The following is a 57,671-nucleotide window of genomic DNA, read 5'->3' on the forward strand; positions in this document are numbered from 1 at the left end:
TTCGATAGAATCCATCAACACGTTTTGGCCGACTGCAAAGTTGGGGCGCATGAACTTTCAGGGCTGTTTTAGGACATTTGAACTGGGGTTATAGCGACATTCATCAACACGTTTTGGCCTATAACCCCGATAATGAGCCTTCGCAAGTCAGTGTGGATCTCTATGCGGCAACCCGAGCCTTCCTGCCGGGCAGCGCGCATCTCGCCCAATGCGCGGTAGTGGCGGGTCGCATCCTCGCCGCAATCGCCTACGAGATAATCATCCGCGCCTTCGGATTCGCTTGTGCACTTCGCCGTGGGCCTTCACTCAGCGCAACAGCCAGTCATGGGCACTCCAAACCTTGGCGGCACCAACCGAAGTCGACGCATCCGACCGCATGACGACGAACCTGTTCTTCTCCGGAACGCCCAGCGACTCCCCCACAACCCCAAGGTTCTTCAAATACGAAGCCTGGAAGGACATGGTCGACTTGACCTCGACGAGCTCAATATTCTGCGAATCGGTTGAATCCACAAGATCGACCTCCACTTTCCGGTCATCGCGGTAGAAGAACAGCCGGGGTTCCCTGCCTGCGTTGATATGGCGCTTCATCGTCTCTTCCACGATGAGGTTTTCGAATATCGCCCCGCGAAATGGGCTGTCGCGCAGCTGCTCGGACGATTGGATGCCCAGCAGATAGCAGAGCAGGCCGGTATCGTAGAAGTACAGCTTCGGGGTCTTGGTAAGCCGCTTGCGCAGGTTGGCGAAGTACGGCTGCAAGCGGAAGACGATGTAGCTCGACTCGAGCAGGGACATCCATGATTCAACCGTCGGCCGCGCGATCCCCGCGTCCGCCGCCAACCGGGAGATGTTGACGAGCGACCCCGCACACTGGGCGCAGAGCTGCAAAAGCTTCCGGAACGTCGAGAGGTTGCGCGCCTCGACATATCCCGCAATATCGCGCTGGACATACGTGTCCACATAGTTCCGGTAGAAGACCGAGCCGGGAATACTCGCGGCATGCACGCGCGGATAGCCGCCGGAGAGCATGAACGAATCCGGGCTGATCTGCGAATCCGATCGATGAGCTTCCTTATACGAAAGCGGGAGGAGAGGAATCGTGCCCACCCGTCCAGCGAGAGACTGGGAAATGCCCTTCGCAATCAAAAAGTTCTGAGACCCGGAGAGGACATACTGGCCAGTCGACCCGCGGGAATCCGAAGCTACCTGGACTGCGTCGAACAAGGCGGGCAAGCGTTGGGCTTCGTCAATGATCATGCGGTCGGAGCGCTCTTTAATGAAGTCCGAAGCACTCGCCGCGGCCAGGTTGAAATCCGCCTCGTCCTCCAAGTTGACATAGGCATAGTCGGGAAACAAGGCTTTGACCAGCGTGGATTTACCTGACTGGCGCGGCCCCACTACGGAGACCACGGGGAACCACGTCGCATTTTGCTCGATGAAGTCGGAAACGTCGCGATCGATCATGCCGTGGCTTCCTTTCGAATTTGCAGTGAGGATCATTCATGATTGCGAAGCTTAGGTTACCACAATTGTAAAGTATGATTAACCATGATTGTATAGTTTCTTGACCCATAATGGTAGAGTAACACGTTCGCCCCGGCGGTGGTCATGTGCCCTGCCCGCTATGCTGAAAGCGCTGAAAAGACGACGAGGAGGTCCCCAAATGGAAAACGCGGCAACCGAGAACATGGTAACGAGGTCACAAGTCTCCTATTCGCACGAGTTCATCAAGCCCTCTACCGAGAACACCGCGGCCTGGCTGGGGTCGACGACCCCGTGGATGACGCCGTCCTCGTTCGCGCAGGACGCCTCTCCCAGATATCGTGCGGGCCGCCCGGTAAAGCGCATGTGGCAACCACCCGTTTCGCCCCCTTCGGGCGCCAGCAGGTCCGCCGAGTATGGGAGCGGCCGATCGGAGCGGTTCGCGACGCATATGAGCGATCCCCGCGCGAGGACGAGCACGTCCGGGTTGGAGGCGAGCGCGACCAACCTCCCCTCCAAGCCCGGAAGCGCGCGCATCTCGCCCAATGCGCGGTAGTGGCGGGTCGCATCCTCGCCGCAATCGCGACGCGCTTCCCCCCAGGGGAACGTCCCGCGATTGAACGGGTCTCCCCCGCCCTGCATGCCCCGCTCATCTCCGTAGTACAGGCAGGGGATGCCGGGGATGAAGTACTGCACGGTCGCAAGCAGCTTCTGCAACCGAGCGCCGTGGGCATCCTGCGCGGCGTCTATCCCGCGCACCGCCTCCAGCTGCGCGCCGCGCGCCATGCCCTTGATCCCGCGCCCGAGAGACAGCACCGTGCGCATCCGCTCGACGTCGTGCGACGAGGTGAGGTTCATGAGCGTCTCGTACATCGGCCGCGGGTACGCGCTCTGCTGCAAGCGCAGGAAGCTGGCGAGCTGGTACGCATCGATATCGCCGCAGCCGAAGGCGAGCAGCGCCGAGCGCAGGGGGTAGTTCATCACGGAATCCAACGCTGTCCCCAGCGCATACCGCCGTCTGCTGCCGTAGCTCGCTTTGGTCGTCGGATCCTCCCACACCTCGCCGATCACCGCTCCATCGGGGAGAGCGCCTTTCACGGATCGGCGGATCTTCTCCAAAACGTCGTCGGGAAGCTCGTCGGCGACATCCAAGCGGAAGCCCCGCGCACCGCGCGCGATCCAACGCGGGAGCACTCCGGAGGTGCCCTCCCCGCCGGCCGCCTCCGCCCCTTCCGGGCGAAGCGGCCCCAGAACGTTCCGCTGCCAGCTCCCGTCGTGCTCGTTCACCTCGGGCAACGTGGGGAACCCCCACCAGCAGCGATACGCGGCCCCGCCGCTCGGATGGTCGAAGTCGTACCATGCGCGGTACGGCGAATCAGGGCTGTTCCAGGCGCCCGGCCCATCGTAGTTTCCGCTGAGGTTGAAGTACACGCTGTCGGATCCCGTGTGCGAGAGCACGGCATCCAACACGAGGGATATCCCCCGCTCGCGTGCCGCCTTCGCGAGATGCTCGAAATCGGCTTCCGTGCCCAGCAGCGGGTCGGGCTTGCCGTAGTCGGCGGTATCGTACCGATGGTTGCTGCGCGCCTCCACGATCGGGTTGAGATACACGACCGTCACGCCCAGCGAGGCGAGGTAGGGAAGCTTCTCCTCGATTCCCCGGAACGTTCCGCCGTAGAAGTCGACGGGATCGTAGGGTTCCTCCCACTCCATCGGCTCGCCCCAACGCCCGTGCATATGTACGGGGCGCCCCATGGACTCATGGTAGGCCACGCCCTCGCGTCGGATCCCGTCCTCTCCACGGGCAAACCGATCGGGAAATATCTGGTACATAACCCCTCGGCGCAGCCAATCGGGCGTTGCGAACGACGCGTCGTAGACGGTGATCTGGAATCCGAGCGGCTGCGTTCCGATAGCGGTATAGGAACCGCTTAGGGCGCGGAGCGCGTCCTCCGCGGTGAAAACCGCCTCGCCCGAGGTGGCGCGCCCGTCGTGACAGGGCACGTAGTAGACGGCCGATCCGTCATCGAGCGTCAGCGAAAACGCGTAGAACACGACATGGGGGGCATCCCCCATCGCGATAGCCGCTCCAAAACCGCGATCGGTCGATCCGAGGGGCAGCGCCCGCCAGCCGGCGGCTGCGAGCAGCGAGTCTTCGGCGCGCGCGGCGGCACCGATGCGCAGAGGCGTTTCGAACCGCTTCCGACCGTCCGGGAAAGATCTAGGGGGAGTTCCCCAATCTGATGGCAGGGGACCGAGATGCCGATCCCGATCCGCCGAAAGGGCATCGGAGCGTTGCTGGCGATCGGTTTGCGTGGGATCCGCATGCCCGTCCCCGGATTCCCAAGCGGTATCGTAGACGAGCAGGTCTGCCCGGCGCACCCGCGGCTGCAAGTCTCGATGCACGCGTATGCGCACCTGCACGCTTTCCCCCACGGGAACCGCGCCGGCAGGCCACCGATCATCAAGACGGCACGGATCATGCGCGATCTGCAGATTCAAATCCTCCGCCAAAGCCCATGCCTCCATTCAAACGAGAGCCACCAGTATAGCGCGAGCCGCACATGAGCTCATTGACGCCTATACTGTGAACGTCCTGGAACCTTGCTCCGTCTTATAAAATCCACCATTCAATGTTTCGTTTCTTCACTCAAAAATGCAGTCGGTGTCGGCTGACTTCGCCTGCTTCCGCTCTCAGCTTAAGGAGAACACGCGTCTTCGACGTTCGCTCGCTGGGGAGCAGTTCTACCGCGCAACCGCCGCGGCTTTCCGCGCGAAGGTGCAATAGGGGTTCTCCTCGTACTCGGCCATGGAGGCCTCGCCGGTCTCCCAATACACGGCGCCCCACGCCCTGAGCACCTTCTCAGCGGAGTATCCCATCAACTCGACTGTTGCCGGGTAGTCGTAGCCCGACGCGGCCAGAGCCTCCTGGACGATCCTTCTCTCCTCGCGTCCGTACATGCGGCATCCCTCCCGTTCCTGTTTGGTCCAGGATTTCCACCGCAGTCCGCATCCTTGCCTCACCCATAGCTCAGCATGCATCGCTACTATCAGAAACTACATCCGAAAGATGGCAGTAGGGGCATAGATTCAGGAAGAGATCACTCAGCTCGCCTTCGCTGGTCGAGCTGTTGGCAAAACGCTTGCGGAGCATCCCGAGAAGTTCTTCCTGATTCGGCTGCCCCATAACGGCTCGATACTCTGCAATTGTCGTAAGCAGGTAATCGTACAAATCGCCGTCACGGCTGAACGGGTAGTTGTAAACAAGTCGCACTATCGGCGAGACGTCCTCCCCGGCACGCACTCCCCAATACGGTAGGAGGCCTGATGGACCACCATCCAGGCTACCGGATCCGTTTTCCTTTTCGCTCGCAATCTCGAACAGCTCGTCCCATGCAAGTGGGCCGAAATCCACTTGGTCGCCGTACCGCCTGGCAAGCGTCTGGCGGACTGCGAGGTTCTTGTAGCGGTTGATGCGGCCCTCGCGTTGCTCGAAGTCTATGGGGCTGCTGGGCAGGTTCCAGTGGACGATCTGGCGGCAATACTGGTGGAAGTCGAGACCTTCCTGGCCGACCGAAGTGCTTATCAGGACGAACGGCCTGAAAGGAGAGTTGAACGCGGCTCTCAGCTCGGTTCGCCTGTTCTCGGCCTTGCCATCCCCAGTGCGGCTCTCCATGAAACCGGCCGCATAGTTCATATGAAGTCGCGTCACGAATGCCTTCCGCTGCCCAGCGCCAAGAACGTCCTGTTTGAACTGCGGGTACGTGTCCGCCTCATACAACCCTTCCGCCTTATGGAGGCTCGGCGTCTTGTCGTTGCCGATCCTGTCGCCGACGATCGCCTTGTGCGCCCGCACGACGTCACCGTCGAAGACAAGATGGAAGTACTCGTCCAGCACTGCCTGGAAGTTACCCTCGCAGCAGTAGTCGAGCACATGCTTCCAGTGGGCGTCCGCAGAAGTGGACAGGTTCCTCCTCTCGGTGACCGCGGCTATGCACGTCGTTGCGTCCGCGGTGTTCATCTTCGTGACGAAAGAGTACCCGAATTCGAAAGGCAGCGCAGGGTCCACCTCGCCGGGCAATCCGCCATGCGCGTACGTCCTGAGCGCGCAGACGGCGGGCGAGCCGATGGCGGCATCGACCAGAGCATCGACGAGATCGTCGGGGAACTCGGACATGTGCTCGCTGGGCGACCACTGCGCAAGCATCTCGACGTACGACTTCATGTTACCCATAGCAGAGGGGTAGCTTTTCCTCAAAGCAGCGTTGGCAACGAGGCATTCCGCCCATTCCGAGCTACCCAGGTACCACCTATCCAAAGCAAGCTCCGCATACGCATACCAGGAGAGATTGCTTCGGGCGCTGCCGTCCGGGAGCCTCCTGAGGCCCAGGACGATGGCGAGGTCCGCTGATATCTTCTCCGAGACCACTGAGCGGATGCGCTCGAGCCCCGGCGGCTCTCCCTCGACAGAGCAGAACTCCACCGCGTCTGCGAGGTACTGGGACGGGTACGCAAGCACGAAGGAATCGGGCCGAGAACCCGCCAGGTGCAGCCTTCCCCTAGGCGTGAGATGGGAGTCCGTGCTGTCGTCGTCGCCTTTCTGAAAATACCTGTAGTCCTCGCCATGACGTGCGATGCTAGCAACGTTTTTCTGCTCCGCCTCGTACGAGAGGAGCGTCGCCACGGCGGGGGGAACCATCGCCCATGACGAGAAGACGAGGGTTTTGCTGAAGCCTTCGGATTTCGCGAAGGGCGAAGAATCGTTAGGCTTGTAGTAGGGCATGCTAGGCGGAACCCAGAGCAGGCGTTCGGATTGCGAATCACCAAGCAGGTCACGCTTGAGACGCTGGTAGCGCGCATGCTGCACATCTATCGGCTTGTACGTGCTCATGCGGTTCCAATTTACCCACAGGCGGCGTCGTTGTTTCCTGGCGATCCTGTCCACCGCCGTCCAGTTCGATGTCGCATTCCTCGTTAGCTGACGTTTGAACTCGTACTCCCTCATGAACGAGAGAGGATACGGGCAGGACTTCACGTAATCGGGGCTGATAAGGCCGCTCCTGACGCCCGCTGCGGAGCCGATGTCGCTCAGCGCGAAATAGGCTGCTATGTCATCTTCGGTGATGGCGAGGGGTTCGGGCTTGACGGCCCCCTGCACCTGGCCCACCATCTCCTCGGTAGACGTCCGCTCAGTCCTCGCCATGAAGCCGAGCATTGATTCCTGGACGTTCTCCTTGCACTCCTTGCATGTCACGACGATGGCGCTGTCGCCGAGCGTGGCGGACACAAGCGCATGCCCATATTCGCTCCATGCCTCCTGGAACGCCGCTTTCGATTTCTGGCTTCCGGACGTGAGGAAGTCGACGACCTGGAGGAACTCGTGGGCGGAATCACCGAATTCCTCATCGTCATCCTCGTCGGGCGTTGTGTACATCCGGAAGGGAGTTGCCGACAGAAGCAAAACGCGCGTATCACCGCTGAAGAACCGCTTGGCAAGCAGGCTCGTCTCGGTATCGTTATCCGAGATAAGATCCCTGAAACGCTGGAATTCGTCCATTATCACGAAGTCTGGATCCATCATGTCCATGCTCGCCTTCGAGAACGCGCGGCGCAACGAGGCGATTGCCAGGTTTCCGAAAGAACGGTTGTCGTCCGGACCGTTCTCTTCGAGGTAGGCAGCCAGGTCCGCTAGCGAGACCCGCTCGTCGGCGAGCTCCCCGCGAACGCATTCTATGAAATCGCCCGGGTACTCGGAGCCATCGCCCAATGACGCGACGCCTAGGCTTGCCTCCCTGACCGCCCGGTCCATCTCATCGCACAAATAGTCCCAGTTGTCTTTTCTGAAACCCAGCTCGTAGGACCACATGAACCGGCGAAGCCTGCCGAGAAGCGTCCCATTGCCGCTGAACTCCGCGGCCCGGGAGAGGGTCGCGTATATGAGCGCGCGCTCGCGCATGGTTCCGGTTCCCGTGCTCAGTTTGAACGACGTCCCGGGCGTGAGCGGCGTTATCTGCACGTAGCGCCTCTTCAGTTCCGGGTCGCACCTCTCCTGCGCCAACCTGAGATGCTGCATCGACAACCTGGAGTCCTGGGCAGATGAAAGCTCGATGTCGGCGTCGATGCGCAGCTTCTGCACGTTCTGGTTTGCAATGGAGCCGTTGGCGCAGATGTACACGACCTTCACGAGGTCATCGCCTTCGGCGCTGCGCATACCCGCGACTTTGGACACGACGCCCCTCGCAACGAGCGTCTTCCCGAGCCCTACCTCATCGGCGAGCAGGACGCGCTTCTGGCTCTTGAACAGGTGCGCTATATGTTCCGTTGTCGCACGCTGGAACGGCTTGAGGCCGGCCATGATCCGCTCGTCGATCTGCGCGAGCTCGGCACGAATGTCCCTCGCTTGTTTACCCATGCCGCCTCACCGCTTTATCGAACTGGGCTACCATGTCGCGCATCATCTTGATCCCGGCATCGTCGTACTTGCTCGGTAGGAACGAAAGCATGAGCTTTGCGTAATCGAGCTGCTCTCGGGCGTTCGGCGCGACGGCAAGGACCTTCAGCAACGATTCGTATATCCCCCCGCTTACGCCCGCGGCTGCGAGCCCGCCGTACGGCGCAGACCCACGGTTCTGGGCAGCATCCCCGCTGGGCGGCTGCATCCCGAAAGCGAGCGCGATGTAGGACGCGAGCACGCCGGAGTTTGCCTCCAGGATACCTTCGAGAACGCGCTTGATCCTCCCGTCCCTCTCATCCGGGCAGACGAACGACGAGTCGGGACAACGCACCAGGCAGCTTGTTCTGTAGTCATCGGACTCCGAGATGCCTTCCAGCACGAAGAACTCCGACTCGTTGTTTGCAGGGACTCCCTTGAATTCGGCCCGTCCTCCAGGTGCCGCGATTTCCATGGGGTCGACTTTTACGAGATAGGGCGACAGGCTCAGAGCCAGGCAGGTGTCGAAACCGTTGAACAGCGGCAGCGAGTAATCGACCACCATGCGCTCCTCGCCGGGAAATGCCTCCGCTCGCCTGAACTCCAGGAGCTTGGCCGCGGCATGGAAGGATCTGTCGAGTTCGATGCGGCGCGCGATCTGTTCTTCGGACAGCTCCTCGGGCAGAACATTCGGCTTGTTCGGGTCGTAGGGCCCAAAGGGCTTCTTGTCACCGGCAAGCGATGCGACGAGGTCGTCTGCACTCAGCCTCCGCTTCTTCATCTGGAGGCGCAGGAGCACCTCCACGTTCCCCACCATTCCGTTGTGCGAAGCGTTCAGGGATCCGAGATAGAGATTCCGGTCGGCGTATCTCTCGGTCAGATACAGCTTCGCATGCAGGTCCGAATAGTCGACCGCGTTCGGCGCCCCCTCGCCGTCATCCTCGAGCGACACGTCGGAGAGCCAGTCCTTCGGTGCGTAACAGCTGTATTTCGCGAGGAGGCCGCTGTCAATCTTCGCCAGCTCGGACTCCCTGCTGAACAAATGGAAGTTCTCGTTGGGACCGTTGCCGATGCGGTTCTGCGCGAGGCGCTTCAGCGGGCCGTCGTTCCCGAGGAACGGGGACACCACCACCGCCTTGGTGAATCTATCCGTAAACGGCGGTGTCTCTGACGCATCGAGCAAGCCCGAGCTTGAAGGGCCGAACGGCAGGAACTCATAGTCTTCGAAATACGTGCTGTCGACTTCGAAGCGGACCGTCGCAATCGCGTCGGATAGGCGCTTCAGAAGCCTGCGCGTCTCGCGGTCACCCTCCACGCCGTTGCTGTTTCGAAGATAATCGAGGAATCTCACGATTCCGCCCGATTCCGGCACGAAGCTCCCCGTGTCATGTCCGTCTAGACGTGCGGCGACGTCCCATGATCCGCTGAAGGTGAGGTTCTTGCTCGTGACCAGCAGCCTGTATCGGTGCTCGTTGTTTGCGGTGCAGACGAAGTCGAGGAGCCAGACCTTCGGATGGAAGGATGAGATGGACGTGCCGGCGCTGCGTGGACGGCGTACGATGACCTGGTTTACGAGCGGCTCTAGCAGAATCGCGAGCTGCCCCGTCCTGTCCTCGTCCTTGATCCGCCCCTTTTCGCAGAAGACGGCGACCTTCCCCCGAAGTTTCGCTATCGAGGCGAACGCGCCGACAGGATTGCCGTTCGACGAGCCGCTTCGGAACACGCCTCCGGCAAGCGACATGCAGGCGCCGAGCATCGCGCTCATGTCGAGCGAGTACGTGGTCCCCACGCATGCGGCGAGCTCATACCCGTCCTCGGGAGCCAGCTGGTCGGTGAAGTCGAGCCTCTCGTTTTCCATCTCAAGCATCTTCGTCACCAGCCATCCAGACCTCGTTAGCGAACGACGCGGCGACCTCGAAGCGGTATGAAAGCCTTCTGCCGCCTCGCCAGTTATCCGGGATCCCTTCAGATCTTCCTATTTTCGCCCGTTCGTGCTTGATGGAGCGCTCTCGGATCCGTATGCATTCATCCAACCTCGCGACATCCCCTTCAGCCATGCAGCTGCGTGCCTCAAGGAGGAACTGGTAAAGCGGGTGCGAACCCGCGTGCGAGAAGATGTCGAGGTGCTCGTATATCCAGTCGATATCGAGTGCGTTCGCGATAAGCGGCGCCGTCGGAGAGATTACCGACCATTCCTGCTCGGCTTCCTCCCCTGTCGTGTCCAGCTGCGCGTTGTAGCGGATGCGGCATGCGTAAATGAAATCGCTGAATGCGACGGCATGTGTGAGCATATCGCCGAGCCCCTCATCCACCATCCCGCGCACCTTGCTTGCAAATGCCGGGAACGCGTTTGCAGCGGCAAGGGATGCATCCTCGTCGCCCTCCTGCGAACCCTGCGCGAATGCCCCGGTCGCCGTAGCGTAGACGTCGGGATCCTGCATGATGAGCGAGTACAGCGATTCCGGATATTTCAATTCCAGTTGCCGCCGGAGGAAAGACGCTTCCTCTTGCGTGAGGGCGATCGAGGCACTGTCGTGCCAATTCGCATATGATGCATCGGGGATGTGCCATAGGCTCTGCGACGCCATGTCGTCATCGTTCCACCCGTTGGCGGCGTCTTCCGCCGACGACCGGCGACGCGAAGAGGCGCCCCGCCCCTCGATGGTTCTGAAGAACTCGTCGAATCCCATATCTGGATTCCTGCAAAGGCCGAGTTTTCTGATCGTCGCCCAGTAGATCACCGCAGGACCCCGCTTGACCCAATGCCCTGAGAAATCGCCCCTGAGGGAGCGCGCGCCGATGATGCCCGTGGTATCGGCGGCGTTTGCCTTCAGGAGCCTTATGGCGAGCTGCTTTTCACGGTCGTCGTAGCTTCTTCTAAGCTGCCGGGCTGTCTTCGATGTGTTGTCCTCGCGCTCCATGTCCCTCAATGCATAGGGGACGAGGAAGAGGTAGCGAGCCTTGGTGAACAGCGTGGATGTCGTCGGAAAGAGCTCGTCGGCGAAGGCGTCTCTTACGATTCCGATGCCCAGCTCGTCTATGGCGGTCGGTTCTTGAAGAGCCGCAAGGACCGCAAGCGTCTTCTGACGGGCCTCCTCCGAGTAGTCTATCCAACCAAGCTCCATCAGTCGTCATCCTCCGCGACTTGCTCGTCGATGTCGAACCCGCCGTCGAGGATGAATCTCCTCAGAAGCCTGTCCACGCGCACGTTCACCTTGAACACGGGGGTCTTGGCACCTTCCCTTCCCTCGAAGAACGCCTTCGCCTTGGCCTTGCCAACGGTGCCCTTAAGCTTGCCGAAACGCTGGCATTCGTTGATGTTCGCCTCGGTCAGGCCAGAGGCGATCATTTCTCTTAACATGACCTCGTCTACTCCGGGAGACTCGACGACTTGCAGAAGCTGTCCACCCTTCGCGCGCCGGTGGTATTCGGCGATGTAGTTTCGCAGCGTCTTGCCCCCTTGAAGGTGCATCTCGTCGTATCTTGCGTTGCAGTCCTCAATGCCCTTGATGTGCTTGCAGTGAGACAACCTTTCGGCATCTGGCCAAGCGAGATCCAACCCCCTATTCAAGGGCGTCCAAATGCCAGATGGTGTCGTTGTACTCCCGGATCGCGCGATCGCTGCTGAAGAAACCCGATTTCGCCGTGTTGATGACCGCGCGCCGCAGCCATTCGTCATGGTTGTTGGCATACAAGTCGATGGCCTGGAAGAACGCACGGTCGTAATCGTCGAAATCGTGAAGGACGAAATACTGGTCCCCGCCGTCGCCAGGGCACAGCGAGTAGTAGATATCCTCGAACCGGGTGCCGTCATCGGTGGGCAGGCCGCCATCGATCAGATGGTGCAGCGCGCTGCCGACGCGCGGATCGCCCTCGGCGATGCCGCGGGGATGATACCCTTCCTGCTTCAAGCGGTCCAGATCTTCGACGCGCGCGCCGAAGATGAACAGGTTCTCCTCGCCCGCCTGCTCCGACATCTCGATGTTGGCGCCGTCCATGGTTCCGATCGTGAGCGCGCCGTTCATCATGAACTTCATGTTGCCCGTACCCGACGCCTCCAGCCCGGCCGTGGAGATCTGCTCGGATATGTCGGCCGCCGGGATGAGCCGCTGCGCCGTGGTCACGTCGTAGTTGGGCACGAACACGACGGGGATGACATCTCGCGTGCGCTCATCGTCGGCGATGAGCTGCGACACCGCGTTGATGAGCCGGATGATGTCCTTCGCGCGACGGTACCCCGGCGCGGCCTTCGCGGCGAATATGAACGTCGTTTTCGGGAAGTCTTGGATGCGCCCGCTGACGATGCCGTCGTACAGGCTCAGGATATGGAGGACCTTCAGCAGCTGCCGTTTGTACTCGTGCAGGCGCTTGGCTTGCACGTCGATGATGGAATCCGGGTCGACGGCCAGGCCGTGCTTCGCCTTGAGCCATGCGGCGAATTCGATTTTCTTCTCCGCCTTGACCTGCGCGAACTTTGAGCGGAACCGGGAATCGTCCGCAAAGGGGACCAGATCCGCAAGCTTCGTCCAATCTTTGAGGAACCCCTCCCCGATGGTTTTGTCGACCAAGCTGTTCAACTGCGGGTTGGCGACCGCCAGCCAGCGCCGCTGCGTGATGCCGTTCGTGATGCCGCTGAACCGCTCGGGGTAGAGCGCGTAGAAGTCGCGGAAGACGCTCGTGCGCAGCAGACGGCCGTGCAGCTGCGACACGCCGTTGGTATGCCCGCACATCAGCACGCACAGGTTCGCCATGCGCACCTCGCCGCCGTTGATGATGGACATGCGGGCGATGCGGTCCGCGTCGCCGGGATACTGCTGCCAGATTCGGTCGCGCACGCGGGCGTCGATCGTCTCGATGATGCGGTAGATGCGCGGCACCAGGTTGCGCAGCACATCGGCGGGCCACTTCTCGAGCGCCTCGGGCATGATGGTGTGGTTGGTGTAGTTGAAGGTGCGCGTGGCAAGGTCGACGGCTTCCTCCCACGTCAACCCTTCATTGTCGATGAGGATACGGATGAACTCGGGGATGGAGAGCGCGGGATGCGTGTCGTTGATCTGGACGGCGATCTTGTCCGGCAGCCCCTGCAGGCGCACATCGTCGGGATTGCGCTTCTTATACGAGTAGATGACCGACTGCATGGTCGCGGAGACGAGGAAGTAGAACTGGCGCAGGCGCAGCTCCTTGCCCGACGAATGGCTGTCTTCGGGGTACAGGACCTTCGAGATGGTCTCGGCGAGCTCGCGCTCGGCCGCCGCGGCGGCGTAATCGCCCTGGTTGAAGCTGATCAGGTCGAGCTCCTTGGGGGCCTGGGCCGCCCATAGGCGCAGCGTCGCGGGGCATTTCGTCTTATAGCCCACCACCGGCATGTCGTGCGGCACCGCGTACACACTCTGGTAATCATGGTACTCCACCTGCAGATGCCCCTCGTCATCCCAATGTTCCTCCACGTGGCCCCCGAAGCGCACCTCGACCATGCGGTCGGAGCGCTCCATCTGCCAGACGTCCTCCTCGGCGTCCCAGTCATCGGGCACCTCGACCTGGCGTCCGTGCTCGATCTCCTGGCGGAACAGCCCGTACTCGTAGCGGATGCCGAACCCCATGGCGGGGAATTCGAGCGTGGAGAGGCTGTCGAGGAAGCAGGCGGCCAAGCGGCCCAGGCCGCCGTTGCCGAGGCCCTTGTCGGCCTCCTCGTCCTCGATGACGCCGAAATCGACGCCCATGCTCTCCAGCGCCGCGGCGTAATCCTCGTACAGCCCCATGTTCACCAAGTTGTTGGTGAGCGCCCGGCCCATGAGGAACTCCGCGGACAGGTAGATAAGGCACTTGTTGCCCTGCTTTTGCGACGCGCTGCGGCCGTCGATCCACACGTCGACGATGTCGTCGCGCACGCACCGCCCCACGGCCTGGTAGATCTGCTCGGTCGAGGCGTCTTCCGACGTGATGCCGTAGCGTTTGCGCAGGCGCTTCTCGATGCGCTCGCAGATCTCGGCCGTGCGCGCCGCCTTGGGCTGCGGCTGAACTTCTTTTTCCTCAGACATGGTTTCTCAAGCCTTCCCTCTCGAAAAACAAAAGCCGACGCCGCGGAAGGGCGTCGGCCAGAACGTGTTTGCGCTATAGCTGGCGGTAGAGCTCCGCGTAAGAACGGGCGCAGCGGGCGAACCCGAAATCGACCGCCATGGCATTGCGGATGAGCTTCTCCATGCCGTCGCGATCGTCTTCATACACCCCATGGGCGCGCCACAACGCGTCCAGGAACTCGTTGTTATCGTAGTTGCGGAACGAGAAGCCGGTGCCCTCGCCCGTATACTGGTTGTACGGCTGCACCGTATCGGCCAGACCGCCGACCTCCCGCACGATGGGAAGCGTGCCGTAGCGCATGGCGATCAGCTGGGAGATGCCGCACGGCTCGAACTGGCTGGGCATCATGAAGAAATCCGCGCCGGCGTAGATGCGATGGGCCAGATCGTTGTTGTAGCCGATGTAGCTGCACAGGCGGCCATGATGGCGCCATTCCGCGTCGTGCAGCCAGCTTTCGAACTCGGGATAGCCCGTGCCCAGGACGATCACGCGCGCATCGCTTGCCAGCAGGCGGTCGAGCGTGCCCTCCACCAGGGAAAGCCCCTTCTGGGGAACCAGGCGGCCCACCATGGCGTACAGCGGCGCATCGCCGCCCTCCAAGCCGAGCTCCGCCAGCAGCTCCTGCTTGACGAGCTTCTTGCCCGACAGGTCATCGGCGCTGTAGCGATGGCCGATGAACGGGTCGGTTTGAGGATCCCACACATCGTAATCGACGCCGTTGAGGATTCCGAAAAGGTCGTGGCCGATATCGCGTGCGCGCAATATGCCGTCGAGGCCTTCCCCGCCCTCCGGCGTGGTGATCTCGTGCGCGTACGTGGGGCTGACGGTGTTCACCTTGTTCGCGAACACGATGCCCGCCTTCAGCATGTTGTCGCAGCCGTAGTGCTCGAGGAATTCCGGGGTGGAGAACCGGTCGTCCACGCCGAGCAGGTCCTGATCGAGTTCATGGCTGAATTTGCCCTGGTAGCCCAGGTTATGGATGGTGAGGAGCGTTTTCAGGCCGCCCTGCAGCCAATCGGGGTACTGCGTCTTCGCGAGCATCGGCATCATAGCCGTGTGCCAGTCGTTGCAATGCAGGATCCCCGGCTCGAAGTCCAAGTTGGGCAGCGCATCGAGCACCGCCCGGGTGAAGAATGCGTATTGCTCTCCTTCGAACTCGCCGCCGCAGTAGATGGGGCCGCCAAAGTAGAACTCGTTATCCATGAAGTAGAAGACGGTTCCCTCGTGGTCGAGCTTCTCGATGCCGACGTATTGCGTGCGCCAACCGAGCTTCACCTCGAAGTCGAACAGGTGCTCGACCTGATGGCCGTATCTCTCCTTGATCACGCGGTGGAACGGCATGATGATGCGCGCGTCCACGCCCAGCTCCCTGAGGTATTTGGGAAGGGCGCCCACGACATCCGCCAGGCCGCCAGTCTTCGCCATGGGGGCCGCCTCGGCGGCGGCGATGAGAACGGGGGGAAGGTCGGCGAACTCCTTGGGAGCCTCCGCCTTCGGCGCTGCCTTGGGAGCAGGGGCCTTCTTCACCGGGGCAGCCTTTGCAGCAGGAGCCTTCTTCGCAGATGACCCTGCCTTTGCTGCGGGCTTGGCGGCGGACTTGCGCGTCGCAGCCTTGGCTGCCGGCTTTTTAGCAGCAGCGCGCCTGGTTGCAGGTTTTGGCGCAGCAGCCTCGGCAGGAGCAGCAACCGCGGCAGCGGCTTTTGCGGCGGATGCGCTGTCGACCTTCGTCGCCGGGGCGGCATTCGCAGCAGATGCCGCGGCGGTCTTCACCGCTGGCTTGGCGGCAGCGCTGCGCTTGGCTGCGGGCTTCGCCGCAGGGGCCTTCGCCGCAGGTTTGCTCGTCGCAGCGGGCTTCGCGGCGGCCGTCGCGCGCTTCGGCGCGGTCTTGGCGGCGGGGGCCTTCGCGGTCGCCTTGGCCACCGCAACCTTGCTCGCGGCCGGCGTTTTAGCGGCGAAAGCGGTTCGAGACGCGGGTTTCGCAGCCGGCTTCTTCGCGGCCGTTGCCTTGGAAGCGGCTTTGGCACCTGCCTTGGGCGCCGTCTTCGCGGCTGCGGGCTTCGCAGCCGGCTCCTTCGTCGGAGGCGCGGCCTTTGCCGCGGCCGTCGCCGCCCTCTTGTTCGGATCCTTGGACTCCGTCATGAATTCTCTCCTTCAACGACCGCCCCTTTGCGAACTATCAGGGGAGATTCGGGCAACGCGACGCAGCGTGCCTTCGGGGCTATCGTGGCATCTTTATCGATGATCATGTTGCGCAAATGGGCTCCCCGGCCCACATGCGTGTTCTGCATGATAATACAATTCTCCACGTCGGCATCTTCGTCGATGGTAACCCCACGGAAGATCACGCTGTCCGCCACCCGGCCGCGCACGATGCACCCGTTGCCGAACAAGCTGTTCGACACCTGGCAGCCGCGCTTGAATTTGATGGGCGGGGCGTCGAGCGTCTTGGTGTACACCGGATTCTCCGAGAAGAACAGGCTGCGGCGCACGCCGGGATCCAGCATGTCGTGGTTCAGATCGAAATACGCTTTCACCGAGGTCACGCGCGCGGCGTACCCTTCGTGCATCACGGCGACCACCTTGTACCTCCTGGCGGCCGGCTCCAGCACGTCGGTCGAGAAGTTGTAATGGCCCTGCGCGCAGGCGTCTTCGACCAAGCGGCCCAGCAGGTCCTTGCGGATGAGCACCGCGCCCAGGCTTTCGACGTAGCCCGACGGGTTGAAGGGCTCGTAGCTTACGTCCTTCACCACGCCATCGTCATCGGCCTGCACGAAGGTGGCCTTCGAGGTGCCGTCCGCCATGAGCCGCTCGTTGCGCGAACAGAGTATGGCGATATCCGCCCCCGTCTCCTGCATGCGGTCGAACATGACGCTGTAGTCCTGCGTGTACACGGCATTCGTTTCAAGCACCAGGCAATAGGAGCGGCGCTGGTGGTTGATGAAATCGCGCTTGGCGAAGAGCGCATCGCAGACGCTGTGATACTGGCCGGGACTGGCGTCCAGGTCGTAAGGGGGCAGCACCATGATGCCGCCGTTCTTCTTCGACATATCCCAAGGCTTGCCGCTGCCGATCTGGTCCATGAGCGATTTGTAGTTGCGCTGGGTGATCAGCCCCACGTTGTGGATGCCGCTGTTGGCGAGGTTGGACAGCAGCAGGTCGATGATGCGGTAACGGCCGGCAAAGGGAAGCGCGGCGACGCTTCGCAGCGCGATGAGCTCACGCAGCATCGGGGAGCCCTGCTCGGCATAGACAATGGAGAAGGCATCGTTCATGGGTTACTCCTCCCCTTCTTCGTTCGTTTCCTCCAGGGCGTTGAAGATGGCATCGGGCTCGATGCTGGCCCCCGGCTCGACCTGCGCCCCCGTGCCAATCTGCGCACCGGCGCCGATGACGACCAACTCGCCTTCGCCGCCCACCACGGCATCCGCCGCGATGTTGACGTTCTGCGCCACGACCGAGCGCGCCACCACGGCGCCCGGGCCGACGCGGGTCCCGCCGAGGATGACGCTATCCTTCACCACGGCCCCCTCGGCCACCTGCACGCCCTGGAACAGGATGCTGTGCTCCACATTGCCCCGCACGTCGCAGCCTTCCGCGACCTGGCACGTATCCAGGCGGCTGTCCGGTCCGATCAGGGCGGCGGGCAGGTTGGGGCTGCGCGTGTAGATATGCCAGCTGTTGTCGCCCATGTCCAGGGAGGGGACCTCGTTCAGCAGGTCCATATTGCCCTCCCACAGGCTGTCGATGGTGCCCACGTCGCGCCAATACCCCTCGAAGCGGTAGGCGGAAAGCTTTCGCCCGGTGTCGAGCAGCGCCGGGATGATGTCCTTCCCGAAATCGTGGCTGCTGTTCGCATTCGCGGCATCGTCGATGAGGTACTGCCGCACAACGGGCCAGGTGAACACATAGATGCCCATGCTGGCGAGGTTGGTGGGCGGATCTTCGGGCTTTTCGACGAATGCCGTGACCGTGGTGCTGTCCGCAGCGGTGTCCAATATGCCGAAGCGGCTGGCCTCCTCCATGGGCACGGGCATGACCGCGATGGTCGCATCCGCTTCGTGGTTCTTATGGAAGCGCATCATCGCAGCGTAATCCATCTTGTATATGTGGTCGCCGGAGAGCACGACGATGTAATCCGGGTGATAGCCGTCGACGAACTTGATATTCTGGTAGATCGCGTCGGCGGTCCCCTCGAACCAGCGGCCGACGTCACCCGCCTGCGTGTAGGGCGGGAGCACGAACACCCCGCCGCCGTTGACATCCAGATCCCACGGCGAGCCCGTGCCGATGTAGGTGTTCAGCTCCAACGGCTCGTACTGCGTGAGGACCCCCACCACGTCGATGCCGGAGTTGGCGCAATTCGACAGCGGGAAATCGATTACGCGGTACTTTCCGCCGAAGGGAACGGCGGGCTTGGCGCTGTTGCGGGTGAGCACGCCCAGACGGCTGCCCTGACCGCCGGCAAGAATCATCGCAACGCATTCTTTATGCTCGCTCATCGCTTCTCCTTCTTCCCCGACGGAAGTCCAAGCGCAGCAGCCTTGGGCTTTTTCTGCGCCGGCTTCCGCCGTTTGAACTCGTAATACACCGCCGAAAGGGGCGGGATGTCCACATGTGCCGAGAACGGGTAGTTGACGAAGCCCTCGCCCTTCGTGCGCACCGATTTGACCTCTACCTCGCCGACGCCGCCGTATTTCGGATCATCGCTGTTCAGGATCACCTTCAGGCTGCCTGCGGTGGGTAGGCCCACGATGAAGCCGTTCAGCGGGTTGGGCGTGAAATTGAAGCACGCCACGACATCGGGCGTGTCGAACCCCATGTTGGCGGTGCGCAGGATCGCCAGCGAGCTCTCGTCGCGGTCGTCCACGTTCGACCACATGAACCCGTCCCAGTTGTCATCGTTCTTCCACAACGCCGGGTGCTTGGCATACAGCTTGTTCAAATCGGCGGAGAATTTCTGCATGCCCCGGTGCGCCGGGTAGTCCAGGAGCATCCAGTCCAGCTGCTGCTCGAAATTCCATTCGATGAACTGCCCGAACTCGCCGCCCATGAACGTGAGCTTCTTGCCAGGATGCGCGAACTGGAACCCCATGAGGCTCTTCAACGTGGCGAATTTCTGCTCGTAATCGCCGAACATCTTGTCCACCATACTGCGCTTGCCGTGCACCACCTCGTCATGGCTATATGCGAGGATGAAATTCTCGCTGAACGCGTACATCATACCGAAGGTGAGCTTGTCGTGGTTGCCGCTGCGAAAGAGCGGATCCATCTGGAAGTACTCGAGCGTGTCGTGCATGTAGCCCATGTCCCATTTGAACGTGAAGCCCAACCCCCCGTTATCGGGCGGGTAGGTGACCATGGGGAACGCGGTCGATTCCTCGGCGATGGTGACCGCGCCGGGATAGGTGGTCAGGATGGAGCTGTTCAGCTTGCGCAGGAATTCGACGGCCTCCAGGTTGATGTTCCCACCGTCCTTATTGGGAACCCAATCCGTGCGGCTGTAGTCGAGGTACAGCATGCTGGATACCGCATCCACGCGGATGCCGTCGATATGGTACACGTCGAAGAAGAACATCGCGGAGCTGATGAGGAAGCTGACGACCTGCGGCTTTTCGTAGTCGAACACCAGCGTGCCCCAGTCCATGTGCTCGCCCTTGCGCGGATCGGCATATTCGTACAGCGGCTCGCCGTCGAACTGCGCGAGCGCCCACGAGTCGCGCGGGAAATGCGCCGGCACCCAATCCAGTATAACGCCCACACCCGCGCCGTGCAGCTCGTCGATCATGGCCATCAGGTCCTGCGGGGTGCCGTAGCGGCTCGTAGGGGAGAAATAGCCCGTGCACTGGTACCCCCAGCTCGCGGGCAGGGGGTACTCGGTCAGAGGCATGAGCTCGACGTGCGTGTACCCCATCTTCTTGCAGTACTTCGCCAACTCGCTTCCCGCGGTGCGGTAGTTGGGGTACACCTCGCCCTCGCCCACACGCCAGCTGCCCAGATGCAGCTCGTAGATGCTCATGGGCGCATGCAGATTGTCGCGGGCGGCGCGTTGCTCCATCCAGGCGGCATCGCCCCAAGTATAGCCGTCGAGGTTCCACACCTTCGAGGCGGTGCTCAGGCCGTTTTCGGCGTGGAACGCGTAGGGGTCGGCCTTCCAGCGTACTTCCCCGTCCTTGCCGGTGATGCAGTACTTGTATGGGCTGCCATCTTCCAGGCCGCGCACCGTGCCCGCCCAAATGCCGGGATGAGGCTCCTCCAGGGGGGTCGCCGCCTCGTCCCAGCCGTTGAACTCGCCCGCCACATGGACGGCGGCGGCATGCGGGGCCCATACGCAGAACAGGTACGTATCGCCTTTCTTGTCGCCCTTTTTCGCCGTGGCTATCTTGTGGCAGCCGAACGTGAGGTACGCGCGCTGGGCATTGCCCTCACCGAACAGGTACAAATCGGTGTCGCGCAGGTACTTGGATAGATTCTCCATCTGATTCCTCCACCTGACCGCAATCTCGGAAATCATGCGAGCGCTCAAGCGAACCCGCACTCCCAGTATACGGCCTAGCCGGACGAACCCAGCCGTGAAAAAGATGCGCCTGCCAGATTAGTCGAGGGTTCGGACCAATGGCGCGCCTGGCTATTGCTCGAATAGGCGAAAATGGCTTCTGCGCGTCTCCAATATGCCCTCCTTCGCCATGTGGGAGAGCTCTGCGGAAAGCGCGCTGCGATCGACCCCCAGATAGTCAGCAAGCTGCTGCCGGTTGAAAGGGATATCGAACTCGAGCGATTGGTTCGCGCTTGCCTGGAACGCCAGGTAGGCGAGCACTTTGCCACGGATGGATTTCGGGGCGCTGGAGAAGATGCGCTGCGACAGCCCCAGGTTCTTGCGCGCGAAGATCGCGAAGAGGTTGTCGGCGATCAGCTGATGGTGGGCGCACGCATGGGAACATGTGTGCATGACCTGGGCGACGTTCAGGAACAAGACGCGCGTCGGTTCGAGCGCGACGACGTCGACCACCATCGGCTCCTCGGGGAGGGCGGCGTAGGTTTCCGCGAACACGCGACCGGGGCCGACATGGCCCAGCACGCTCACCGACCCGGATATATCGCTCGATTCGATGCTCACCGATCCTGCGAGCACGAGCCCCATCGTCTTGGCCCGCTGCCCGCGCCGGAGGATGAGCTCGCCCTTCGCGTATGCACGTTGCGTCGCGCCCAAGCACCCGAGCATCCCATTTATCTGCTGAGGTTGCGCGCCGCGGAACAGCGGGGCGCGTGCCAGGAATTCGAAGTCGATGGGATCGCGCGTCATAAGGATTCCTTTCGTTGTAATCACAACGTAAAGTGTAGCAGCCTGCTCCCCAGATTGCACGAAGTCTCGAATTTGAAAGACTTTCGCGACAACTTTTCGCTTATCGTTGGAATTCCAACAAACCGCTCTGCTTCGTCGTGACCATCGCAGTCGAGGCGGCTATGGGATGAGAACGAAACCGATGATGTAGAAGGCGAGGGCGAGGAGCGCCCCCGCGACGACGTCGCGCGGGAAGTGAACGCCGCCGAGCACGCGGACCACGGCGAGCACGCAGGCACCCAGCAGGAGCAGGATGCCGAGAAGGGGCTCCGCTGCAAGCCACGCGAAGGCGATCATGAACATGCTGAACGTATGGCGGCTGGGAAAGGACTTCCCACCGGTGTCCTTTTTGATGAGCGGATCGATGGCAAGCACCTCGTAGGGGCGAGGCGCATTGCACCAGGCGCGGAACAAGGTGATTGCGGCGAACGCGACACCGGGCACCAGCACGCAACGCACGAGCAGGGCAAGATCCGACCGGAAAAGCAGCACGACGAGCAGAAGCGGGTACGCCACATAGCCCAGGTACGTGAGCGCGCGGTTCACGTCGCTGAGCAGCTCGGCGCCGCCAGCCCGCGCGCGCAGGGGCGCGACCATACGCTCGTACTGCTCTGCCGTCAAATCCGCTCACATCCTTCCGGGCTTCCGGGCTTCCGGGCTTCCGGGCTTCCGGGCTTCCGGGCTTCCGGGCTTCCGGGCTTCCGGGCTTCCGGGCTTCCGGGAAAGCATAGCAGCCTCCCACGCGGAATCCGGTATTCGATGCAAATCACCAGCACTTCTCAAGGCAAAGCGGGAGGTTCCCCATCTCCGGCATAATCGCCCCCTCTTCTCTTGCGAGTGCACAGCGGCCCTCCCTGTGCACTGCCAAGGCGGGCGACACCTGCCCGAAATCCTCTTCTTTTGCGGGCGCGCGGCACCTCCCTCCATCCATCGTGAGCTCGGGATCTGGCCCCTTCGCCCAAGGAGAACCCCGACTCGATACTATTGGGAATACGCCTTCCGAGCAAACCGAACCGACTCGGGAAGATGGACGCAAACTGTTCAAATGGGGAAATCCATCACTGGGGGAAAGGCCACCCCACGCGAAGCAGCCCTTCGTTCGAGCTCATGGGGATAAGGCGAATCGGGCAGGCGATTCCATGCCTTAGCGCAGGCTTTCGAGCCAACCGGGCCGCTCGACGCGCATCTTCTGCACACCATTGTGGAACACGCCCCGCTCCAAACCGCTCGTGATAGCATGGCGAGCCCGCTCGGGATCGCGGATGACCGACCCGCCCATGCAGTCGACACCGTATTCGTACAGCACGGGCACGGGAATAACGCTCGGCCCGACCAATATGGTGCTCCCCGCGCGCGAAAGTTCCAACAGACGCGGCATGGTCTTGTTCGTCAGCGTCAGACCAGTCATGAAAGTGACGTCCGAATGGGGAATCACGAATTCGCACGCGGGATCGGGAACATCGTCGCCGTACGGATTCCGCTCCAAAACCGTCAGATCGCAATACTCGCCCAGACGCTCGACCATGGGGAAGTGCCCCACCACGGCGACGCGCTTCCCGGTGCAAATGCCTTTGTACAGGTCGAACCCGTCGTTGGTGCCCTTCTCATCCACCTGCATGCCGACCGATTCGGCATGCTCGGGCGTGCTGTACCACGCGTTCAGCGCGGCAACGCCCACGCTCGCTTCCAAGAAGTTCCAGCTGGTCGACAAGCACGCCAGGCTGCGCAGGTCCATCGCAGGACCGACGCCGTCCAAGCGGTACGAGCCCGCGCCTCCACGAGCGACCATGGACATTCCGAAGCCGCTTTCCGCCTCAACGAGGATGCAGTGCAGCCCGATGGTCACATCCACCACGCCGATTCCCCCGGGCACGCCGGAAATCAAGTCTTTGTACAGGCTCCATTGGTCGGGCAGCTGGGAAATCTCGTCGAACGTGGGAAGGGGCTGCGCGGGCGTTTTGCTCATGGGGACTCTCTTTCCTCGGGAATGCATGACCCCATTATACTCATCGGGAAATTATCTACATCCGGCACTCGGATGCGAATGGTCGCAACGCGGCTCTTGCAAAGAGGACCGCCGACCATCCATGGCATGTATCGGCAACATGGAAAAGGATGCAAAAAGAAATCGACCGCCGTCCGAATCATGCAGAGCTTCCGGCCTCGGCATCCTTCCCAAGCGGTTTCCCACGCAGTCAATCCCCCAGCTTCCGCGCTGCTTCGACCAAGCGGGGAATCGCGAAGGATATGAACGCCCGGACTGCGGGCGAGGCCTCATCCTCGGGTATGTGCGCGATGCCGATAGACACGGATGCATCAGGCGACACGGGCAGGCACGCGACCCTCTCGTCCGCCTCGCGCGCATACAATCCGTTCATCATCGCCACGCCTAAACCGGCGGCGACCAGTTCGTACGCCGCACGGGTATCGGGAACGGTGTAGCGCGGCGACGGCACGATTTCCGCAGAGGCGAGCAGGCGGGCATTGTCACTGTCCTCCCCGGGGTACACCTCGATGAACGGATCGTGCGCGCATCGTTCGACGGGATAGCTCCCTTTTTGCACAAGCGCATGGGATGCGGGCACCCACATGACCATCGGGTCGGCCAAAAGGGGAATCCAGTCGAAACTCCCCTCTCGCCTGCTGACAATGCAGAAATCGAGCATGCGGCCATCCAGCTTCCGAGCAAGGGGCGTGCTGTTCTGCACATCGAGCTCAATGCGGATTGCAGGGTGCTCCCGCCCGAATTCCGCAATGATCGATGCGAGCACGTTCATGAACTGGCGATAGGCGCTGCCCACTCGAACCATGCCCATCTCGACGCCGCGCACTAAGGCAGCCTCCTGCTCGCACGCCTCCCCCACGGCGGCAAGCTGCGCCAGCAACGGCAGCATGCTCTCGCATTCCGGCGTGGGGACGACACCCGTTTTGCTTCGAACCAGCAGGGGGAAGCCGACTTCCGCCTCCAAAGACGCCATCATCCGGCTGATGCCCGAATGCGTGTACCCGAGCTTTTCGGAGGCTCGCGCCAGATTCCCGCATTCGATCGCCTCCAGCAGCGCCCGGCATTTTCGCGTGTCCAAGGATTTCCCCTCTCTCGTGCGATCGCGATCTCTATCATTGCGCTTTCGTCAACTCATTATTGAATTTATATCGCTTTACGCAATGATATCAACGCAATAGACTGATTTTTGAATGCATCGAGGGTAATCTCGAAATGCCAAGCTGGACACAGCCGGAGCGATTCCGGGCGTTAACGTGACGGTCGGCAGCGCAGGCGCGGGGGGTTGTAGCGCAGGCGCGGGGGTTCGCGGCGCGGGCGCAGACGGAAAGGAGATCCGAGACGATGGGGACGAGGACGGCGGGACTGCTGCTGGCGGGCATCATCGTCACACGCGCGAGCGCCTGCATGTTCAGCAAGCTGCTCCTTGCCGGAATGGGCCCTTTCACGCTGATGGCGCTGCGCTTCGGAATCGTGTCCGCCTTGCTCGCGCTCCTCTTCGGAGGCAAGCTGGTGCGGGCGGACCGTGCGACGATCCGGCGGGGGGCCGCGATCGGCGCCCTGTTCTTCATCGTCATGTCGCTCGAAACGATGGCGCTCTGCTATTCGGCCTCGTCAACCGTATGCTTTCTGGAGAACACCGCCATCGTGCTCGTTCCCCTGCTCGAGGCGGCCCACGCGCGAAGAGCTCCCCGCATCCGCGACATCGCCTGCACCCTCGCCGTGCTTGCCGGCGTCGGGTTGCTCACGCTGCAGGAGGGAATATCGGGTTTCGGCACGGGCGAAGCCCTGTCCCTTGCCGCGGCGGTATTCTACGCCCTCGCCATCATGGTCACCGCCCGCGCCGCACGCGCGCACGACTCGTTGACGCTGGGGGTGCTGCAGGTCGGGGTGATGGGCATTGCGAGCCCGATCGCGGCATTCGCGCTGGAATCCCCCGCCCTGCCAGGCGGCGGCATGGAATGGCTGTACCTAGCGGTGCTCGTCTTCGTTTGCACGGGTTTCGGATTCACGCTGCAGCCCGTTGCCCAGCGCTACCTCTCTGCTGAGCAGGCGGGGATCTTCTGCGCCCTCAACCCTCTGACCGCGGGTATCTGCGGGACGCTCTTCCTCGCGGAACCGCTGGGATCCGCCCGCCTGGCGGGCATGGCATTGGTATTGCTCGGCATCATGGTCGCATCGCTGAAAAAACCGGATCCTGAAAACCCGCTTCGTCAAAGCGCCGCCGAGTCGAACGTGCCCCCATCTCCCCCTGCGGTAAAATCCTTGGAAGGAACGCTCATTAAAGGAAAACGCGGGGAAGGCGGGAGCGGCGCATGGGCGTGATCGCAGTGGTGAGGCAATACCTCAGCGTACGCACGCGATGGGAGGATATATGCGATCGCTGCACGCTCTGCTGCCATGAGCGCGACGTCGATCCGGACGGCAACGTTATGGTCGATTGGTGCGCACCGTGCGAGTTCTTAGATGAAGAGGCCCGCGCATGCACCGTCTACGATCGCAGGCTCGACGCATGCGATCGCTGCAGGAAGGTCGGCTTGCGCTCGGCCCTCTTCGATGGCCACCTGCCGCCGAGCTGCGCCTACGTGCGCATGTTCCGCCCGCTGCTGCATCGCGATCATCCGGCTCGCTGAAGGGTTCGGGCGCATCGAAGGCGAAGCGGCATGCAGGCGCGTGCAAAAGCCGGTTGGACGCGCCATTTCATCCCACCCGGCGCGGACCCCTTGAAGCGTGTCCAGGAACCCCGCTCGCCGGGCCAAACGCCGGCGAGTCCATCCCACCGGCGCTCCACGTCGCTTATCGGCAAGAGGTTGCAGCTGCCAGCCTACGAAACCTTCTCGCGGCAGAACGCCTCGATCCGCCCCATCAGCGCGGGATCCGTCTGGCTCGCGCGCTGCTTGTCGACATGGTCGAGCAGGTTCTGGTACGCATCGCCGGTCAGCGGCGTGCCGTACTCTTTGCGCAAGGTATCGCGCTCGCTCCACAGGTCTTGCACATATCGCGCGGTATCCGCCGTGAACCAGAGCGCCGAATGCGTGTTGCGTGGTTCTTCCGAAACCTCCACCAACTGCACGTTGGGATTCGTGATCTGGGATGCATGCGCGGGGATGCCCGATTTGAAGGGCGGCACCGCCTCGTCTTCCGTCCCGTAGACGCATATGAACGGGGTGTCGGTGGCGTTGATGCCGTCGATCGCCGTCGTTTCCGAAGCGCCGCCGAACGCCAGGTAGTTCTGCATCCACACATGCGGGACGAACAGCAGCGAGCTGGGCCCCATGTACGTGCTCAGAAGCACATCGGTCGTCTCGTTCGCGGAGTCGAACGCCGATAGCGCCACGACCGCGCGGATATCCATCGCATCAGCGATACCGTCCGCAAACGCGCTGGTCACCGCATGGCCGCCCATGCTATGGCCGATGAGGACCGTCGGCATCGAGCCGAGATCGTCACGCGAGCTGGCGTAGGAGAGCGCCGCTTCCAGATCGAACCTATGCTGGCACAGGCCGCGCACCGCATCGCCACCGCTCTTACCCGACCCCGTGCAATCGAAGGAGAAGCAGGTCCAGCCGCGCTGCTGGTAATACGTGACCAAGGGGAGCATTGTGTCCGCATCGCTGTTCAAGCCGTGCACGAACACCGCAAGGCCAACGGGCTTGTCAACCCCTTGGGCTGGGAAGATATACCCCCGCAGCTGCACGCCCCCGCTGGGGAACGCCACCTCTTCCCGCGGGTTCGCCGCAGGATCCAGATCGGAGTAGCGAAGGGTGACCGCGTCCTCGGTCGACGTGTTGCGCCCGTACGAGTTATGGTTCGAAATCGCCATCATGATGCCGGGGATCACGATCAGAAACGAAGCGACGACGGCCGCGATGGCGATCAGCCACCGGCGCTTCGCCTTATCCTGCTGGCTTGCATCTTGCTGCGCTTTCTCCATGTGCGCGCGCCTCCTATTTTCCCCGCACCCCGATGATGCCGCCCTCCTGGTACCATTCGCCCCATTTCGACATCGCGTCGATGATAGGACGCAAGCTCTCGCCCGTGGACGTGAGCAGGTATTCTACATGCGGAGGCATCTCGGAATAGACGCGGCGGACCATAAGCCCGTCTTTCTCCATCTCGCGCAGGTTGCTTGTGAGGACCTTCTGGGAAATACCCTCCACCGAGCGCTTCAGCTCGCCGAAGCGCTTCGTGCCGCCGAGCAGGTCGCGCATGATCAGCAATTTCCATTTCGACCCGATGAGGTTCGCCGTAGTGTGCACGGGGCAGGTGGGCATATCCGACCGAACAGGCCGGACGTCGTTTTTGTACTCGATATACCGTGCCACGGACGCCCTCGTCTACTCGATCTCGCCGGGAACCTCGCCCTGCACGATCGCGTCGGTTTCGCGGGCGATGCGCAGCTCCTCGTCGGTGGTGATGACGATGATCTTGATGGGGCTGTCATCCACGGAAACCACGCGGTCCGCCCCGACCTCGCCCACGAAATTGTTCTTGTCCTTGTCCAGGATCATGCCCATGTGGGCCAGGCGCTCGAACACCCGCTCGCGCATCTCCGCGCTGTTCTCGCCAATGCCCGCCGTCATGACCACCGCATCGGTGCGGGTCATCACCGCGTAGTAGCTCCCGATCGCCTTCTGCACGGCGTACATGTACATATCGCGCGCAAGGGCGGCGTCCTCGTCGCCCTCTCGCGCGGCATCCAAAATCTCGCGCATGTCGCTGGACAGGCCGGAAACGCCCAGAAGCCCCGACTGCCGATTCAGGATATCGTCCATCTCGTCGTAGGTGAGCCCTTCGCGGCGCATGATGAACGTGATGATGGCGGGATCGATGGAACCCGAGCGCGTGCCCATCATCAGCCCCTCCAGGGGGGTGAACCCCATGGTGGTATCCACGGAGCGCCCGCCATCGACCGCGGCGATGGAGCCGCCGTTGCCCAGATGGCACGTGATGAGGCCGAGATCTTTCAGCGGCCTGCCCAGCAGATGCGCGGCTTGGTTCGCCGCGTAACGATGGCTCGTGCCATGGGCGCCGTAACGGCGGATATGGTAGTCGGTGTAGTAGCGCTTCGGCAGGGCGTAGCGATACGCCTTCGGAGGCATGGTCTGGTGGAACGCCGTGTCGAATACGACGGCCTGCGGCACGTTTGGCAGGCGCTTCTTCAAATCCTTGATGCACGCCACGGCGGCGGGGTTGTGCAGCGGGGCAAGCGCGCTGCATTCCTCGATCTTGTCCAGGACCTCTTTGTCCACCTGCACGCTATGGGAGAAGTATTCGCCGCCCGCCACGATGCGGTTGCCGATCGCCTCTATCTCCTCCAGGGAGGAAAGCGGGCTGTCGGCATCGTTTTCCAGCGCGCGGAGCGTGCGCTGCATGGCGCCCACCACGGAAAGGCCCGGGTAGTTCACATGCTCGCCGCCCTTCCCGAAATCGATCCTCAACGTCGCCTGAGGCAAGCCGAGACGCTGTCCCAGCACTCGCACCAGGGTTTTCTTGCCATCGGTCTCGATCAGCTGGCATTTCAGCGACGAGCTTCCCGCATTCACAACGAGGACGAGCATGATGGGTCCTTTCGACAAAATGTCCAATCGGATCGATCGGAACGGATTCGCAGCGTCCCCTATGGTAGCGTACTTCGACCGCGCCGCGCGCCTAAGCGGCAACCAGATCGGCAACGAGCTTCACGGCAAACAGGGCGAGGACGAGCAGCATGATGGGCCGCACCGCCTTGCTCCCCTTCGAGGTGAAATGACGCGCGCCGAGCCAATTCCCCACGATGTTGAACGCCCCGGCGGCAAGCCCCAGGGGGAGCAGCACCACGCCGTTCGCCAAAAACACCACGAGGGCGGACGCGTTCGTGGCGAGGTTGACGGCTTTCGTGGTCCCGGCGGCCACCGTCAGGTCCTGCCGGGCCAGACGGGTGAGCAGCAGCATCAGGAACGTGCCGGTACCCGGGCCGTAGAATCCATCGTATACGCCGATGGCCAGCGCGACCGCCGCCGTGACGAGGACGGCGGCGCACGTAGGAAGCGGATGCTCGGCAAAGGTGCTGAAATCCTTGGTGCGCATCACGTAGAACGCGATCACGGGCAGGATGGCCAGCATGATGGCTTTGAAGATGAGATCGCCCGTGGCGAGGGCGAGGTGGCTTCCGATGGCGCTGCCCGCCAGCCCGCATGCCACGCCGGCCGCGCAGAACGTGGGAACCATGAACCCGTTGCGCGCATACCTCCACGTGGCGATCGCCGTGCCCATGGTGGATGACAGCTTGTTCGTGCCGATGGCGCTGTGCACGGGCAAGCCGGCGAAAAGATAGGCGGGGATGGAAACGAGGCCGCCTCCGCCTGCCACGGCATCGATGAAGCCTGCGATGAGCGCAAGCGGGCAGACGATGAGGAATTCCATAGACGCTCCTTGGTTTCGCGCATCTGCGCTGTGCCATTGTAGCCAACCCGGCGCGCTTTCGCGCTAAGATGGGAAACCGCATGAAAATCGGCAGATAAGGAGGAACGCGTGCCGCAAAGCGAAACAGGCAAGCGCATCATCGCGACCCCGGCGTTCCTCTATGCCACGGTGCTCGTCGGCGGCGCGATCGGCGCCTGCGGGCGCTTCGGGCTCATCCTCCTGTTCCCCGACCAGACCTTCCCCCAGAGCACGTTGATCATCAACCTCTTCGGGTGCTATGCGATCTACCTGATCTACCAGTGGCTCGGGCGGCGCGTCCACATGCCGTACGCGTTCGTGCGCGGCATGGGCATCGGCTTGGTGGGGACATTCACCACGCTCGCCGCGTTCGACATCGAATGCCTGCGCATGCTGCAGAATGGACAGTGCATGCTGTTCGCCGTCTACCTTACCGTGACGCTTGCATGCTCGTTCCTCGCGTCGGTCGCCGGGTGGGGAACGTACAACCTGCTGCTGCGCAATCAGATGAGGAGGCTGCGCGGGCGGCAGCACGAACTGCACGAACGCCTGCGAGAAGAGCAGACGGGGAAAGATGGCGAAGCCGACCGGGCCGCCGCCCCGCCCTCCCGGGTATCCCAATCGGAGATGGAGGCAGGCGAGGCTTTGGGGCAGGAAGGCCGTTCGCCGGATCGTGGAGCTTGCACCACTTCGAGCCTGGATGGCGCACGGCGCGGCGCGGCAGGATCGTCGCCCGGCGAAGGAGCGCGCCCTCCGATGGAATCGGATGCGCGCGATCAGAGGCCGTTCCCTGCGGAACACCCTGCCCAAGCGGGCGGAGGTGGAGAATGAGCGCGCTCGCTTTCCTCGCGGTTTCGGTCGGGGGCGCGCTGGGAGCGCTCTGCCGTGGGCTCATGACGCGCAGCCTGAAGGAGCGTATCAAGGGGCAGTTCCCCTTCCCCACGCTCATCGTCAATCTGATCTCCTGCTTCGGGGCGGGGTGCTGCGCGGCCCTGGCGCTCGATGGCATGGCGTACCTGCTGATCTTCGTCGGGTTCCTCGGCGGGCTCAGCACGCTCGCGACAATGAATTACGAAGCGGTGATCCTCTTCTCCTCGAAGCGCTACCGCACCTGCGCAGCGTACCTGGCGACGACGTACGCCACCACCCTGCTCGCCTCCGCCATCGGCTTCGCCCTCGTCAGCGCACTGTGAAGCCGCCGCGAACCCGCAAATCCCGCCAATCGATTTCGCTGGAACCAGGCGAGACGCCCGCATCAAAAAGCCGGCTGCCGGTTTCCCGCACCCTGGAGTTCCCAAAAAGAGGTCGTTGCGCCAACAAAGCCGGTTTCCAGCCTTTTGTAAAGCTGGGTTTCGGCCATGCAATTTGGCAATCTATACGTTTTCCCAGTTCAAGTAACATTCTTGCAGATCGATTATCCCTATTGAAAACAATCGCAGGTTCGGAAAAGGCTGGCAACCGGCTTTGTTGGCGCAGAGCGCCCCGAAAACGGCGTTCCAGCTTTGCCGAAAGCCGGAAACCCGCGTTTTTGGCGCTCGCAAACGGTGCGCCGGACGGATGTTGTCCGACGGAATCAGGCGATTCGCGTTTTCCTGGCGGATATGAGCGCCGTGGCGTCGAACGGGAAAGCCGACCTTGCGCCGAGTGCTACCAGCGGAGGAAAGAGCGGGCGGCGGCGCGGGAGGCGGCGTCGACGGCCTCGAGCTGTTCGAGCGATTCGACCGCGGAATTCTTATGCGCGTCCATCACGCGCTCCACGACATCGGCGATGCCCAGATAGCTGCAATCTCCCGCTAAAAATGCCGCGACTGCGACCTCGTTCGCGGCGTTCATCGCGCAGGGCAGCGTCCCTCCTGCGATGCCGGCGGCGCGGGCAAGCGCCAGGCAGCGGAACGTATCGGTATCCACGGGGTAGAATTCCAGCTTGCCCAGCTGCGTGAAATCGAGCGGCTGCACCGGAGCGTCCCACCGGTCAGGATAGCTGAGCGCGAACTGGATGGGAATGCGCATATCGGTGGTCCCCAGATGCGCCTTCACGCTGCCGTCGGCGAATTCGACCATGCTGTGGATAGCGCTCTGCGGCTGCACGACCACATTGATCCGATCGTAGGGCATGCCGAACAGATGATGCGCCTCGATCACCTCGAGCCCCTTGTTCATAAGCGTGCTGCTGTCGATCGTGATCTTCGGACCCATGTTCCATGTGGGATGCGCCAGCGCCTGCGCGGCGGTGACCTCGCGCAACTCGTCGCGCGTGCGTCCGCGGAACGGGCCGCCGCTCGCCGTCACCCACAAGCGGGAAACCTCCTCCCGGCGCTCCCCCAGCAGGCATTGGTAGATCGCGCCGTGCTCGCTGTCGATCGGCATGAGCGCCCCCGCCGGCCCCGCCGCCGGGGCGATGCCGTCGGCGCGGCGCCGCTCGTCGAGCTCCGCGGCAAGCGGCATGATCAAATCGCCGCCCACCACGAGCGATTCCTTGTTGGCCAGCGCAAGCACCTTGCCCGCGCGCAGGGTTTCGTAACTCGCACGCAACCCCGCAGCGCCGACCAGGGCATTCACCACTGCATCGACTTCGGGCAAGCGCACCAGGTCGCACACGGCATCCATGCCGTAGCCGACTTCCAATCCCCCGCACGACCGCCCGATCGCCGGGCCGTCCTGCGATCCCGCCGCGACATACGAGGCACCGACCTCCCGTGCGGCATCGACCATCGCATTCACGCGGCGTCCGCAGGCAAGGGCGACGACCTGCAGCTTGTCGGGATGGCGACGCGCCACGTCGAGCGTCTGCTCCCCGATCGAACCGGTGCAGCCGAGCACCGCGATACGCGTTTTACCAGACATGCGGAACGCATCCTCCCATCAGCAGCAGAAGCGCCGCCGTGACGCTCGCGAAAAACAGCGAGTCGCAGCGGTCGAGCAGCCCGCCATGACCGGGCATGATCGTCCCGGAATCCTTCACGCCTACGTTGCGCTTGATGCGGCTTTCGGTCAAATCGCCCAAGACGCCTGCGGAACCGCAAATCAGGCCGTATGCGATCGCTTGCGGAACAGATATCGAGATGCCGGGGATGAACACCATCAAGCACCAGAACGCCGCCGACACGACGAGTCCGGCGATCAGGCCCTCCCAGCTCTTCTTGGGACTCGTGCGCGGGGCGAGCTTGTGCTTGCCGAAGCGGCTTCCGATCAGATATGCGCCGACATCGTTCATCCACACGCTCATGAACAGCACCAGCAGCAGCACCCCGCCCCACGGCTCGGCGAGCGTGGACCGGATCAGGATCAGCGGGGACAGCAGCAGGCCCGTGTACGACGCGCCGAAGAAGCTGATCGCCACGTCCGCCACACGCGCATGCATCCAGTACACGTACCAGATGAAAAGCCCCATCATCAGGAACAGGCCCACCATGAGCACGCCGATGGAGCCGAAATGCCACATCGCGATCGGATATGCCGCCGCTCCGATGACCCCGATGAACTCGTTGGGCATCTTCGAGTCGACGCGCATCATGTAATAGAACTCGCCAGCGCAGACGGCGGCGACCAGCGCCAGGTACAGCATGGTGGTGACATCGTTCACCATGACGGCGATGAGGGTGACCACCACGTATACCAGGCCGGTCCTGAACCTCACCTGCAGGCTCGTGGCATTCTTGAAGCGGTCGGGCGTCTTATTGTACGCCGCCGTCTTCGCGCGGTTCTTCTTCTCCTTCAGGAAGCGCTTGCGCTTCACCCCGCGCGGGAGGGCATGCAGCGGATCGTCGGCAGCATCCCGTTCAGGGGACCGCTCGTCCACCTGCTCGATGCCTTCATCCCGGTTCCCATCCATCTGCTAGCGCACTCCCCCGAAGCGGCGATCCCGGCTCTGAAAATCGAGCAGGGCCTCCAGGAAATCGTAGCGCGTGAAGTCGGGCCAGAGAACCGGCGTGACGAAAAATTCGGCGTAGGCGACCTGCCAGAGCAGGAAATTCGACAACCGGGATTCCCCGCTCGTGCGAATCACCAGGTCGGGGTCGGGGATATCCGCCGTATCCAAGCCCCGCTCGAACAGCTCCTCGGTCACGGGAGCGATGGTGCGCCCCTCGCGCTCCGCGAGCACCGCCTGGTCCACGATCCGCTGGACGCTCGCAAGCATCTCGGCGCGCGACCCGTAATTCACGGCAACCACCAACGTCATGCCGGTGTTGCCCCGCGTCCGCTCCCATGCCTCGTCGAAAGCGTCGCGCGTTTCCCGGGGCAGGGCATCCAGATCGCCTATCGTCATCACGCGCACGTCCTCCTCGTCCAGGCCGTCGACTTCGGCGAGCATGGTCTTGGCGAACAGGTTCATAAGCCCCGCCACCTCGTCGGCGGGGCGCTTCCAGTTCTCGGTGGAGAACGAGTAGATGGTCAGATACCGCACGCCGCAATCGCTGGCGCAGCGTATGGCCTCGCGCACCGCCCCGATGCCGGCCTTGTGGCCGCTCAGGCGGTTGAGCGCGCGCTTCTTGGCCCACCGCCCGTTGCCGTCCATGATGATGGCGACGTGCTCGGGCACCTGCGCGGGGTCGAGGGGGGCGGCGTCCAATCCGGCGGGCGGATCGGGGAATATTTCGTCCAGGGGCTTGTGCAGCATAGCGGGAAAGGGCTTCAGATCGCCATGACTTCCTTTTCCTTCTCCTTGAAGGAGTCCTCGACCTTGGCGATGTAGGAATCGGTCAGCTTCTGGATGTCGTCCTGCGCACGACGCTGCTGGTCTTCGGGAAGGTTATCGTTCTTGCCGGCCTTCTCCAGGGCGGTGTTCGCATCGCGGCGCGCGTTACGGATGGCGATGCGCGCCTCTTCGGAATACGTCTTGCAATCCCTCACCAAATCGCGGCGGCGCTCCTCGGTGAGCTGCGGAAACGAAAGGCGAATGCACGTGCCGTCGTTGTTGGGGTTGATGCCCAGGTTGGAGTTGTGGATGGCGTGCTCGATGGCACCCAGGGTCCCCTTATCCCACGGCTCGATGACCAGCATATGGGCATCGGGGGTTTTGATGGCTGCCATCTGGTTGATGGGCGTCGGAACGCCGTAGTACTCCACGCGGATGCGGTCGAGCACCATCGCATTCGCGCGCCCGGTGCGCACGCTCGCGAACGCCTCGCCCAGCGAATCGAGGGCCTTCTCCATACGGTCTTCGGCTTCCAACTTGATCTCTTCTACATCTACCATGGCGGGAATCCCTTCGTTAGAACCTGCTTGGTGCCATTCTACACGCAGCGCTAGCTTACCGTCGTACCAACGTTCTCGCCTTTGAGCACGCGCGCGATATTGTCCGGCTGGGTGATGTCGAACACGAGCATGGGCATATTGTTGTCCATGCACAGCGATGTCGCCGTGGTGTCCATGACGTGCAGCTCCTTTGAGATGACGTCGAGGTAGCTGATATGGTCGAACCGCTTGGCATTCGGATTCGTCTTCGGGTCGCTGTCGTAGATGCCGTCGACCTTGGTGGCCTTCATCAGGCATTCCGCCCCGATTTCACACGCGCGCAGCGCCGCGGTGGTGTCGGTGGTGAAATAGGGGTTGCCCGTGCCGGCGGCGAAGATGACCACGCGGCCCTTCTCCAGATGGCGGATGGCACGACGGCGGATGTAAGGCTCTGCAACCTGGCGCATCTCGATCGCGCTCTGGACGCGGCACAAGATGCCGGCGCGTTCGAAGGCATCCTGCAGCGCCAGCGCGTTCATGCATGTCGCGAGCATGCCAATGTAGTCGGCTTGGCTCCGGTCCATGCCCTCGGAAGCACCCGCCATGCCGCGAAAGATGTTGCCACCCCCCACCGTGACGGCGACCTCGATGCCGTCATCGACGATCTTCTTGATTTGGACAGCAAGGTCCCCGACCACCTTGGGGTCGATGCCGTAGCCGGCGCTGCCCATCAGGGCCTCGCCCGAAAGCTTCAGCAGCACGCGCTTGTATTTGTATTGGGAACCCGCCATAGCACATCCTTTCGCACAGATGGGTTCATCTTACCCGATTACGCAGGCGAACAGCAGAAAAGGCCGCAGGGCATGCGGCCTTTTCATAGCATCCATAGGATGTGGGAGTCGTTATGCGGCGGACTGGTTGCCTTCTCCGCTCCCGCTTCCGCCAGGCGATTGCTGGAAGGGAGTGGCGCTGGATTGCCTCTGCAGCGGCGAAGAGGAGGAGACGTCCGTGTCGCTGCCCAGGGTCGCCTGGCAGGTCTGCTGCTGCCCGTCGCGGTAGTAGGTGATGGTCACCTGCGAGCCCACGCCGGCAATCCGGACCGCGGCGATGAGGTCGGTCGAGCTGGAGATCTGCGTGCTGTCCACCTTGGTGATGATATCGCCTTCCTTCAAGCCGGCAGCCGAGGCGGCGGTGCCGTCGAAGACCCCGTTCACGTAGGCGCCCTCGTTGATGGAGAGGTTGTAACGCTGCGCGATGGTGCTGGTGACGGAGGTGACCGACACGCCCAAGCTGGCATGGCTGGGCGTCTTGCCGTCGATGATCTGCTGGGCGATGTTCACCGCGTAATCGACGGGGATGGCGAAACCGACACCCGAGTAGCTGCCCGAGTAGGACTCGATCACCGAGTTGATGCCGATGAGCTGGCCTCGGCTGTTCACCAGCGCGCCGCCCGAGTTGCCGGGGTTGATCGCGGCATCGGTCTGGATCATGCCGGGGTAGACGGATACGCTGCCGCTCGAGTTCGAGTTATACCCGTAGCCGTCGGAACTGTCGTTCGAAACCGTGATGGTGCGGCTCGTCGCAGAGACGATGCCCGTGGCCACCGACTGCTCCAAGCCGAATGGGCTGCCCGCGGTCATCACCCATTCGCCCGCCTTCAGATCACTTGAGGAACCGATCTCGACAGCGGTCAGGTCCTTGGCGTCGACCTTGATTACCGCGAGGTCGCTCGACTCGTCGACACCGACGACGGTCGCCGTATACTCGGCGCCATCGTTCACCGTGACCTTCAACTGATCGGCACCGCTCACCACATGGTAGTTGGTGAGGATGTAGCCATCGGAGCTGATGATGACACCGCTTCCCAGGCTCGTCTGGGTCAGCGTGCTGGAGCTGCCGTTGTTGCTGCCCCAGTTATGGTATCCATACGTGCTCGCGGTGCTCTGGTTCGTGTACACGTCGATGGCAACGATGGAGGGGAGCACCTTCGAGGCGACCTGCTCGGAAAGCGTCGCATCATCATCGGCGGCGGTTGCCGTGATCGCCGCACCGGATCCGCCGAGCGTCGTCGTGGAGCCGGACTTCAAGGCGCCCGTGCCGAAGGCTATGCCGCCGAACAGCGCGCATGCCAAGGCGGCGCCGCAAAACGCCAGGAGGAAGGTCTTCGCGCCCCCGCGCTTCTTCCCCTTTTGCGCGGGGGAAGGGCTCGGGTTCGCATATGCCCAATTGGACTGGGGCTGCTGTTGGGTTGTCTGCCGGGGATCTTGCTGATATGGCGGGACCGGCACGTCGTTATAGGCCATCGTATCGACTCCTTACATTGTATCGCGCGCGCTCGCAGCGCGGGCTTGAGCATAGCACGCCCGCCTCCGACCCCGCTTCCACCAGCGCGTCCGTAACGTTTCCGCCATCTGAATACACTGATTGGAGTATCGCGGCGCCCAGCAGGGACGAGCGCGTCCCACGCGTTCGGAGCGCCCCGGGGAAACGGCCATGCGCAGTGCCGCTCCCCCTTCCATGGCCAAGTCAAATTGGGTTCGGACCCCCTCGCAGAGCGGCGATGCGAACGTGCGGATGAAGCCGCGCCCGTCAGATCACGTGCGCCTTCTGTTGCCTGGACAACGGAAGGGGGCGCGAATTCGTGATATACCCGGTGAAGACATCGGAAAACGGAGGCATACGATGGACGTGAGCATCAAGCGGGTGTACGAACCCGCGGAACCCGGCGATGGATTCCGCATCCTCGTCGACAGGCTGTGGCCGCGGGGGATGAAGAAGGTCGATCTCTCCTTCGACCTATGGGCGAAGGAGCTCGCCCCCAGCACCGAGGCGCGGAAGGAGTTCGGCCATAGACCCGAGAACTTCGAGGCGTTCCGCGCGCGCTACACGGCCGAGCTGGATGCAAGGCCGGAAGCCGTCGAGCAAGCGCATCGGCTTGCCGCGCTGCAGGAACCCGTCACCCTGCTCTACGCGGCGAAGGACCCGCGCATCAACCACGCGGTCATCCTAGCGGCCTGGCTGGAGCGATTCTAGAAGAACAGGGCCTTCACGCCGATGGCGATGAGCACGGCCCCGCCGACGACCTGGGCGCGCGTGCCCAGCTTCTCGCCGAACCTGCGCCCGATCCCCAGAACCAGCAAGCAGAGCAGGAACGTGCTCAGCGAGACGATGCCGGCATCCATCCAGATGTTCTCGCCCGTTGCGGCAAACGAAACGCCCACGGCGAGCGCGTCGATGCTCGTCGCGACCGCTTGGACGAGGACCGTCGCCAGCGACAGCACCCCGCGTGCCGCCTCCGCTCCGTCCTCGAGCTCCTCGTGGAAACCGTCCCATACCATCTTGCCCCCGATAGCACCCAAGATGACGAAGGTGACGATGCCGGCGAACTGCTCGATGTAGCCCGCCGCGAGCGATCCGAGGAAATAGCCGATGAACGGCATGAGACCCTGGAAGGCTCCGAACGCGACGGGCTGGGAGAGGGCACGTGCCCGCCGCATGGCCGGATTGGCCAGCATATTCGCCAACGTCACGCTCATTGCATCCGCCGAGAGCGCGACGCCGATCAATATGACTTCGAACAGGCCCATGGAATCCCTCGTGTTTCAAGATGGATGCACAGGATAGCGCTTTGCACCCGCGGAGAACGGATGATTCCCAAATTCACATCACCCACCGAACAGGGCAAATCCCATATCGACGCGATTGGGGATTTTTCCCAAAGCCGACTATTCGCAAATCGGCGCTCCAACGATAGGATATAGTCGAGGCAGGAGAGATGCTATCCAAAGAGGAGAGACCGTGGGGGAAACGGAAGGGAAAGGACTCTCCCGCATCACCTCTCGGGTGAAGTGGGAATACCTGGGGCTCATCATCCCCGAGCTCTACGTATGGGGGATGCTGCACACCGAGGGCGTGGACGCGGTCGGCGTGCCGATGTTCATCACCATGGGATGCGCGATGCTCCTCGCGTGCGCGCTCGCGAAGTCGGCGCATGGCTTTCTCGAATTCGTGTTGATCTGGCCCGTCGCCCTTTTCGCAGGAGCAGGAGCCATCGCGCTGCTCGCCAGCCCCGATGCCTCCGTCCTAGCCGGCATCCTCGCCGGCATCGGAGCCACCGGCCTCTACCTTTCCTGGGTGCCGTGCTACGCCCGCATCGACCTGCGCTGCGCCGTCGCCTGCATCTTCAGCGCAATGCTCATCGGCATGATCCTGCGCATCCCCTTCGACATGCTCCCCACAGGCGCGCACTGCCTCGTGCTCGCACTCGCGCCCCTCGCCAACCCGCTCATGCTGAAACGCGCGCTTGCCAACCCCCTTCCCCAGGGAAGGCCCCCTCAAATCTACTTCGGAAACGCTTTCGAATCCCCGCCGCTCAAAATCCTGCTGGGCGTCGCCGTCTGCGCCTTCATCATCGGCATCGCCCCATCAATGGCGGCAACCCCCAGCCCGACCCCCCGCTTCGAGCTCTCACTCGTGCACCATCTTTCCGAGGCGCTGGCGGCGGGCATGATCTTGTGGTGGGTGTTCTACTTCCGCGGGAAGCTGCATCTGACCAACATGTGGCGCGCAATCGTCATACTGCTCGCAACGTCGCTTTTCTTCATGCCCACGCTGGGCGCCGACTGGATCGGGTGGACGCTCGTGCTGATGGCAGTGGGGCAGACCCTGCTGGTGAACGTGATGCTCGCGATGCTCTCCGATGCCGCCCGCCATTGCTCCGACTCCCCTTACCTGGTGTTCGGCGGAGCATGGATCGCCTACGCGGCGCCCCTGGCGCTCGGGATGCTCGTCGGCCCCATCATCTACCAGCAGCCGAACACGGAATTCCTCATAACGCTGCTCGCCTACGCGCTCACGCTCGCCGCCATCCTCACGCTCAACGACCGCAACTTCGTCGAAAGCCGCATATTCCGCGATCTCGACGTGCCCGATACCGAGACCGCGATGTTCGAGAACATCGACACCCAATGCGACAATCTCGCCGGAGTATACGGACTCACCGGTCGCGAGACCGAGGTGATAAAGCTCCTGGTGAAGGGACGCTCCAAAAGCTACATTGCCGAAGAGCTCATCATCTCGGAAAACACGGTCCGCAGCCACGCGCGGCACATCTACAAGAAGCTCGATGTGCACAGCAAGCAAGACATCATGGATTTGCTCATGGAGCAGAGCTAAATAGGATATAATCTCGCTCGCATGCCCGAGTGGCGGAATGGCAGACGCGACGGTCTCAAAAACCGTTGTCCACAAGACATGTGGGTTCGAATCCCACCTCGGGCACCATTTCGCATGGCAACGCGCCCGCATGGCCGTCTTGCAATTCGCGGGGAATCCAATCGCTGCATGGCGGGAAGCGACGGATGCGCAGGCGGACGGGCACCCCTAGGCTGTCCAGAAACTCCTATCAATCTGTTCAAGCATACAACATATAGTATCTATATATTTCTCAAAACACCATATGCCGTATGATCAGCAGTCTCAGAGGAAGTTTCTAGACAGCCTCCTCCGCACACGACAACGGCCCCCGCATGGCAAAGGCCGTTGCGATTCCCGCACAGCTCGTGTTGCCGGGCCTATTCGTGCACGATGACCGCGTTGTTGACCGAGATCACGTCGAACAGCGAGCTCGCCGCATTGTAGGGCAGGTTCACGCATCCGTGGGATCCGTATCCGTCGGCATAGCGCGTGCCGCCGAAGGCCGACTGCCACGTCGCGTCATGGAATCCGCATCCGCTGTATGTGAAGGGCATCCAGAAGGCGACTTTCGTGCGGTATTCCGGCTGCCCGGTGGACGCCTGCACATCGCCGGTGAGCGTGTAGTTGGTCGCCTTGTTGAGCACGCGCCACACCCCCGTGGGTGTGCTGTGCTTGGCATCGGGCCGTCCGGTGACGACATCGGACTCCCAGAGCACGTTGCCGGCGGCATCGACGAACCAGGCGTGCTGTTCGGAAAGGCTGACCTCGGCATGGGGTCCCCAGTCTATTCCGTTCTGCCCGTTCCAGGTATACCCTTCCTGGTTGGTGGGGATCGTCAGCGGCTCGGTCTGCCCGGCGGCGACGGCGGCCTCCACCTCTTCGAGCAGCGATTCGGTGTTGATATCCCATCCGTAGGTGCCGCCGCTTACGGTGTACGTGGCGCCGTTGACACCAGTGAACGTGCGCTCCTTGCCCACGGTGTAGACCGAATTAGCCAGCTCTTCGGTCCATGCGTTCATCTGCTCCTCATCGAAGGCGACAGCGAGGTTCTCATCGATCGTCACCCACTGCGCAATCTGCGCGGGCCCCACCTCTTGAACGGGGATGGCCGTGTCGCCGAGCACCAGTTGGAAATCGGCCTTCAAGTACCCGTTCGCGGTTTCAGCCGCGGCGATGAGCTTGGGATTGTCCTGGAAGACGGTCGGCTGCACCAACTGCGCCTCGGTCAAGGAGACGCTCGAATCCATCGTGGCAATGGCGGTTGCGACCGCATAGAACACGGCGGCGGAATCCACCTTCGTGCCGACCGATGCGGGCGCGACCACGAAGGCCTTGTCAACCGCCGAGAACGTGACCGTGGCGTTCACGGGATCGGTAGCAGTCGCGTTGAAGGCGTCCACGTACTGCCCGACCACGGCATCCAAGCCGGCGGAATCGAACGTGCTGGCCATGTTCGCCGTCTCGTCATGATCCTGGAAAATCTCATACGGCCATTTCCAGGGCTGGTTGTCGGAGATGGCGGCCGAAGCGACGTCCCCACCATCGACCTTTACGTTGGCGGCGGAGCTGTCGACGGTGAAATTGAGCCCGTCTCCCGTGACTTTGATCTTATAATTGCTCCCGATGTCCGAGGCTATGTCTGCGACCTCGGAAACGGGCTTTAGCGAGATATCGGCTGCCCCCAAAGCGGTGCGGGGGTAGAACACGTTGCTGAAAACCACGATGCCGATGAGGTAGGCCGCCACGAGGACGCCTGCGATGGATCCCAGCACGATGGCGGCGATCTTCTTGCCGCGCGGCCGCTCCGCTGCGACGGCGGCATTCACCCCCGCGTAATAGCTGCCCACATGGGGGGTGGGGGTCGCCTCGCCGGACGCTTGCGGCGCTTTTTCGGAAGCTCCGCCCGCGGCGGGGGCACCGTGCTTCCCGAGGGGCTCTTTCTTATTCCCGAACATGCTCTAGTCCTTCTTCAATGCCTGCGCGTGTGTTCGCGGCGTATTGTACCCCGCACATCTCGGAAATGTGCCGCAGATGGGAGCGAACGGGTTGGTTTCCATGGGAAACCGTCATTCACCTGCACCATGGTAAGTATATGCGGGCAAAATCGCAGGCTCTACACAAGCGGGGCACAGCATATCGCCCACGAGGCCCTGCATGCGGACCCCCGCGCCCTCAATCTACTTCATCTGATTGACGATCCGCTCTTCGGGAGGAAAGAATCGAGTCATTGGCAATGATCACCGTGAGCGGAGTTTTCAACTCATGACTTGCATTCACCATGAACCGCTACTGCGCCCTCCATGCCCGCTCGGCAGGATGCACCGCCCATCGGAAGAGCACGGGCGCTCAGCAATTAAACGCCCCGAGCGCTGCCAGGGGGGCAAGGCTCAGAGGAATAGCGAGTTGGGTCGTGGCGGCATCCACGTAATTGCTCGGCGCAAATGGGATGATGCTCATTTCATTCGCACGTTGAATAGCGCAATTGTTGCGTTTTGCTATAGTCGTATAGTTCAATACTCCAAATACTCGCAAAGCATCAAGGGCTTGGGCTTGGGGACAGCGTAGGTTGAATTTTTAAACGCAAGTGTTGCAGTTAGATTTGCAACCAACCGGCTTGGGGACAGAAGCGCTGGCAAGGAACATCTTTGCCGATATTCTCTCCGGCATTCGTTGTGGATGTTATAATTTGTTTTTCATGTTATAGATTGTTTTTCTTATTATAAATTCATAGTCGGAGTCTTCATGAAGCAGAACCCCTTCAAACCAACAGCCGGCAGAACTCCTCCAGAGCTCATCGGACGAGAGGACATCCTACTTGAGTTCACCGAAGGACTCGACAACGGTCCCGGCGCCCCAGGAAGGCTCATGCGATTAACGGGCATGCGCGGAATGGGCAAAACGGCGGTGCTCAACGAGCTCGGAAGCCTGGCAGGGCATCGTGGGTGGACCGTCATCGACGAGACATCCACCGGATCGGTCTCGCAACGCATTTTGCAACGCCTTTCCCCTCGTACTTCAATCAGGGGGACAACGTTGCAACCCGAGGTGCTGGGGGTGAGTTTGGGCGCGATTGAATTCGAGCGTACGTCCATCGAGTTACGCACGGCAATGGAGAAGGCGGCGAAGAAGGGCCTGCTCATCACACTGGATGAAGTGCAAGATTCCGACAGCGCAGACATCGCCACATTGGCGTCGACGGTCCAGCACCTCATCCGCGAAGACCTTGATATCGCCTTCGTGTTCGCAGGGTTGCCCTCCCTGGTGGAAGGTGTCGTCAACAGCAAGGCGTCGACCTTCCTAAGGCGTGCCGTTCCTTTCAACCTCGGGTCCCTTTCCACCGCCGAAATTGCCGATTCCTTCGAAACGACCATTGCGGACTCGGGATTCCATGCGGACAGACAAATTGCCGAGACGATGGCAGAGGCGGCGCAAGGATATCCGTTCATGGTCCAACTCGTCGGCTACTATTCTTGGCAGGCAGCTGCCCGGCAGGCGAAAGAATCCATTGGGAATGAGGAGATCGAGCGTGGCGTTCGAACCGCCCGGCTGCGCTTCGACGAAACGGTTATCGAACCGGCTCTGCATGGGTTGCCAGCCGAACAAATGCGATTTCTTATCGCGATGGCGCAGACCAACACATCCCCTTGCAAAACCGCGGAAGTTGCCAAACTCATGGGCAAAACCGCTTCGCAAATCAGCATGCATCGAGCGCGTTTGATCAGCGCAGGGATTATCGATGCCGGATCATGGGGGCGTCTGCATTTCGCTATACCCTTCATGAACGAGTACATCGCCGATCACGAAGACGCCCTTGTTTCCGAGATAGAAGGCTGACCGGGGCACGGTGCCAAGTTACCGGGCTACCTCTCACCGCGCGCTCGGCGCGTATCCGTTGCGGCTGTCGCACACGCTTGCCAAATTACGCCTGTATCCGCAGGGATGCTCAAAAGCGGGAATGCCTACCACCATGCTGCCGTCCTGTGCATAGAAGGTGCCTGTTGTGCTTGACCCGCTTTTTACCAGCTTGATCGCAACCGAGAACACGGCACGGCATTCGAGGACCTGTTCGATAGGTTGGCGGCACGGAACGAACTCGTTCAGGCGAAAACCACCGACATAGGAAGCCCGCATCGAATTCAATGCAAAATCGCCTCGAAAGATCACCGATAGGAAAAGGCACTGCTCAATGCCATTCGCGTCCGCAACGGCAATTTGATCGTGCAGTGCGGACGGCTCGTCCCGATCAAAGAATCCCTGCAAGGGGAGGGTCCAACAGAGAATGTCTCAGGCTCCGCGACTTGGTTGCAAGACGCTGGAGCCCGAAACCGAAGGCTTGAATGCTGGAAAAGGCACTACACCAGCAGGAATGAGAGCAGGAAGGCGATGCTGGCGACCCACATGAGCGGGGACACCTCCTTGGCGCGCCCCTGCGCGATCATGATGATGCAGAAAAAGATGAAGCCGAAGCCGATGCCGTTGGTGATGGAATAGGTCAGCGGGATGCCCACGATCGTGAGGAAAGCGGGGATGGCGAGCTCGGGCTTGGTCCATTCGATCTGCCCGATGTTGCTCATCATCAAGTAGCCGACCACCACGAGCGCGCCGCACGTCGCCGAGCTGCTGATCATGCCGATGATGGGCGCGAGGAACGCGCAGAGGACGAATGCCACGGCGATGACCAGGTTCGAAAGGCCGGTGCGTGCGCCCGCCGCCGCGCCCGAGGTGCTCTCCGCGTAGCACGTGATGCTGCTCGCCCCGATGAAGCCGCCCACCGCCGCCGCGATGGAGTCGATGGCGAGGATCTTGCGGGCGTCCTCGATGCGGCCGTCCTTGTCGATGAAGTTCGCCTCCTGGCCCACGGCGAACGCGGTGCCCAGCGTGTCGAAGAAGTCGCTCATGAGCATGCTGAACACGAAGAGCAGCAACGCGGGTTCCAAAACCACTTTGACGAGCGGGAGCATGCCGTCCTCCCCGACTTGCAACGGCGCTGCGAAGGCACTGAAGTCGAGGCCGAAGTCCCACGCGGTGGGCAGCGGCGTCACGCCCATGGAGATGCCGATGATGGTGGCGATGATGATCGACCACAGCAGGCCGCCCGTCACCTTCGCCACCGTGAACCCTATTGCCAATACGATGGATATGATGGCGACGATGGCCGCGGGGTCCTTGACGGAGCCCATGGTGATGAGCGAGGATTCGCTCCCGACGATGAGCAGGCCGCCCTTCAAGCCGATGAATGCGATGAACAGGCCGATGCCGATGCCGATTGCCTGCTGCAGGCTAGCGGGGATGGCATCCATAATGGCCTCGCGCAGGCCGCAAAGCACCAATATGAGGATGATGACGCCTTCGAACACGACGCAGGACATGGCCACGCGCCAGTCGACGCTCTCCCCGATGACGATGCTGAACACCACGACCGCGTTGAGCCCCATGCCGCTTGCCAGCGCCAAGGGGCGGTTGGCGACCAGACCCATGATGGCGGTCATAAGCGCTGCGCCGAAGCACGTGGCGGTGAGCGCCGCGCTGAAGGGGATGCCTGCCTGCGAGAGGATAGCGGGATTGACGGCAACCACGTATGCCATGGTGAGGAACGTCGTCAATCCGGCTATTACCTCGGTGCGAACGCTGCTGCCGCGCGCGCTTATCTTGAAGAATTCGTCCATGCGAGCCTCCTGGGGAAAAGTAACGGATGCGCAACAGTATAGCGAAAAGACGGCCGCGCGAAGCAGCCGTCTTTTGAAAACGCGGCGTTCGTAGGGGGAATCGACCCCAACGGCCCGAAAGAGCGACGTTCTGCCGCCTCTGCCTGCGCTCCCCCGGGAAACCCGATCGGGGTTCGGATTTAGAGCTCGAAGGCCTTCTCGCCGTTGAACACCGCGAGGGCTTCGTCGACGCTGCAGTCCCCCAGCGTGATGGCGCTGATGGCGTTGGTCAGGCGCACCGCCTCGTCCAGGCTGCGCATATGGATGTTGCGGCCCGTCGCGTTGCCGACCGCACCGCCGATATGGATCTGGTCGTGCAGGTTCGCCAGGAACTCCCTCGCATCCGCCTTGCTACCGCCCGCGCAGACCAGCCCGGTGCGGCCCGCCGCCTGGCTGGCGATGGCGAGGTTCTGGGCGCTCGTGGCATCGTCGGTGGCCTTCGGGGGGTTGACCTTGACGAAATCGGCCCCCAGGCACAGCGCCGCCCCCGCCGCGCCGGCGATGGTGTCGGGATCCTTCTCTCGATCGGCCACCGCCTTGCCGCGCGGGTAGATCCACAGCACAACGATCAGGCCGTTCGCATGGGCCTCCGCAACCAGCTCGCCCGCCTCGGACAGCATGGTGGACTCGTATTCGCTGCCCAGGTACAGGGTGTAGCCCACGCCCACGATGTTGACGCCTGCCTCGCGCATCGCCAGCACGGCTTCCAGGTCGCACAGCTGCGGAGAATACGGGTCGTCCTGCGCCGCCTTGATCAGGTTGGTCTTGCTGTTCATCTTCACCAGATAGTTGATCTGGGGATAATCGGGCGCGTACTGGGCGATGAGGCCGCGCTGGCCGGCGAGGACGCCGATGGTGCCCTGGGCGCCGATCTGGAAGAGGTGCTCGGGGTCGTTGTCGCTTGCATCGATTCCGGGGCCGTGGAAGTCCCCGTTCAAATGCTCCATCTTCTGGTCGCAGGCGAACAGCATCAACCGGCCGGTCCCCTGCGTGGCCTTCAGGTAATTTTCGATGTAGATCTCGCGCGCCTCCGGCATCACGTCGGCGGGCACTCGAACGGAATCGCGGGTAAGGGTAGGCATGTTTCCTCCTAGTTCGTGGAATGCGTGGCCATCGGCTCACGTCTTCGATTGTAGTGTACCGGGCCGAAGCGCCTTAGAACCATTCTTTTTTGCCGATGACGTATGTTTCATCGAAAGCGGGCTGCGGCATGGTGAGGTAGATGATCCCCTCGATGGCACCGATCAACCCCACGACCGCCGTGGCAACGCCGAAGCTCAACAGGCCTCCCACGATGGAAACGCCGAGCATGGCGAACCCCGTGTTGAAGTACCCGAGGTAAAACTTGTGCATGCCCATCGTCCCCAGCAACAGTGCCAGGACCCCTGCGACGATATGGCTGCGCGTGGTACGGTACGGGTTCACGAGCGGTCGCCTTTATGGATGAGCGAGATGATCTTATCCTTGAAGATGATGGCGACGATCGCAATCGCGCCCAACACGCCGAAAATCGCGATGGTCGTGCCGATATGGCCGTCCATCAAGCCCGCTGCGGCGAACGTCGAGGCAAGCACCCCGGGAATGCGAGCGATGTTGGCGAGGATGAGGTACTTGCGGCGCGGCATGCCCGTGAGCGGCACGATATAACTGAACACGTCCTTGGGCATGCCGGGGATCAAGAACAGTATGAACACGGTGGTGTCGAGCTTGCCGGACGCCTCGAAGCTGTCGAATCTCTCGAGCCAGTTAGCGGAAACCATATCGTTGACGAACGGCCTTCCCAGGCGGTGGACGAGCTCGTATATGATCCACATGGAGATATAGCAGCCGAAGATGATGATGACCGCGCCCCACCATGGCCCGTATATGACGCCGGCGGCGACTTGGACGACCTCGCCGGGGATGAAGGCGACGATCACCTGCAGCAGCTGGAGGCCCAGCAATATGCCGACGCCCCAGGGACCCGCATTGCGCACGGTCTCCACCAGGCGGTCGATGCCGCCCGGCTCGAACACTTTCCCGAAATACGGCCAAAGCGCGATGACCACCACCACGCTGAGCACCAAAAAAGCCAGCAATCCGACGATCTTGAAAATGTCGCCTCGACGAACCGGCTTCGAGCCGACGGCCACCTCGGCATCGGCAAGCTCGTGCGCCCGCTCGCGCACCGTCTCATCTTCGACTTCGTACACGGTGAGCGCCGGCTTGCTTCCCCCGGGATCCGGGGAAAGGGTTTCCTCGCGTTCGCATGCCGCGTCATTTGCTGAGTTTTTTAGGTTCGTCATCCGCAACCGCTCTATCGTATTCGTCCTTGAAGGCCTTGAACATGCCCTTGCTGCGGCCTATCTGGCGCCCCAACATGAACGACCCTTTGTTCACGGCCTCTTCGGTGGCCTTGGCGGCCTCGTGCATCTTCGGCTTCGCCTGCGCCTTAGCCTGCTCGTAGTGGGCATGGGCGCGGGCAGCTCCTTCGCCCGCCTTCTGCGCAAGCCCGCCCTCGGCGGCGAGGTCGAGTACGTCGTCCGACACGAGGATCGCCCCCCTGAGGGCCTCGCCCTCCCCCTCGCCGGATTCGACGGCGACGTTGAGCTCCACGCCCCCGATGCCCGTCCGGAACCCTTTCACAAAGGAGGCTGGGACATCCATAGTGCCCAGAAGCGCCTTGTTCATCGCCCCCTTCTCCACCGTGAAGGAGACGATCTTTCCGCTTTCTCGAAGGAAGGTGACATCGCCCACGTAGCCGCATTCCTCGCCGCCCATGGTGAGGATGGGCATGCCCTCCCACAGGGTGCAGCGATCCCAATCGAGTCCCAGGCGCTTGCACGCGGCCGCACCGGTGCCGTCCTTCCCGTCATCGGGGAGGCGGATGCGCCCATCCTCCCAATCGAAGCCGTCCAACGCGACGAACAGATCCTTCCGTCGAAACATCAGCGCCACATCGGGGCGCTTCACGATGAATCCGACGACGCGCTTCTCCGTGGGATGGAAGACGAATCGCCGCACTTTGCCGATCCGCTTCGTGCCGTCCTTGCCCCCTACGACGCGTGTGCCGATGAGGTCCTTGGTACTGTATGTCTTCGCTTCTGACATGGGATCTCCGCATAAAAACGGCGCCCGACCTCGCCGGGAAGGCCCCGGGAGGTGCGGGCGCCGCGTATGGATACGGTCTATTCCGCCTCGTCCTCTTCGGCGGGCGCGGCATGCGCGCCGGAGACTTCCGCCTCCGCCTCGGCGGGCTCCGCTACCGCGGGCTCGCCTGCCGTGGCAGCAACCTGGGCGGCGATACGCTGGCGGGCGGCCTCGATCTTCTCACGCAGCTCCTCGTTGGATTCCGCGTACTGCGGGGCGGCGTTATCGCGGATCCGGGCGACGCGATCCTGCGCGGCGGCATAGGCCTCCTGAGCGGCATCGCGCGCCTGGCCGACAACTTCGTTAGCGCGGGCGCCCGCCTGGTCGGCGTATGTCTGCGCGTTGGATGCGAAGTCGTTGTAAACCTGGGCACCGCGCTGCTGCGCCTGGCCGGCATACGTCTGAGCCTGGCCCATCGCCTCATTCGCCTTTTCCGCCACCAGCGCGCGGGTTTCGGCGCCCGTGCGCGGTGCGTACAGAAGAGCCGCTGCTGCACCGATAACGCCGCCTGCTAGGAAGAATCCCAATTTGTTTGCCATGGTTGCCCCCTTCACCGCCGCAGCGCGGCAGTACCGTTTGCCTGGGTGAACGGCCTTTCCGTTCGTTGACCACAGATTATACGCGCCCGGCCCGCGCACGCGCGCGCCGTTGGGAAATCGTTATTCGCATTCGGACGCGACCGAGGACAGCGTGTTCCCATTCCCCGTGCTTCGGCGGCGATGCACGCAATGCGCCAGTGGACAGGAGGAAGAGGAGAGGGCGTGAGGGCGAAGCGCACCGTGCTTCGCCGTTCCACGCGGACGGCGGCCCCACCTCCATGTGCCCGAGCCCCTTGCCCTCCCGCGGCAAAGGACTGCAACGATTCCGCGGCGTCCTGCGCTACCCCGCCAATCCGTTCACCAGGGCAAGTGCATCGCGCAGCGCCCTCAACGCGGCCAGGTCGGACTCGAAGCTCACTTCCACACGGGCGTGGCCGTGCGCCTCGTCCGTCCATCGCGTCGTTCCGGTGAACACCGCGTCGGGGCGCGCGCTGCGCTCGGTTTGGAGATCGATGACGATATGTTCGAGAAGATGGGGGATCGACGTGCGGGCCATGACGCTGCCGAACGTGGGCCCCCGGTCGTTGACGCAGGCGTGATGGGGCAGCTGCGGCCGGATGGCGCATGCGCGGGCGGCGATCTCCGGCGTGGTGTAGCGCTGGGCGCCGCGGGCAACGCTCACCTCCACCAGCAAGCGGTCGCGCTTGACGACCACGCGTTCGAGCTCAACCAGCCCCATCATTGCACGCGCGTCAGCACGGACACGCCCGATGGCACGTCCCCCGACAGAGCAGGGTCTTCCCTGGCCCCCAGCACGACGAGCAGGTCGGTTGGGCCGTTCTCATCGATGACCAGCGTGTTGCGATCTCCGCTGAAATGATAGCCGGCATGCCCCTTCGACTGGGAGAAATAGTAATCGATGCTCTTGCCCTGGGTATCCAGCGTATACGCGTACGCCACGCTCTCCGTCAGGTGCATGCTCTCCCCATCGATGACGATGGTAGCCCCCTCCGAGCTTCTCCACGTTCCCTGGAAATCCGCCGCATCATCGTAGCGCCACCAAATCAGCCAAGCGCACACCAGGCCGGCGATGAGGGCGGCTGCGAGCACCGCCGCGACGGCGATCGCGACGATCCTCTTCCCCGACCATCTTCTCCGCGGCTTCTCTGCAACGGTCTTCGCATGCGTGCGCTCCCTATGGGGCATGCGCGGGGTAGCATCCCGGGAAGGCGCGTCGCCGTGCGGGATGTAGGCGTCGGCTCGCGCGGGAGCATTCGAGGCAAAGGCCTCCGGAGCATCCTTTTGGGGAGTCCGGCCAGGTGGCGCTACCTGGCCATCCGCAGCCCGTCCGGCATCATCCGCCCTCGAGGCGGGCTCGGGGGAGCTGGCTGCCTTCGCCTCCGCCTTCGCGGTTGCCTTCGCCTTGCCCTTGGCGGCCCGCTGCTTGTCCTTCGCGCTCAAGCTGGGCCGCTTGCCCTTCGCGGCGGCAGGCTGCCGTCCCTGCGCCGCGGGAGGCTCGCCCGGATGCGGCCCGCCCTCCCCGGCACGCGAATCTGGCGCGGATTGCCCGCTGCTCGCCAACGGCGCCTCCGGTGCGGTTCGCCCGCCCTGAACCGCCGTCGATCCGGATGCATCCCGATCACCCTTCACCGTGGGTGCGGCAGGTGCCGGCTGTTTGGCGGAACCTGCTTCCGGCAAGCTATTTTTCGGGCTCAATGCGCTCGACACCGCCCATGTAGCCCACCAGCGCCTCCGGCACGGTGATGCTGCCATCCTCGTTCTGGTAGTTCTCCATGATGGCCGCCATCGTGCGGCCGACCGCCAAGCCGCTGCCGTTCAGCGTGTACACGTAGCGGCTTCCCTTGAAATGCTCGGGATCGCGGTATTTGATGTTGGCCCGGCGCGCTTGGAAATCGCCGCAGCAGCTGCAGGAGCTGATCTCCTTGTAGGCGTTGTAGCTGGGCAGCCACACTTCCAAATCGTACGTCTTGGCGGCGGAGAAGCCCAGATCGCCCGTGCATAGCGTGATAACGCGATACGGGAGCCCCAGCTGTTCCATGATGTAGCCCGCCTCGGCGGTCATGCTCTCCAGCTCGTCGTAGGCCTCCTCGGGCTTTGCGAACTTCACCATCTCCACCTTATCGAACTGATGCAAGCGGATGAGTCCGCGCGTGTCGCGGCCCGCGCTGCCCGCCTCCTCGCGGAAGCAATTCGTGAAGGCGCAGTAGCGCAGCGGCAGGTCCTTGCCGTCCAGCACCTCGCCCGCGTGGATATTGGTCAGGGGCACCTCGGCCGTGGGAATGAGGTACAGGCTCTCGTCCTTCGTCTTGAACAGGTCCTCTTCGAATTTGGGGAGCTGGCCCGTGCCTGTCATCGTCTCGCGGTTCACCAGGCTGGGGCACCACCATTCCTTGAATCCTCGGCTCGTGTGAGTATCCGCCATGAAGTTGATGAGCGCACGCTCCAAACGGGCGCCCATGCCGCCCAGCAGCACGAAGCGGCTGCCGGAAAGCTTCACGGCACGATCGAAGTCGAGCATGCCAAGCGCGGGACCCAGGTCCCAATGGGCCTTGGATTCGAAGTCGAACTCGCGCGGGGTCCCCCACCGGCGCACCTCGGGGTTGTCGTTCTCGTCCTTGCCCACCGGCGTGCTCATATGCGGGATGTTGGGAACGCCCATGAGCAGGTGGTGCAGGTCCTCTTCGGTTTGCTTGCGCGTCTCGCCCAGGTCTTCCAGCTGCTGCTTGATCTGCGCCACGCGCTCTCGCTTCTGCGCGGCTTCGTCCTTCAGGCCCTGTTTCATCAACCCGCCGATTTCGCCGGACAGCTGATTCCGCTCCGCTTGAAGCGCCTCTTCCTGCGAGATGGCAGCGCGACGCGCTTCGTCCAGCCGAGAGAATGCCTGAGAATCCCAGGAGAAGCTGCGATTCTCCATCGCGGTCTCGACCAGGTCCAGGTTCTCTCTCACGAAACGTGCATCAAGCATGGGTTCCTCCTGCTTCGGATAACTTCGCGCGCCTTTCGCGCGTTGCGATAGTATACTCTTTCGCGACCATCGCTATCGAAAACCACGGAGAGGCGCACATGGACTGGACAGAACTGTACGGTTTCCTATTCGAATCATACGCGGGCGTCGGCATCCTGTTCGCGTTCACCGTTGTGATCTGCCTCATCGCTTGCGTGATCATGGAGCGCCGGACGAGGCGCATTTACAAGAACCATGAAAAGACGGAAGATGACTGGAGCTTCTTCGACGACGATGACGATGAAGAGGAAGGGTCGTCCAAGTAGCAGCGCAATCGAGCGCCGCATGCATCCGATTGGAAAGGAAAGAGAGCAACTATGACGGTTACGAAACTGTACGAGAGGCAAGGCGCCTATATTCCCCGCGTCGCCGCGATCCATGATCTGTGCGGCTACGGCAAATGCTCGCTGGGCGTTGCTATCCCCGTGCTCTCCGCCGCCGGATGCGATGTGTGCCCGGTGCCCACCGGCCTTTTCAGCAGCCATACCGCCTTCCCCGGCTGGTACATGCACGACACCACTCCCATCCTGCACGATTACCTGGAGGCGTGGAAGGGCATCGGGGTCGATATCGACGCCGTCTATTCCGGCTTCTTGGGCGCGCCGGAGCAGGTTGCCATCATCCGCGGCGTATACGAGACGTACCCGAACGCGCTGCGCGTTGTGGATCCCGTGATGGCGGATCACGGCAAGGTGTATCCCACGTACACGCCGGAGCTGTGCCAGGCTATGAGCGAGTTGGCGGCCGACGCCGACATCCTGACCCCCAATCTGACGGAGGCCAGCATCATACTGGGCACCGAATGGCCGGGCGCCGACATCGACGAGGCGAAGGTGCATGAGATGATCGATGGCCTGCGCGCGAAGGGTGCCAAGAACGTAGTGCTCAAGGGCATCGACCATGGCGACGGCCAGATCCACAACTACATCGAAGGCGAATCCGTGCCCTTCACCATGACCACCAACGAGCTGCTGCCCTACATGCTGCACGGCACGGGCGACCTGTTCGCCAGCTCGCTGCTCGCCGCCGTGATGGCCGGGCGCGATCTGGCGGAGGCGACGCGCTTTGCAAGCGATTTCGTGGTCGATGCGATGAAGGTGACCAGCCACCAACCCGATTTCGAGAACCGCGGCGTATCCTTCGAGCCGCTGCTGGGCGAGATCGCCGGTCTGCTGTAGGCGAAACGCAGCCCCAACCTAGCATGCTCAGGGATCACGCGACCCCTGGGGAAGCGTTGATTAATTCCGCCTTGGCCGGGGACGGCGGGCTGAGCGCCGGGGCGGCGGAAGGCGAGCGGGCGCGCTGACGTGCGCGAACGGGGATCGAGCCGCTCCGGCGCCAGCGTGCCGTCCCCGGGCTGGCGGAATATATCAGCGGTTCCCTAGTCTTCACGCACGGGAATGCCGACGAAGATCAGAACGAGACTGAGGACGAGAGGGACGGCGACCCGCCCGATTTCGATCGTGCTGGGCGCGAAATCGCCAACTGCCAGGTAAGCATTCCCCAAGAGCATCGCCACCATCACAAGCGCGCTCGCAACCCATCCCAGCAACGCCATCGGGAGCGTGCCGCGCGTGCAGCACACTGCGCTGATGGCGGCGACCGAGAGCCACGCTGCAATGGACAGGTAGGTTTGGGGCAGGGAGAGCATCGCGAGCAGATGCCCGTTGTAGTCGGTGGACAGCTCCAACTGGAAACCCACCGCATTCCATGTGGAAATATCTTGCGCTCCGCCCGCCGTCAAGAGAAGGGCGAGCAGCGCCGTCATGCCTGTGGTGATGAGCGCGTCGCGCACGGGCAAGAAATACCCGGCAAGCAGCGGGGCGGCATTCCCCATGCCAAGGCACCCCAGAACGACCGGGGCCATCGCCGTATTCGCGTGCGGCATGCCGCGCCGGCCCGAGAAGAGCCACCATGCGCATGTGCCCGCCAGCAGCAATGCGCCCGGAACGACCGCCCCGCTTGCGAACAACGCGATGGAGAATGCAGCGAGCGCCAGCACGGCGCCGACATGGGGCACGAGCGCCGCCGCAAGGACGATGAGGGCAAGCGCCCCCCAGAACGCGATGCCCCCCAGCCCCCCGAGCTGGGGGACGGCCTGCAGGCTCGCGAACGAGAGCAACCCCGCCCCGACGGTGCTCCAAGCCCGCATGAACGCAGGCTTCTCACGCAGGCCCAGGCGCTCCAGAAGCGGCACCCTCCCGGCGAGCTCCTCCTCGCCCCTCTCGTCGTCGATGGCCTGCGCCACGGTATGCGCGAGCTTCTTCGTTCCGGAACGCGCATCGCCCAACAGCGGCAGGAGCACTTCGGCGAAATCGCGTACGCTCTCGTACCGCTCGTCGCGGTCGGGATCGAGCGCGTAGAACAGCACGTCGTCGACCTCGGGGCCGAGGTCGGGCATACACAGGTGGGGCAGAACCAATTCGGCATCGGTTATCGCACGTTGGGCGGCGGGGATATCCTTCGCCCAGAAGGGGTTCTCCCCCGCTATCATCTCGTAGACGACGCTCGCCAAGGCCCATTCGTCGCACCGTTCGTCTAGGGCGCCGCGATCCATCTGCTCGGGCGGCATGTAGCCGATCGTCCCCCCGGCCGCGCTGTCGAACCCGGCGGCGCTCGACAATTCCGAAAGCCCGAAATCGGTTACCTTCACCAGGCCTTGATGGTTGATGAGGATGTTATCGGGTTTGATGTCCAGATGGAGCACGGCGTTCTCGTGGGCGGTGGCAAGAGCGTTCGCAACGCCATCGAACACCGCGGCGACGATATCGGCGTCCACCCGATCGCCGCAGTCGCGCAAGAGCTGCGCCAGCGTGATGCCATCCACATATTCCATGATCAGGTAGGCTGTGGAGTCCTTCACCTCGAAGTCAAGAACCCCCACGATGTTGGGCGCTTGGAGCAGGGCGGCGGTGCGCGCCTCCTCCAAACCGGGGATGTCGGCGTTGCCGGCCCGGAGAAGATCCTCCACGCTCTCGGCAGAAGCAGAATCTTGGGAATCCACGGGATCGACCCAAGGAGGCGCGCCCTCGGATGGGAAGCCGCCGAGCGGCATGCATTTGACCGCAACACGCCGCTGGATGCGCGTATCCCAGGCGATCTGCACCGTGCCGAATCCGCCGCGCCCCGCCTCGCCGAGCGGACGATAGCGATTGAGGATCAACTCCGTCGATTCCATGGCGCATCCTCCTCTGCGGGGCTTTCGTGCGATTTATTTGTCGGAAGCCATACTATCGCAGTTTTTCGGGTTGCCAACCGCAGTGCTGTCGGTTACTATTCCTTCTTGCCTGTCCGCCTTGGCTATCCGCCTTGGCGAACGAAGCATCATGCGGGTGTGGCGGAATTGGCAGACGCGTACGGTTCAGGTCCGTATGGGGGCAACCCCATGAAGGTTCAAGTCCTTTCACCCGCACCAGAATGCAAAGCCACCCTCGGGTGGCTTTTTCGCTTTCATCGCCCGGATGCCCGGCAACGTCGGGTTATAGGCCAAAAGTGGTGTTATAGGCCCTTTCGTGTTGATGGACTTCGCTGCACCCCCAGTTCAGATACCCTAAAACAGCTCTGAAAGTCCACGTCCTCCAATAATGCAAGTTGTAGGCTTTTCTCGAACTTGAAGCCATGTTTTCCGTCTGTTTGCCCAAAATGCGTGTGCCGGCTTGGCCGAAAGCCGAATGGGCGAACGAAGGCTGTACGGTCCCGATTGGTGAAATGGTGAGAAAACTTCCGTCTTGCGTTCCTGAAAAATATGCAGGCTCTATAGGTTCGAGGAAGAATAATGACAACCATTCCGTGAACGTGGGATGTGCACTGAGGAAAAAGGGCGGGCTGACGTGCGCCCGACCGCCGAGGGCGCGCAACGAAACCGCCGAGGGCGCGCAACGAAGGACGTTCCGGGAACCGGAACCCTTTAGGGGGATCTCCAACCTATTCGGAACATTAGCCTCTACGAGCCGAAGTTCGTCGGGGGCCATCTTCGGGGGTTTCCAACCTTTTCCGGACCTGGATGCCTGGAAAAGCCGCTCCATGGGCCAACTTCGGGGGTTTCCAGCCTTCTCGGAAGCTGAAGTGCCCTCCCCCTCCCTCGCAGGGAAACATCCATTCCGGCATTCGGCCAGGTCAACGAGGCGTAAAAAGGGCTTCCGCTCGGCATGCGCAAAATCGCAGGGTCGGGCCAGCTGGAGAAAAGGCTGGAAACCCCCGAAGTTGGCCCGGGATCCCCCCATATCGCGCCCTCAGGTCCCGTCAAAGCCGGAAAGTCCCCGAACTGGCCCCTCCCGATTGCAATCGGGGGATAGGCGGCCCGACCAATTATTCGGAGCTTACCCCCAACACGGGCAACTCCGCGAGCGCGGAGAAGCAAGATAGCCCGGCCAATTATGTGAAGCTTACCCCCTGCTCTTACGACGCATGTTCTTGCGTTCGAAGTATTCGAAGGAGACGATCTTGGTTTCGAGCGTCCCTTCGGAAACGATGTCGCCCGCATCGTCGTAGGCGGCAACCTTCCACTGCTGCACGCGTGCGCCGGGAGCGTACTCCGTATCGCACACCAGCTCGGCCACTCCGCGCAGCCTCCCCCGTTTACCCGGTTTCCGATGCTTTACCTGCACGCTCGTGCCGAACGGCAGCTCTCGTCCAAGGTCGGCGTTCAGCTCCGCGCCCCGGCTCGCCGCAGTCTCCAACAGCGAAAGCGTCGCCCCGCCGTGCAGGAACCCATGCGGCTGGAAAAGCTCGGGAACGATGGGCATCTCCGCCACGACGCGGTTTTTACCCTCTCGAATGATCGAGATGTTCAGCATATCGGTGAACGCCATGGGTTAACTCCTTACCAGGTGGGAATCCGATGCCATTGGGAATCATAGTACGGGAAGCCGTTCGCCGGTAGCGTGGCGCGCGTTTTCCATCCTCATTCGCACCACGCGCATGTCCACGTTCGATCCGAATCCATAGCATGATGACGCGTTTTCCATCCTCATTCGCACCCCAGTTCCAAACAGGAGCAGACGGAACGCCCAGCGCTTATCACCCCGCCTCATGGCGGTATGCTTACTGACCTCTCGCAGACAGGGCACACGCCTTGCAAATCTTTATTCTCGCCCGATGCTTGATAAGGAGCCACCATGCCCGCGGAAAAAGCGCACACCCTGCGTA

50 protein-coding genes and 2 tRNA genes are annotated in these 57,671 nt (G+C 62.4%); 11 read left to right on the forward strand and 41 right to left on the reverse strand.

All coding sequences use genetic code 11. The annotated features are described in order from the left end of the window. Nucleotides 1–306: 306 nt before the first annotated feature. The 16 genes from NOV21_RS00005 to NOV21_RS00080 form a co-directional block, all read right to left on the reverse strand. Nucleotides 307–1,464, reverse strand: a complete 1,158-nt coding sequence (locus NOV21_RS00005) for an ATP-binding protein (RefSeq protein ID WP_283169589.1) — start codon at nt 1,462–1,464, stop codon at nt 307–309. 246 nt (nt 1,465–1,710) lie between these two features. Beyond that, the gene (locus NOV21_RS00010; RefSeq protein ID WP_283169590.1) at nt 1,711–3,996 is read right to left on the reverse strand and encodes an alpha-amylase family glycosyl hydrolase; all 2,286 of its coding nucleotides are present in this window, start codon (nt 3,994–3,996) and stop codon (nt 1,711–1,713) included. Nucleotides 3,997–4,227: 231 nt separating this feature from the next. Then, nucleotides 4,228–4,443, reverse strand: a complete 216-nt coding sequence (locus tag NOV21_RS00015; protein WP_283169591.1) for a hypothetical protein — start codon at nt 4,441–4,443, stop codon at nt 4,228–4,230. Nucleotides 4,444–4,513: 70 nt separating this feature from the next. Then, a complete protein-coding gene (locus tag NOV21_RS00020) occupies nt 4,514–7,894 on the reverse strand; it encodes a helicase-related protein (RefSeq protein WP_283169592.1) in 3,381 nt (1,126 codons plus the stop codon). Next, a complete protein-coding gene (locus tag NOV21_RS00025; RefSeq protein ID WP_283169593.1) occupies nt 7,887–9,788 on the reverse strand; it encodes a phospholipase D family protein in 1,902 nt (633 codons plus the stop codon). The genes NOV21_RS00020 and NOV21_RS00025 overlap by 8 nt, the downstream gene beginning before the upstream one ends. Then, nucleotides 9,772–11,037 carry a DUF6361 family protein gene (locus tag NOV21_RS00030; protein ID WP_283169594.1) on the reverse strand — a complete coding sequence of 422 codons (1,266 nt, stop codon included), beginning with the start codon at nt 11,035–11,037 and terminating at the stop codon, nt 9,772–9,774. The genes NOV21_RS00025 and NOV21_RS00030 overlap by 17 nt, the downstream gene beginning before the upstream one ends. Beyond that, a complete protein-coding gene (locus NOV21_RS00035; RefSeq protein ID WP_283169595.1) occupies nt 11,037–11,384 on the reverse strand; it encodes a hypothetical protein in 348 nt (115 codons plus the stop codon). The genes NOV21_RS00030 and NOV21_RS00035 overlap by 1 nt, the downstream gene beginning before the upstream one ends. A gap of 91 nt (nt 11,385–11,475) precedes the next feature. Further along, a complete protein-coding gene (locus NOV21_RS00040; RefSeq protein ID WP_283169596.1) occupies nt 11,476–13,950 on the reverse strand; it encodes a glycogen/starch/alpha-glucan phosphorylase in 2,475 nt (824 codons plus the stop codon). A gap of 73 nt (nt 13,951–14,023) precedes the next feature. Then, a complete protein-coding gene (locus tag NOV21_RS00045) occupies nt 14,024–16,129 on the reverse strand; it encodes a glycogen synthase (RefSeq protein ID WP_283169597.1) in 2,106 nt (701 codons plus the stop codon). Continuing rightward, complete coding sequence (gene glgD, locus NOV21_RS00050; RefSeq protein WP_283169598.1) at nt 16,126–17,262, reverse strand: glucose-1-phosphate adenylyltransferase subunit GlgD; 1,137 nt, start codon at nt 17,260–17,262, stop codon at nt 16,126–16,128. Before glgD ends, NOV21_RS00045 begins: the two co-directional genes overlap by 4 nt. Nucleotides 17,263–17,265: 3 nt before the next feature. After that, nucleotides 17,266–18,489 (reverse strand): glucose-1-phosphate adenylyltransferase, encoded by a 1,224-nt coding sequence (locus NOV21_RS00055; RefSeq protein WP_283169599.1) that lies wholly within the window; start codon nt 18,487–18,489, stop codon nt 17,266–17,268. Further along, nucleotides 18,486–20,465, reverse strand: coding sequence for a 1,4-alpha-glucan branching protein GlgB (glgB, locus tag NOV21_RS00060; protein WP_283169600.1), 1,980 nt, complete (start codon nt 20,463–20,465; stop codon nt 18,486–18,488). The genes NOV21_RS00055 and glgB overlap by 4 nt, the downstream gene beginning before the upstream one ends. Before the next feature lie 150 nt (nt 20,466–20,615). After that, entirely contained in the window at nt 20,616–21,290 is a 675-nt protein-coding gene (locus NOV21_RS00065) for a Crp/Fnr family transcriptional regulator (protein WP_283169601.1), read from the reverse strand. A 159-nt stretch (nt 21,291–21,449) separates the two neighbouring features. Next, a complete protein-coding gene (locus NOV21_RS00070) occupies nt 21,450–21,950 on the reverse strand; it encodes a phosphatase PAP2 family protein (RefSeq protein ID WP_283169602.1) in 501 nt (166 codons plus the stop codon). Nucleotides 21,951–22,473: 523 nt separating this feature from the next. Further along, on the reverse strand, nt 22,474–23,295 hold the full coding sequence (locus NOV21_RS00075) for a DUF364 domain-containing protein (protein WP_283169603.1): 822 nt from the start codon (nt 23,293–23,295) through the stop codon (nt 22,474–22,476). Between the two features lie 229 nt (nt 23,296–23,524). Further along, a complete protein-coding gene (locus NOV21_RS00080) occupies nt 23,525–24,412 on the reverse strand; it encodes a LysR family transcriptional regulator (protein ID WP_283169604.1) in 888 nt (295 codons plus the stop codon). A gap of 263 nt (nt 24,413–24,675) precedes the next feature. Here NOV21_RS00080 and NOV21_RS00085 point away from each other — a divergent pair, with 263 nt between their 5' ends. Both NOV21_RS00085 and NOV21_RS00090 read left to right on the forward strand, forming a co-directional pair. Further along, nucleotides 24,676–25,656, forward strand: a complete 981-nt coding sequence (locus NOV21_RS00085; RefSeq protein WP_283169605.1) for a DMT family transporter — start codon at nt 24,676–24,678, stop codon at nt 25,654–25,656. Beyond that, the gene (locus NOV21_RS00090) at nt 25,647–25,964 is read left to right on the forward strand and encodes a CxxCxxCC domain-containing protein (RefSeq protein ID WP_283169606.1); all 318 of its coding nucleotides are present in this window, start codon (nt 25,647–25,649) and stop codon (nt 25,962–25,964) included. The genes NOV21_RS00085 and NOV21_RS00090 overlap by 10 nt, the downstream gene beginning before the upstream one ends. 191 nt (nt 25,965–26,155) lie before the next feature. Here the strand turns inward: NOV21_RS00090 and NOV21_RS00095 are convergent, their stop codons facing one another. From NOV21_RS00095 to NOV21_RS00110, 4 genes are all read right to left on the reverse strand, one after another. Next, a complete protein-coding gene (locus NOV21_RS00095; protein ID WP_283169607.1) occupies nt 26,156–27,265 on the reverse strand; it encodes an alpha/beta hydrolase in 1,110 nt (369 codons plus the stop codon). A 13-nt stretch (nt 27,266–27,278) separates the two neighbouring features. After that, the gene (locus NOV21_RS00100; RefSeq protein ID WP_283169608.1) at nt 27,279–27,656 is read right to left on the reverse strand and encodes a winged helix-turn-helix transcriptional regulator; all 378 of its coding nucleotides are present in this window, start codon (nt 27,654–27,656) and stop codon (nt 27,279–27,281) included. 12 nt (nt 27,657–27,668) lie between these two features. Further along, a complete protein-coding gene (locus NOV21_RS00105; RefSeq protein WP_283169609.1) occupies nt 27,669–28,892 on the reverse strand; it encodes an acetate/propionate family kinase in 1,224 nt (407 codons plus the stop codon). 91 nt (nt 28,893–28,983) lie between these two features. Further along, nucleotides 28,984–29,736 carry a sulfite exporter TauE/SafE family protein gene (locus tag NOV21_RS00110; protein ID WP_283169610.1) on the reverse strand — a complete coding sequence of 251 codons (753 nt, stop codon included), beginning with the start codon at nt 29,734–29,736 and terminating at the stop codon, nt 28,984–28,986. A 108-nt stretch (nt 29,737–29,844) separates the two neighbouring features. Here NOV21_RS00110 and NOV21_RS00115 point away from each other — a divergent pair, with 108 nt between their 5' ends. Beyond that, nucleotides 29,845–30,585, forward strand: coding sequence for a fluoride efflux transporter FluC (locus tag NOV21_RS00115; protein WP_283169611.1), 741 nt, complete (start codon nt 29,845–29,847; stop codon nt 30,583–30,585). Next, nucleotides 30,582–30,947: a fluoride efflux transporter FluC gene (locus NOV21_RS00120; protein WP_283169612.1), complete on the forward strand. Its 366-nt coding sequence runs from the start codon at nt 30,582–30,584 to the stop codon at nt 30,945–30,947. Before NOV21_RS00115 ends, NOV21_RS00120 begins: the two co-directional genes overlap by 4 nt. A gap of 454 nt (nt 30,948–31,401) precedes the next feature. On the opposite strand, the gene dxr is transcribed toward NOV21_RS00120, so the two are convergent. The 6 genes from dxr to NOV21_RS00150 all read right to left on the reverse strand — a co-directional run bounded on the left by dxr (nt 31,402) and on the right by NOV21_RS00150 (nt 37,232). Beyond that, nucleotides 31,402–32,598, reverse strand: coding sequence for a 1-deoxy-D-xylulose-5-phosphate reductoisomerase (dxr, locus tag NOV21_RS00125; protein WP_283169613.1), 1,197 nt, complete (start codon nt 32,596–32,598; stop codon nt 31,402–31,404). Continuing rightward, on the reverse strand, nt 32,588–33,586 hold the full coding sequence (locus NOV21_RS00130; RefSeq protein ID WP_283169614.1) for a phosphatidate cytidylyltransferase: 999 nt from the start codon (nt 33,584–33,586) through the stop codon (nt 32,588–32,590). The genes dxr and NOV21_RS00130 overlap by 11 nt, the downstream gene beginning before the upstream one ends. A gap of 3 nt (nt 33,587–33,589) precedes the next feature. Beyond that, nucleotides 33,590–34,372, reverse strand: a complete 783-nt coding sequence (uppS, locus tag NOV21_RS00135; protein ID WP_283169615.1) for an undecaprenyl pyrophosphate synthase — start codon at nt 34,370–34,372, stop codon at nt 33,590–33,592. A gap of 14 nt (nt 34,373–34,386) precedes the next feature. Next, a complete protein-coding gene (frr, locus tag NOV21_RS00140) occupies nt 34,387–34,950 on the reverse strand; it encodes a ribosome recycling factor (RefSeq protein ID WP_283169616.1) in 564 nt (187 codons plus the stop codon). Nucleotides 34,951–35,000: 50 nt separating this feature from the next. Next, entirely contained in the window at nt 35,001–35,720 is a 720-nt protein-coding gene (pyrH, locus tag NOV21_RS00145) for a UMP kinase (RefSeq protein ID WP_283169617.1), read from the reverse strand. A gap of 111 nt (nt 35,721–35,831) precedes the next feature. Next, nucleotides 35,832–37,232 (reverse strand): S1C family serine protease, encoded by a 1,401-nt coding sequence (locus NOV21_RS00150; protein ID WP_283169618.1) that lies wholly within the window; start codon nt 37,230–37,232, stop codon nt 35,832–35,834. A gap of 379 nt (nt 37,233–37,611) precedes the next feature. Between NOV21_RS00150 and NOV21_RS00155 the strand changes: the two genes are divergently transcribed. Then, the gene (locus NOV21_RS00155; RefSeq protein ID WP_283169619.1) at nt 37,612–37,962 is read left to right on the forward strand and encodes a DUF488 domain-containing protein; all 351 of its coding nucleotides are present in this window, start codon (nt 37,612–37,614) and stop codon (nt 37,960–37,962) included. On the opposite strand, the gene NOV21_RS00160 is transcribed toward NOV21_RS00155, so the two are convergent. After that, entirely contained in the window at nt 37,959–38,516 is a 558-nt protein-coding gene (locus NOV21_RS00160; protein WP_283169620.1) for a manganese efflux pump MntP, read from the reverse strand. The genes NOV21_RS00155 and NOV21_RS00160 overlap by 4 nt on opposite strands. A 211-nt stretch (nt 38,517–38,727) precedes the next feature. On the opposite strand from NOV21_RS00160, the gene NOV21_RS00165 reads away from it, so the two are divergent. Continuing rightward, on the forward strand, nt 38,728–40,104 hold the full coding sequence (locus tag NOV21_RS00165; protein ID WP_283169621.1) for a helix-turn-helix transcriptional regulator: 1,377 nt from the start codon (nt 38,728–38,730) through the stop codon (nt 40,102–40,104). 23 nt (nt 40,105–40,127) lie between these two features. Beyond that, nucleotides 40,128–40,212, forward strand: a tRNA-Leu gene (locus NOV21_RS00170). A 290-nt stretch (nt 40,213–40,502) separates the two neighbouring features. Here NOV21_RS00170 and NOV21_RS00175 read toward each other — a convergent pair. Together NOV21_RS00175 and NOV21_RS11300 are read right to left on the reverse strand one after the other, a co-directional pair. Continuing rightward, nucleotides 40,503–42,080, reverse strand: a complete 1,578-nt coding sequence (locus tag NOV21_RS00175; protein WP_283169622.1) for a L,D-transpeptidase family protein — start codon at nt 42,078–42,080, stop codon at nt 40,503–40,505. A gap of 217 nt (nt 42,081–42,297) precedes the next feature. Beyond that, entirely contained in the window at nt 42,298–42,405 is a 108-nt protein-coding gene (locus tag NOV21_RS11300; RefSeq protein ID WP_428978377.1) for a hypothetical protein, read from the reverse strand. Between the two features lie 462 nt (nt 42,406–42,867). On the opposite strand from NOV21_RS11300, the gene NOV21_RS00180 reads away from it, so the two are divergent. Then, the gene (locus NOV21_RS00180; RefSeq protein ID WP_283169623.1) at nt 42,868–43,959 is read left to right on the forward strand and encodes an AAA family ATPase; all 1,092 of its coding nucleotides are present in this window, start codon (nt 42,868–42,870) and stop codon (nt 43,957–43,959) included. A gap of 33 nt (nt 43,960–43,992) precedes the next feature. On the opposite strand, the gene NOV21_RS00185 is transcribed toward NOV21_RS00180, so the two are convergent. The 10 genes from NOV21_RS00185 to serS form a co-directional block, all read right to left on the reverse strand. After that, entirely contained in the window at nt 43,993–44,385 is a 393-nt protein-coding gene (locus NOV21_RS00185) for a hypothetical protein (protein ID WP_283169624.1), read from the reverse strand. Nucleotides 44,386–44,477: 92 nt separating this feature from the next. Then, complete coding sequence (locus NOV21_RS00190) at nt 44,478–45,791, reverse strand: NCS2 family permease (RefSeq protein ID WP_283169625.1); 1,314 nt, start codon at nt 45,789–45,791, stop codon at nt 44,478–44,480. Between the two features lie 179 nt (nt 45,792–45,970). Continuing rightward, nucleotides 45,971–46,912 (reverse strand): beta/alpha barrel domain-containing protein, encoded by a 942-nt coding sequence (locus NOV21_RS00195; RefSeq protein WP_283169626.1) that lies wholly within the window; start codon nt 46,910–46,912, stop codon nt 45,971–45,973. A 73-nt stretch (nt 46,913–46,985) separates the two neighbouring features. Continuing rightward, the gene (locus NOV21_RS00200) at nt 46,986–47,255 is read right to left on the reverse strand and encodes a TM2 domain-containing protein (RefSeq protein ID WP_283169627.1); all 270 of its coding nucleotides are present in this window, start codon (nt 47,253–47,255) and stop codon (nt 46,986–46,988) included. Continuing rightward, nucleotides 47,252–48,115, reverse strand: a complete 864-nt coding sequence (locus NOV21_RS00205; protein ID WP_283169628.1) for a TVP38/TMEM64 family protein — start codon at nt 48,113–48,115, stop codon at nt 47,252–47,254. Before NOV21_RS00205 ends, NOV21_RS00200 begins: the two co-directional genes overlap by 4 nt. Continuing rightward, nucleotides 48,087–48,920: a PRC-barrel domain-containing protein gene (locus tag NOV21_RS00210; RefSeq protein WP_283169629.1), complete on the reverse strand. Its 834-nt coding sequence runs from the start codon at nt 48,918–48,920 to the stop codon at nt 48,087–48,089. The genes NOV21_RS00205 and NOV21_RS00210 overlap by 29 nt, the downstream gene beginning before the upstream one ends. A gap of 77 nt (nt 48,921–48,997) precedes the next feature. Beyond that, on the reverse strand, nt 48,998–49,498 hold the full coding sequence (locus tag NOV21_RS00215) for a YtxH domain-containing protein (RefSeq protein WP_283169630.1): 501 nt from the start codon (nt 49,496–49,498) through the stop codon (nt 48,998–49,000). Between the two features lie 340 nt (nt 49,499–49,838). Further along, nucleotides 49,839–50,240 (reverse strand): cyanophycin synthetase family protein, encoded by a 402-nt coding sequence (locus NOV21_RS00220; protein WP_283169631.1) that lies wholly within the window; start codon nt 50,238–50,240, stop codon nt 49,839–49,841. Beyond that, on the reverse strand, nt 50,237–51,079 hold the full coding sequence (locus NOV21_RS00225) for a hypothetical protein (RefSeq protein WP_283169632.1): 843 nt from the start codon (nt 51,077–51,079) through the stop codon (nt 50,237–50,239). Before NOV21_RS00225 ends, NOV21_RS00220 begins: the two co-directional genes overlap by 4 nt. 118 nt (nt 51,080–51,197) lie before the next feature. Further along, nucleotides 51,198–52,484 (reverse strand): serine--tRNA ligase, encoded by a 1,287-nt coding sequence (serS, locus tag NOV21_RS00230; RefSeq protein ID WP_283169633.1) that lies wholly within the window; start codon nt 52,482–52,484, stop codon nt 51,198–51,200. A 98-nt stretch (nt 52,485–52,582) separates the two neighbouring features. On the opposite strand from serS, the gene NOV21_RS00235 reads away from it, so the two are divergent. Both NOV21_RS00235 and NOV21_RS00240 read left to right on the forward strand, forming a co-directional pair. Next, on the forward strand, nt 52,583–52,789 hold the full coding sequence (locus NOV21_RS00235) for a DUF6724 family protein (RefSeq protein WP_283169634.1): 207 nt from the start codon (nt 52,583–52,585) through the stop codon (nt 52,787–52,789). A gap of 51 nt (nt 52,790–52,840) precedes the next feature. Beyond that, on the forward strand, nt 52,841–53,701 hold the full coding sequence (locus NOV21_RS00240; protein WP_283169635.1) for a PfkB family carbohydrate kinase: 861 nt from the start codon (nt 52,841–52,843) through the stop codon (nt 53,699–53,701). A 203-nt stretch (nt 53,702–53,904) separates the two neighbouring features. On the opposite strand, the gene NOV21_RS00245 is transcribed toward NOV21_RS00240, so the two are convergent. Then, entirely contained in the window at nt 53,905–55,701 is a 1,797-nt protein-coding gene (locus tag NOV21_RS00245; protein WP_283169636.1) for a serine/threonine-protein kinase, read from the reverse strand. Between the two features lie 150 nt (nt 55,702–55,851). On the opposite strand from NOV21_RS00245, the gene NOV21_RS00250 reads away from it, so the two are divergent. After that, nucleotides 55,852–55,938: transfer RNA gene (locus NOV21_RS00250), tRNA-Leu, on the forward strand. A gap of 970 nt (nt 55,939–56,908) precedes the next feature. On the opposite strand, the gene NOV21_RS00255 is transcribed toward NOV21_RS00250, so the two are convergent. Continuing rightward, nucleotides 56,909–57,334, reverse strand: coding sequence for a PaaI family thioesterase (locus NOV21_RS00255; RefSeq protein WP_283169637.1), 426 nt, complete (start codon nt 57,332–57,334; stop codon nt 56,909–56,911). Nucleotides 57,335–57,671 lie beyond the last annotated feature (337 nt).

Source organism: Curtanaerobium respiraculi (assembly GCF_024609215.1).
Taxonomy (GTDB): Bacteria; Actinomycetota; Coriobacteriia; order Coriobacteriales; family Eggerthellaceae; genus Curtanaerobium; species Curtanaerobium respiraculi.

What these genes read in the sequence shown, in the direction of transcription:
- NOV21_RS00005 (WP_283169589.1), bottom strand. Translation starts at nt 1,464, where the DNA reads ATGATCGATCGCGACGTTTCCGACTTCATCGAGCAAAATGCGACGTGG.
- NOV21_RS00015 (WP_283169591.1), bottom strand. Translation starts at nt 4,443, where the DNA reads ATGTACGGACGCGAGGAGAGAAGGATCGTCCAGGAGGCTCTGGCCGCG.
- NOV21_RS00020 (WP_283169592.1), bottom strand. Translation starts at nt 7,894, where the DNA reads ATGGGTAAACAAGCGAGGGACATTCGTGCCGAGCTCGCGCAGATCGAC.
- NOV21_RS00030 (WP_283169594.1), bottom strand. Translation starts at nt 11,037, where the DNA reads ATGGAGCTTGGTTGGATAGACTACTCGGAGGAGGCCCGTCAGAAGACG.
- NOV21_RS00035 (WP_283169595.1), bottom strand. Translation starts at nt 11,384, where the DNA reads ATGCACCTTCAAGGGGGCAAGACGCTGCGAAACTACATCGCCGAATAC.
- NOV21_RS00040 (WP_283169596.1), bottom strand. Translation starts at nt 13,950, where the DNA reads ATGTCTGAGGAAAAAGAAGTTCAGCCGCAGCCCAAGGCGGCGCGCACG.
- NOV21_RS00045 (WP_283169597.1), bottom strand. Translation starts at nt 16,129, where the DNA reads ATGACGGAGTCCAAGGATCCGAACAAGAGGGCGGCGACGGCCGCGGCA.
- glgD (WP_283169598.1), bottom strand. Translation starts at nt 17,262, where the DNA reads ATGAACGATGCCTTCTCCATTGTCTATGCCGAGCAGGGCTCCCCGATG.
- NOV21_RS00055 (WP_283169599.1), bottom strand. Translation starts at nt 18,489, where the DNA reads ATGAGCGAGCATAAAGAATGCGTTGCGATGATTCTTGCCGGCGGTCAG.
- glgB (WP_283169600.1), bottom strand. Translation starts at nt 20,465, where the DNA reads ATGGAGAATCTATCCAAGTACCTGCGCGACACCGATTTGTACCTGTTC.
- NOV21_RS00065 (WP_283169601.1), bottom strand. Translation starts at nt 21,290, where the DNA reads ATGACGCGCGATCCCATCGACTTCGAATTCCTGGCACGCGCCCCGCTG.
- NOV21_RS00075 (WP_283169603.1), bottom strand. Translation starts at nt 23,295, where the DNA reads ATGAGCAAAACGCCCGCGCAGCCCCTTCCCACGTTCGACGAGATTTCC.
- NOV21_RS00085 (WP_283169605.1), top strand. Translation starts at nt 24,676, where the DNA reads ATGGGGACGAGGACGGCGGGACTGCTGCTGGCGGGCATCATCGTCACA.
- NOV21_RS00090 (WP_283169606.1), top strand. Translation starts at nt 25,647, where the DNA reads ATGGGCGTGATCGCAGTGGTGAGGCAATACCTCAGCGTACGCACGCGA.
- NOV21_RS00095 (WP_283169607.1), bottom strand. Translation starts at nt 27,265, where the DNA reads ATGGAGAAAGCGCAGCAAGATGCAAGCCAGCAGGATAAGGCGAAGCGC.
- NOV21_RS00105 (WP_283169609.1), bottom strand. Translation starts at nt 28,892, where the DNA reads ATGCTCGTCCTCGTTGTGAATGCGGGAAGCTCGTCGCTGAAATGCCAG.
- NOV21_RS00110 (WP_283169610.1), bottom strand. Translation starts at nt 29,736, where the DNA reads ATGGAATTCCTCATCGTCTGCCCGCTTGCGCTCATCGCAGGCTTCATC.
- NOV21_RS00120 (WP_283169612.1), top strand. Translation starts at nt 30,582, where the DNA reads ATGAGCGCGCTCGCTTTCCTCGCGGTTTCGGTCGGGGGCGCGCTGGGA.
- dxr (WP_283169613.1), bottom strand. Translation starts at nt 32,598, where the DNA reads ATGTCTGGTAAAACGCGTATCGCGGTGCTCGGCTGCACCGGTTCGATC.
- NOV21_RS00130 (WP_283169614.1), bottom strand. Translation starts at nt 33,586, where the DNA reads ATGGATGGGAACCGGGATGAAGGCATCGAGCAGGTGGACGAGCGGTCC.
- uppS (WP_283169615.1), bottom strand. Translation starts at nt 34,372, where the DNA reads ATGCTGCACAAGCCCCTGGACGAAATATTCCCCGATCCGCCCGCCGGA.
- frr (WP_283169616.1), bottom strand. Translation starts at nt 34,950, where the DNA reads ATGGTAGATGTAGAAGAGATCAAGTTGGAAGCCGAAGACCGTATGGAG.
- pyrH (WP_283169617.1), bottom strand. Translation starts at nt 35,720, where the DNA reads ATGGCGGGTTCCCAATACAAATACAAGCGCGTGCTGCTGAAGCTTTCG.
- NOV21_RS00150 (WP_283169618.1), bottom strand. Translation starts at nt 37,232, where the DNA reads ATGGCCTATAACGACGTGCCGGTCCCGCCATATCAGCAAGATCCCCGG.
- NOV21_RS00155 (WP_283169619.1), top strand. Translation starts at nt 37,612, where the DNA reads ATGGACGTGAGCATCAAGCGGGTGTACGAACCCGCGGAACCCGGCGAT.
- NOV21_RS00160 (WP_283169620.1), bottom strand. Translation starts at nt 38,516, where the DNA reads ATGGGCCTGTTCGAAGTCATATTGATCGGCGTCGCGCTCTCGGCGGAT.
- NOV21_RS00175 (WP_283169622.1), bottom strand. Translation starts at nt 42,080, where the DNA reads ATGTTCGGGAATAAGAAAGAGCCCCTCGGGAAGCACGGTGCCCCCGCC.
- NOV21_RS11300 (WP_428978377.1), bottom strand. Translation starts at nt 42,405, where the DNA reads ATGGTGAATGCAAGTCATGAGTTGAAAACTCCGCTCACGGTGATCATT.
- NOV21_RS00180 (WP_283169623.1), top strand. Translation starts at nt 42,868, where the DNA reads ATGAAGCAGAACCCCTTCAAACCAACAGCCGGCAGAACTCCTCCAGAG.
- NOV21_RS00190 (WP_283169625.1), bottom strand. Translation starts at nt 45,791, where the DNA reads ATGGACGAATTCTTCAAGATAAGCGCGCGCGGCAGCAGCGTTCGCACC.
- NOV21_RS00195 (WP_283169626.1), bottom strand. Translation starts at nt 46,912, where the DNA reads ATGCCTACCCTTACCCGCGATTCCGTTCGAGTGCCCGCCGACGTGATG.
- NOV21_RS00205 (WP_283169628.1), bottom strand. Translation starts at nt 48,115, where the DNA reads ATGACGAACCTAAAAAACTCAGCAAATGACGCGGCATGCGAACGCGAG.
- NOV21_RS00210 (WP_283169629.1), bottom strand. Translation starts at nt 48,920, where the DNA reads ATGTCAGAAGCGAAGACATACAGTACCAAGGACCTCATCGGCACACGC.
- NOV21_RS00215 (WP_283169630.1), bottom strand. Translation starts at nt 49,498, where the DNA reads ATGGCAAACAAATTGGGATTCTTCCTAGCAGGCGGCGTTATCGGTGCA.
- NOV21_RS00220 (WP_283169631.1), bottom strand. Translation starts at nt 50,240, where the DNA reads ATGATGGGGCTGGTTGAGCTCGAACGCGTGGTCGTCAAGCGCGACCGC.
- serS (WP_283169633.1), bottom strand. Translation starts at nt 52,484, where the DNA reads ATGCTTGATGCACGTTTCGTGAGAGAGAACCTGGACCTGGTCGAGACC.
- NOV21_RS00235 (WP_283169634.1), top strand. Translation starts at nt 52,583, where the DNA reads ATGGACTGGACAGAACTGTACGGTTTCCTATTCGAATCATACGCGGGC.
- NOV21_RS00240 (WP_283169635.1), top strand. Translation starts at nt 52,841, where the DNA reads ATGACGGTTACGAAACTGTACGAGAGGCAAGGCGCCTATATTCCCCGC.
- NOV21_RS00245 (WP_283169636.1), bottom strand. Translation starts at nt 55,701, where the DNA reads ATGGAATCGACGGAGTTGATCCTCAATCGCTATCGTCCGCTCGGCGAG.
- NOV21_RS00255 (WP_283169637.1), bottom strand. Translation starts at nt 57,334, where the DNA reads ATGGCGTTCACCGATATGCTGAACATCTCGATCATTCGAGAGGGTAAA.